This window comes from Streptomyces sp. NPDC036813 (assembly GCF_055609245.1).
The window spans coordinates 181,024-231,198 of record NZ_JBVJPV010000017.1; the positions used below are offsets into that span (position 1 = coordinate 181,024).

Here is a 50,175-nt window from a genome sequence, read left to right on the forward strand (position 1 = left end):
GTTTGGGGGGGGGGTGTTGTGTTGGTCCTCCCCGGCCCCCCCCCCGCGGGCGCCCCCCCCCCCCGGGGGGGGCGCCCCCCCCCCCCGGGGGGGGGGGGGGGGCGGGCCCCCGGGGGGGCCCCGCCCGCCTCCCATCGAGTGGGTTTACGGGTGTGATGTGCCCGCGCGATCGCCCGTGCCGTAATCTCGAAATCCGGAGCCCGCCGCTGACGGGACCGGGACCTTGATCCACGACTTGGGGTTGCACAGCAGATGACTGCGATTTCTCTCGGCATGCCGTCCGTTCCGACCAAGCTCGCCGAGCGCCGGAAGAGCCGGCAGATCCAGGTCGGATCCGTGGCCGTCGGCGGAGACGCCCCCGTGTCGGTGCAGTCGATGACCACGACCCGTACGTCCGACATCGGTGCCACGCTCCAGCAGATCGCCGAGCTCACCGCCTCCGGCTGCCAGATCGTGCGCGTGGCCTGCCCCACCCAGGACGACGCCGACGCCCTCGCCACCATCGCGCGCAAGTCGCAGATCCCGGTGATCGCCGACATCCACTTCCAGCCGAAGTACGTCTTCGCCGCGATCGAGGCCGGCTGCGCCGCCGTCCGCGTCAACCCCGGCAACATCAAGCAGTTCGACGACAAGGTCAAGGAGATCGCCAAGGCCGCCAAGGACCACGGCACCCCGATCCGCATCGGCGTCAACGCCGGCTCGCTGGACCGGCGCCTGCTCCAGAAGTACGGCAAGGCGACCCCCGAGGCCCTTGTGGAATCGGCCCTGTGGGAGGCGTCCCTCTTCGAGGAGTACGACTTCCGCGACATCAAGATCTCGGTCAAGCACAACGACCCGGTCGTCATGATCGAGGCCTACCGCCGGCTCGCCGAGCAGTGCGACTACCCCCTCCACCTCGGCGTCACCGAGGCCGGCCCCGCCTTCCAGGGCACGATCAAGTCGGCCGTGGCCTTCGGCGCCCTGCTCTCGCAGGGCATCGGCGACACCATCCGCGTCTCCCTCTCGGCCCCGCCCGCCGAAGAGGTCAAGGTCGGCCTGCAGATCCTGCAGTCCCTCGGCCTGCGCCAGCGCGGCCTGGAGATCGTCTCCTGCCCGTCCTGCGGCCGCGCCCAGGTCGACGTCTACAAGCTCGCCGAGGAAGTCACCGCCGGCCTCACCGGCATGGACGTCCCGCTGCGCGTCGCCGTCATGGGCTGCGTCGTCAACGGCCCCGGCGAGGCCCGCGAAGCCGACCTCGGCGTCGCCTCCGGCAACGGCAAGGGCCAGATCTTCGTCAAGGGCGAGGTCATCAAGACCGTCCCCGAGTCCAAGATCGTCGAGACGCTGATCGAAGAGGCGATGAAGCTCGCCGAGCAGATGCAGTCCGAGGGCACCGAGTCCGGCGAACCGTCGGTGATGGTAGCGGGCTGAACGTTCACGTGCCGGACGGATCCAGCGCCCCGCAAGGGGCGCGGGGCCGTATCGATGTGCGCCTCCGCGGCGCGGGCGCGAGCAGCCACGACGAACCCGCAGCCGCCCACGACCAGGGACCCCCTGATCGAAAAAGCGCCCGGCGAAGCAGCGCAGCTATAGTGCGGAGATCAGTGCACACCCGACCGTGAGGCCCCACCCGTGCTGACCCAGACCACCTCACGGGTCCTCGAACCGAGCGACCTGGACGCCGCGCTCGCCGTCCTGCACCGCGAGCCGGTCGCGAACGCCTTCGTGACCTCGCGCGTCCAGGTCGCGGGCCTCGACCCGTGGCGGCTCGGCGGCGAGATGTGGGGCTGGTACGAGGACGGCATGCTCACGTCCCTGTGCTACGCGGGCGCCAACCTCGTCCCGATCTGCGCCACCCCGCGCGCGGTGCGGGCCTTCGCCGACCGCGCCCGGCGGTCCGGCCGCCGCTGCTCCTCGATCGTCGGCCCCTCCGGCCCGACCTCCGAGCTGTGGCGCCTCCTCGAACCCAGCTGGGGCCCCGCCCGCGACGTCCGCGCGCACCAGCCGCTGATGGTCACCGACCGCATGCCCGACGACATCGCCCCGGACCCCTACGTCCGCCGCGTCCGCAAGGACGAGATGGAGACGATCATGCCGGCCTGCGTGGCGATGTTCACCGAGGAGGTCGGCGTCTCCCCGATGGCCGGTGACGGCGGTCTGCTCTACCAGGCCCGGGTCGCCGAACTCGTCGGCTCCGGCCGCTCCTTCGCCCGCGTCGACGAACACGGCAAGGTGATGTTCAAGGCGGAGATCGGCGCGGCGACCCCGCACGCCTGCCAGATCCAGGGCGTGTGGGTGGACCCCGAGTACCGCGGCAAGGGCCTCGCCGCCCCCGGCATGGCGGCCGTCCTGCGCTACGCGCTGGCCGACGTGGCCCCCGTGGTGAGCCTGTACGTCAACGACTTCAACACCCCGGCACGCAGGACCTACCGGCGCGTCGGCTTCAGGGAAGTCGGCGAGTTCATGAGCGTGCTTTTCTGAACCCGGCGATGAGGCCCCGCTGTAGGCTCCCGGCATGGATGTCGTGATCGGCCCGATGGACCTGTCCGCCCACGTCGACGAGGCACTGGCCGTCCAGGCCGTCGCCTTCGGACTGGGCGCCGACGAGGTCGCCGTACGCCGTCAGATCGTCATCCGCCACATGACCCATCCGGGCGCCCGCGCCCTCGGCGCCACCGTCGAAGGCCGCCTCGTCGGTTTCGTCTACGGCATGCCCAACGACCGCGCCCACTGGTGGTCGACGGTCGTCGAGCCCTACCTGCGCGCCCAGGGGCACGAGGAGTGGCTCGACGACTCCTTCGTGATCACCGAGCTGCACGTGCACCCCGACCACCAGAACCGCGGGATCGGCCGCCGCCTGATCACCACCATCACCGACAGCGCCACCGAACCCCGCTCGATCCTCTCCGCGATCGACACCGAGAGCCCGGCCCGCGCGCTCTACCGCTCCCTCGGCTACCGCGACCTCGCCCGCCAGGTGCACTTCCCGAGCGCCCCCAAGCCGTACGCCGTGATGGGCGCCCCCCTGCCGCTGCGCCGCCCGTGAAACGGATTTCCGGCCACGGCGGCCGCCCGGCTAACCTCCTAGCCATCACCTACACGTAGCGGGAGTAAGAGAGCCATGGCGAACGCACCGGTCCAGCGCATGTCCCAGTTGATGGCGAAGACGCTGCGCGACGACCCGGCGGACGCCGAGGTCCTCAGCCACAAGCTGCTCGTCCGCGCCGGTTACGTCCGCCGTACCGCCGCCGGCATCTGGACCTGGCTGCCGCTCGGCAAGAAGGTCCTCGCCAACGTCGAGCGGATCGTGCGCGAGGAGATGGACGCCATCGGAGCCCAGGAGGTGCTCCTGCCCGCCCTGCTGCCCCGCGAGCCGTACGAGGCGACCGGCCGCTGGGACGAGTACGGCGCCGAGCTGTTCCGCCTGCAGGACCGCAAGGGCGGCGACTACCTGCTCGGCCCCACCCACGAGGAGATCTTCACCCTCCTGGTGAAGGACCAGGCGTCCTCCTACAAGGACCTCCCGGTGATCCTCTACCAGATCCAGACGAAGTTCCGTGACGAGGCCCGCCCCCGCGCCGGCATCCTGCGCGGCCGCGAGTTCCTGATGAAGGACTCCTACTCCTTCGACCTGGAGGACGAGGGCCTGGCGCGGTCCTACGCCCTGCACCGCGAGGCCTACCAGCGCATCTTCGCCCGCCTGGGCCTGGACTACCGCATCTGTGCCGCGACCGCCGGAGCGATGGGCGGGTCCAAGTCCGAGGAGTTCCTCGCCCCCGCCGAGGCCGGCGAGGACACCTTCGCCGACTGCCCGAACTGCGACTTCGCCGCCAACACCGAGGCGGTCCACTACGCCCTGCAGCCGGTCGACGCCACGGACGCTCCCGCCGCCGAGGACATCCCGACCCCCGCCACCCCCACCATCGAGACCCTGGCCGCCCACCTCGGCGTCCCGGCCTCCGCCACCCTCAAGAACCTCCTGGTCAAGGTGGACGGCGAGATCGTCGCCGTCGGCGTGCCCGGCGACCGCGAGGTCGACATGGACAAGGTCGAGGCGCACTTCGCGCCCGCCACGGTCGAGATGGTCACCGAAGAGGACTTCGCGACCCGCACCGACCTGGTCCGCGGCTACGTCGGCCCCCAGGGCCTGGACAAGGTGAAGTACATCGCCGACCCGCGCGTCGCCCCCGGCACCGCGTGGATCACCGGCGCGAACAAGGCCGACACGCACACCAAGAACGTCGTCGCCGGGCGTGACTTCGAGGTCGACGAGTACGTCGACGTCGTGGTCGTCCAGGAGGGCGACCCCTGCCCGCAGTGCGGCACCGGCCTGAAGCTGGACCGCGCCATCGAGATCGGCCACATCTTCCAGCTGGGCCGCAAGTACGCCGACGCGCTCAAGCTGGACGTCCTCGGCCAGCAGGGCAAGCCGGTCCGCGTCACCATGGGCTCCTACGGCGTGGGCGTCTCCCGCGCGGTCGCGGCGCTCGCCGAGCAGACCGCCGACGACAAGGGCCTGTGCTGGCCCCAGGAGGTCGCCCCGGCCGACGTCCACGTGGTCGCCGCGGGCAAGGCGCTGCAGACCGAGCTGGCCCTCGACGTCTCCGACAAGCTGGCCGCGGCCGGCGTCCGCGTCCTGGTCGACGACCGCGCGGGCGTCTCCCCGGGCGTGAAGTTCACCGACGCGGAACTGATCGGCGTGCCCTGGATCCTGGTCGCGGGCCGCCGCGCCGCGGAGGGCGTCGTCGAACTGAAGAACCGCCGCACGGGCGACCGCGAGGAACTCCCGGTGGCCGAGGCGATCACCCGCCTCACGGCCTGACCCCGAAAACGCCGGGCGCGGAGCCAAGCGCCCGGCGTTTTCGCGTCACCGTCACGCCGACGGGGCCCGACCGCCCGCAGCTGTGCAGGTACCGGCACCGGCGACGGCCGGCACCCGCGTACGGCGGGAAGGGGCCGGGGTGAGGGGTGTCCGCCCGCAGCGTCCGGCACCGGCACAGGTTGCCGTATGAGGCGACGGGCGGCCGGACCGAGGACGGACACCCCCCACCCCGGCCCCGACCCACAACGCACCGCAGGCGCTACACCAGCCACTCACCGGACCGCAACGGGCAGCCGCAGGCACCCAACGGGGCGCGGGGAACGGCGCGAGCAACCACAACGCGCCCGCAGCCGAACAACAACCGCCCCCCACCTACCCCCGCCGTCACGCGGAGCGAAACGCCTCACGCGGAGCGAAACGCCTCACGCGCAGTGAAACGCCGCGCCCCCCCAATCCCCATGATCCCCGGACTTCGACCCATCCGTATCCGTCACCACGAGATGCACATGCCGAGCCCCACCCACCGGCACATTCACCTCCACCGGATCCGACTTCCCGGACACGGTCGGCGACGACCACAGCGTCTTCCCGTCCGCGACCACGGAGAACGACACCCCGCCGTACCCGTTGATCTCGTCGTCCACACCCACGGTAGCCGTGAACGACGAGCACACACCGCCGAGCCAGAACTCGATGTCGGAGTCGGCATGCGCCCCGATGCCCTTGGCATACGTGGTCCCGTTCAACGTGAGCGTACGACCGTCACCGGCCCCCGACTCCCCGTTGCTCCGGTCCCGCTCCGCCGGCCCCCAGCCGTTGGAGGCGCTCAGCCAGGGCAGATCGCCGGCCCACGCATCCCCGGCCGGCGGCCTCGGCATGGTCCGCACCGCGGCCCGCTGCACGGCGACCCTCTGCTCCCCGGCGGCCCGGTACCGCGCGGTGGCGCTGACCACCGCTTCGCCCACCGCGGCGTCCCCCGGCGGCGTCACCGTGAACTCGGCGCGCGCCCGCTCACCGGCGTCCACGCTTCCAAGAGCCCGCGCGGGCGACACGGTCCACCCCTGCGGCGCGGTCAGGGACACCGCCGCGTCCTCGGCGCCCGCACGCCCGGCGGTGAAGTCCACCGTGACCTTCCCGGGCGCACCCGCGCTCATCTCCGCGTCGGCCACGACGTCCAGCGTGCCCACGGCGCCGGGCACCCGCCCGCCCACCGCGCTCGCCGCATCCAGGTCCACCCGGAACGCCCGCGCCGTACTGAGTGCCCGGGTCTTCACCTGCACGACCCCGGCGCGGTCCCCGGCGTCGTACCACCACCCCTCCGCAGCCGCCTCGAACGCGGCCTTGGACGTCTGCCGGGGCAGCGCCCGCCCGTCCAGGCGCACCTGCGCGGGCGCGGACCCGGTGTGCACGGTGAACCGGTACGGCCGCGCGCTCTGCTTGCCTGCGAACGAACCCGCACTCGCGCCGACGTCGATGCTCACCGCACCGGCCCCGCTGCCGGGCGCGCTCACGACGACCTTCTGCTCGGCGTACCGTCCGGCCCGGTGCTGCCGGGTCACCCCGTCGTCCTCGTACAGGGTGAACGAGGACCGGCCCTGCGGATACACGTCCCAGGCCAGCGGCGAAGAGGCCGTGCGGTCCTGGTACGACCTGATCCCGGGCCACATGGGCACCGCGGCCCCCGCCTTCACGAACAACGGCAGGGTGTCGAGCGGCGCCTGATACCCGTTCACCGTGGTCGGCCCCTGGTACACCCGCCCCGACCAGTAGTCGACCCACGTGCCCTTCGGCAGATAGATCCCGTCGCGCACGCTCTCGTCCCGGTACACGGGCGCGACGAGGAAGTCCTCACCGCTGAGGAACTCGTACTTCGCCGCGTCCGACGCGGCCACCGGGTCGTCCGGGTACTCCAGGGCCAGCGGCCGCACCGCTCCGACGCCGGTCCGGTTCGCCTGCGCCGCGTAGGTGTACATGTACGGCAGCAGCGACTCCTTCAGCTTCAGATACTTCCGGTTGATGCTGGTGTACGGCTCCCCGTACCGGAACGGCTGCTTGTCGGAGGCCGCCCACCCGTCCATCGTCATCACGGCCGGCAGGAACGCCTTCCACTGCAGATCGCGCGCATAGGTCTTGGCGCTGCCGCCGAAGATCCCGTCCACGTCACCCGTGGTGTACGCGAGCCCCGACATCGTCGCGCCCGCGTACGTCGGGATCTGCCAGCGGATGTAGTCCCAGCTCCCGGACTGGTCCCCGCTCCACTGCACTCCGCACCGCTGCGCACCGGCCCAGCTCTCCGGCGCCCAGGTGAACCCGCGGGCGTCGCTGTTGTCCTCGATCCCGCGGTACGCGGCCTTGCAGCCGTCCAGCGCGAACTTGTAGCCGTCGCCGACCCAGGCCACGTCCAGTTTGGCGACCCGCTGCCCGGCCTTGACCTGGTCGGCCAGCTTGTCCAGCCCGTCCTCGGTCCACAACCCCATCTGCATGCTGCGGTCGTGCAGTCCCTTCGCCGTCTCGGCGAGGTTCTCGTACCCGCAGCCGTAGCCGTCGTTGACCAGCATCCAGCCCAGCGGCATGTCGTTCTCGACGTAGTCGTCGGCGACCTTCAGCGCGTCGAGGGTGTGCCGTTCGCCGCGGTTGGCGTTGTGCAGGTAGCAGTCGGAGTCGCCGATCTCCAGGCCGTAGATCGGCGGGAGCATGGGACGCCCGGTGAGCTTGGTGTACTTGCCGATGACGTCCTTGGCGCTCGACCCGGCGACGTAGTAGGCGTCGAACCGTTTCTCCTGCTCGGTGGTGGTCACGGGATCGGTGAAGGCGTAGGTCCCCGGCGCGTAGGTGTTGCGGTAGACGCCGTAGCCCGCCGACGACAGGTAGAACGGCACCGAGTTGGGGTGGCCGCCCTCGTTCCAGTTGTAGTCGACGCCGACCTTCAGGGTCTTGCCGCGATGCGAGGTGTTCCCGCTGCCGTTCTGCTCACCGGCGCCGTAGAACTGCTCGTCGGCGCCCCGCGCCAGTGTCTGCGTGGTGGAGGTGCCGTCCCAGCTGATGCCGCGGCTCTCCTCCCACAGGCGGGTGCCGTCGGCGCGGTACAGGGCGAACCGCAGCGGTGCCTTGTACGCCCGCAACGTGACCTGGTCGGTGGAGAGTTCGTAGCGGTCCCCGCGATCGGCCCACCGGGTGGCCGGCGCGGCCCCCTGCGGCAGCACGATGTCGGACCCCACCGGATCGGTGAACGTGCCGTCGGGCGCGGCCTCGATACGGAAGGTGTCACCGGACACGAAGGTCACCCGGGCCTTGGCGGCCCCCGCGGTGAACGTGTACACGGCCCCTGACGCCGAGAAGCCGGTGACGTCCCCGAGGGCGCCGGCCGCCGTGGCCTCCGCGGCCGGGACGGAGGCTGCGGCGGGCGGGGCGGGCGCGCCGGTGACGGCGAGCGCCGCGCACAGAGCCGCCGCGGCCAGACCGGCGGCGCCGCGCCTACGGCGCCGCGAGCGGGATCTGCTGGATGGAGCGGTCATATCGGTCCCTTCACATCCTGCGCGACCCGGCATCGACAGGAGCGATGACGGAACCTGCTTGATAACGGGCCGCATCGAGCAGAATCAATCAAGCGCAGCAGGTATAGCGCACCGCACGCCCCCTTGAACAGAGGGCGTGCGGTGGTGAGGAGACCGTCGGGCCGGGGCGGTGTCAGCCCGCCTGGCCGGCCAGGTACACGCCGAACACGGCCCCTTGGGGATCGCGCAGCACCGCGATACGGGGGCCGTCGGGCACGGAGGTGGGTTCCATCAGGACGGTGCCGCCCGCCCCGGCCGCGTCGGCCGCCGTGATGTCGACGTCGGTCACCGCGAAGTAGGGCAGCCAGTGCGGCGGCACCTCGGGCGGGAACTTGTCGTCCATCACCGTCATGCCGCCGAAGTCGTCCCCGGCGATGCCCCACTGGGTGTAGCGCTCCGAGGCGTTGACCGTCCAGCCGAACACCCTCGTGTAGAAGGCCTCGGCCTGCTTCGGCTCACGGGTCATCAGCTCCACCCAGCCGAGCGACCCCGGCGCGTTGAACAGCCCGGCGCCGGGGAAGGAGCGCGCCTGCCACAGTTGGAAGAGCGCTCCCGTCGGATCGGTGGCCACCGTGAACCGGCCGACGTCGAACACGTCCATCGGCCCGAGCAGCACCATGCCGCCGGCCGCCCGCACCTGCTGCGCCGCCGCGTCGGCGTCCGCCACCGCGAACGACACGTTCCAGGCCACCGGCTGCGACTCCTGGTACAGCGGCGACAGCGCGGCCACGGCCGCGTCACCGAGGTGCGCGACCGTGTAGCCGCCGGCCTCGGAGCGCGGATCGGTCTCGGGGCGCCAGTTGAAGACGGCCGCGTAGAAGCGCTTCGCCCCCTCGAGGTCAGGGGTTCCGAGCTCCGTCCAGCAGGGCCCGCCGGTCACCGGTCGGTCGAGCTTCATGGCGTTCCTTCCCCGCGCGAGCCCCCTGCCTCAGCACGCTAGTCCGGCCCGGGTACGGCGGCCACCGCTCGTTTGATCTCAAGCGCGCTCGAGGTTCTACGGTGGCCGGTGACCCGATGATCGCAAGGGGAGGGAGGCGCCGTGGCGCTGAAGGAGTACCCGGTCGAAGAACTCGCGGCCCAGCCGATCGGGGCGTGGACCGGCGAGGCGTACCGCAGGGTCGTCGGCGCCCTGCGCGCCCAGCTGGCCGTGGAGAACCTCACCCAGCCGCACTGGTGGACGCTCAACCATGTCGCCGGCGAGCCCGGGAAGTGGACCCGTCCGGCCCTGACCGCGCGGCTGGCCCGCTACGAGGACCTCGGCATCGGCTTCGACGACGTCTACGACGACCTGGTGGACCGGGGCTGGCTCACCGAGGAGGGCGGCATGCGGCTGACCGAGGCGGGGGAGGCGGGACGGCTGCGGGCGCGGGAGCGCAACCTCACCGTGCACCGGCGGATGCACGAGGGCGTCACCGAGGCCGACTTCGTCACGGCGATCGACGTCCTGCGCCGCATCGTCGACAACCTCGGCGGCGACGGCAACCTGCCGGACTGAGCCGCCACCGGACGGCCTCCCCGCCCGGGGGCGCTCAGATCCCGGGCCGGTACCGCAGCGGATGGTCCGCCGGGACCTCCACCAGGACGATCGGGATGCCGTCGGGGTCCTCGATCCACATCTCCACCAGCCCCCACGGCTCGCGCACCGGAGGCCGCACGATCGGCACGCCCTTGCCCCGCAGTTCCTCGTGCGCCGCCGCGGCGTCGGGCACCTGCAGCCAGAGGCGTACGACGGGGGAGGGCGGGGTGTCGGAGCGGCCCGAGAGTTCCAGGAACCCGCCGCCGAGGAAGTAGACGGTGCCGCGCTCCGGGCCCGTGCCGAACTCGCGGTAGACGGCGAGGCCCAGCTGTTCGCCGTAGAAGTCGCGGGAGCGTTCGGGGTCGGTGGGGCGCAGAAGCGTCCGGCTGCTGAGAACGTGCACCATACATCCGGAGCCTAGTGGCAGGGTTACCCTCGACCCGGCCGACCCGCCCGTGCGGCCGGCTGCCCGGGACGCCCCCGGGACAGCCGGACCCGTCCGGGACGGCCTCGACACAGCCCGAGACAGAGGGAGAAGCGCCCCATGGAGTCGCCCGCCACCGCCCTGACGTTCCGCGAGGCCACCGACGCCGACGCAGACGCACTGGTCGCGCTGATCGAGTCGGCCTACCGCGGAGACGCCAGCCGGGCCGGCTGGACCACGGAGGCGGACATCCTCGAAGGGCAGCGCACCGACCCCGAGGGTGTGCTGGAGGTCATCAAGTCGCCCGACAGCCGGCTGCTCACCGTGGAACAGGACGGCGTGATCGTCGCCTGCTGCCAGCTCGAACACCGCGGCGACCACGCCTACTTCGGCATGTTCGCGGTCCGGCCGACCCTCCAGGGCGGAGGCGTCGGCAAGGCCGTCATCGCCGAGGCGGAGCGCCAGGCCCGCGCGGTCTGGGGCGTGACGGAGATGCACATGACCGTGATCTCCGTACGCGACGACCTGATCGCCTGGTACGAGCGCCGCGGCTACCGCCGCACCGGCCGGATGACCCCCTTCCCGTACGGCGACGAGCGCTTCGGGCTCCCTCAGCGCGACGACCTCCAGTTCGAACTTCTCGTCAAGCCCCTCACCTGAGCCCGCCGGCCCCCGGCAGCCCCGTCGCCCGGGCCATGGCGGCCGAGCCACCCCGGGGCCCTCGCCGTCCGGTTGCCCCTTGACCCCTCCTGTGTCCGGCGGGTTCGCGTGACCGACGCGGGTCGCTCGGACGGTCTCGACACCGAGCGCCCGGGCTGCCCCGGGGTTCAGCTGCTCGACGTCTCCTGCGGTGGGGCGGCCGCGCTCGACCGGCGTGGGCCGCTCTGCGCCCTGGTGCCCAGCGGTCGGGCTGGCCCCAGCGATGGGCGCTGCCCCGGGGTTCAGCCGTTCGGCCGCTTCTGCGCCGGGCTCGTCGGCCGACGTCGGCCGCGCTGCCGCTCTGGTGGGCGGGGCTGCCACGCCCAGGGGCCGGCCCGCCCGCGCCTGGCGGGTTCGCCTGACCGGGCGCGACACGCTCCGTGGCGTTGCCCAGGGGTCGGGCTGCCCCGGGGCTCAGCCACTGGGCCCCTTCTACGCCGGCGCACTCGCCGGCCCGCGCCGCCCGCTCGAGGTGGACCGGCCGTCAAGGTCCCGCCCATCAAGAGTCGAGGCGTACCGGGGACCAGCCGCTCGGCCGGCCCGTGCCCGGCGGGCTGGCCTGTCCGGCACGCGGCGGCTGGGCGGCCCCGACAACCAGGGGCTGCGTCGATCCGTCGCCCACTGCGCCAGGCCGCCCCAGCACTCGGTGGGCTCGCCTGCCCAGCCCGGGGCGCTCGGCGCCCCACCCCGCATGCACTGGCGCCCCCGTCTTCTCAGGCGGCCCCGCACTCACCGGGCTGAGCCGCCCGAGCCCGCTGACCGGGCTGCCCTGCCCAGGCGGAGCCAGCCCTGCCCGGGCCGAGCCACCTGGGCCAACGCCGAGCCACCGGGGCCCACGCCGAGCCACCCCGGCACCCACCACACATGCCTCCTCGCACTCGCCGCCCAGACCCCCGCACTCACCGACCCCAGCCCCCGGCACTCACCGCCCAGGCCCCCGGCACTCACCGCCCAAGCTGCCCGGCATCCGGTGGCCACGGGCGGCCGGCGCTCCGTCGTGTCCCGCTGCCCCGGGGGGTCGATCGCGCGGCAGCGCTACGCCGTGAAGCGGCCGGCGCGCTTGATTTCGGGCTGGTCGGTGGTCACGCCGTCCAGTTCCAGTGCGCGGGCCAGCCGCAGGTGCTGCGGAGTGTTGACCACCCAGCTGAAGACCCTGAGCCCGGCCTTGCGGGCCCGTTCGACGACCTCCAGCGTCAGCCGCTGGATGTCGAGGCAGACGGTCGCGGCGCCGGCCGCGACCGCGCGGTCGACGACCTCGGGCCCGTAGTGCTCGGCGACGAGCGCGGTCCGCACGCCCGGGACCAGCCGGGCCACCTCCTGGATCGCGTCGTCGTGGAACGAGATCACCTCGACCCGTTCCACCAGATCCCGCGCCCGCAGCACCTCCGCCAGCACCCGCGCGGCGCGCACGTCCTTGATCTCGGCCTGCAGCGGCGCCCGCACCGCGTCCAGGACCTCCTCGAAGACCGGCACCCGCTCGCCGAGACCTGCGTCCAGGGCGCGCAGTTCCTCCAGCGTCTTGTCGGCGATCGGCCCGCTGCCGTCGGTCGTCCGGTCCACCCGCTCGTCGTGCATGACCACGAGCGCGCCGTCCTTGCTCAGGTGCAGGTCGAGCTCGATCGCGTCGAGACCGGCACGCTCCGCGGCCGTGAAGGAGCGCAGCGTGTTCTCCGGCTCGACGCCCATCACACCGCGGTGTCCAATGGTGATGAAGTTCAAGGCCCGCTCACTTCCGTCGGCGACGGAGCCATCCGTACCCCGCTCAAGGGGAAGAAACCCCTCCTCCGCCACCGGACGGGAAATACTTCGGTGACCATAGGGGTCGCGCAGGATAATTTCCCGAGCTGCCCCTTGCTGGGAGAAACCATGTATGTATACGGTCTCCTTACGCGAGGTCTTCCAGTGGAGGATGGGACATGACGGAAATTCTTGTGCAGGCGGGTACGGAGGAGAAGGTTCCTCCGGCGAGCAGGGTGGTGGAGCACCCGGCCTGGCCCCGGCTCAAGGATGCCGTGGAGCGCATCCGGCCCTGGCAGTCCAAGGACGGCTCCATAGACTTCACGGCCGAGGGCGCTCCGCAGCGCGCCGAGGCCGAGGGCGCGGTCCAGCAGGTGATCGACGCCGTGCGCGAGCTGTCCCCGCTGCTGCCGCACGACACCGCCTACCACGAGGCGCTGGTCAAGGACCTCCAGCGCTGGGCCGAGGGCGGCTTCGAGGTGCCGGACTTCCTGGACGCCTTGCTGGCCTTCCAGCCCGCGGCCGACCGCCGGGACGGCCTGCAGCACCTGGTCGTCTTCCCGATGTACACGCAGAACGGCAACCCCGACCGCAACCTCGAGGCGGTCGTGCTGCGCATGGTGTGGCCGGACTGGCTGGCCGAGCTCGAGCGCACGCGCTACGACAACCCGCTGTTCTGCGGCATCGCCTTCGAGGACTTCACCTCGGGCTACGACACCAACTCCGCGGTGCTCTTCCCGGAGACCATCGCCGTGCGCGAGGCGCCGGAACGATTCTCCTGGGGTGGCATCTTCTGCGACCGCGAGGCCGCCCGCTTCCGCCGGGTGACCGACGCCGCCGTCGAGCTGCTCGGCATGGAACTGCCCGAGGACATCGCCGCGATGGTCCACGACCAGAAGCGCTGCGAGGACGCCTTCGTCCTGTGGGACATGGTCCACGACCGCACCCACAGCCACGGCGACCTGCCCTTCGACCCGTTCATGATCAAGCAGCGCCAGCCGTTCTGGATGTACGGCCTGGAGGAGCTGCGCTGCGACCTCACCGCCTTCAAGGAGGCCGTGAAGCTCCAGGCGGACGGCGTCCCGCAGGCCCGCGACGTGCAGTACGCCGTGCTCTTCGACCGGATGTTCCGCTTCCCGGTCACCGGCGACCGCAACCGCAACTACGACGGCCTCGGCGGCCAGCTGCTCTTCGCCTACCTGCACAAGCACGACGTCGTGCGCTGGACGGACAACAAGCTCTCCATCGACTGGGAGCGCGCCCCGCAGGTCACCAACCAGCTGTGCGCCGAGATCGAGAAGCTGTACCGCGACGGCATCGACCGCCCGAAGCTCGTGCACTGGTTCGCCGGCTACGAGCTGGTCTCCACCTACCTCGCCCCGCACCCCGGCTCCAGTTGGGCCAAGGGTCCCGACGCCCTGGACCTGACCCAGCCGCCGCGCAAGCTCGTCGATGACGTGCTTCCGGACGAGTTTCCGCTGAGCATGTTCTATGAGGCGCTGTCCAAGAAACTCAAGAACGTGATTGCCTCGACCAAGGGCATCACGGCGGACGGCGCCGAGCGGATCGCCGCGTGAGCGACCGCGTCCAGAACACTGCTACGGAGGCGAAGAAGATGGCGAACGGGGCTCTCAGCGGTGCGGTGATCGCGGTCGCCGGGGCGGGCGGACCGGCCGGCCGGGCGGCGCTGCTGCGGCTCGCCGAGGCCGGTGCGACGGTCGTCGGCGCGGACAACGACCCGGAGCGACTGTCCGAGGCCGTGGACGCGGCCCGCTACGCCCAGGGCGGCGCGACCGTCACCGGCGAGACGGTCGACCTGCTGAACCTGGAGGCCACCCGGGACTGGGCCACGCGCACCGAGAAGGAGTTCGGGCGCGTCGACGGCGTGGTCCACCTGGTCGGCGGCTGGCGCGGCAGCGAGACCTTCATCAAGACCAGCCTGGACGACTGGGACTTCCTGGAGCTGCTGCTCATCCGTACGGTCCAGCACACCTCCCTCGCCTTCTCGGAGGCGCTGCAGCGCAGCGACCGTGGCCGGTACGTCCTGATCAGCGCCTCCGGCGCCACCAAGCCGACCGCGGGCAACGCCGCGTACGCCGCCGCGAAGGCAGCCTCCGAGGCGTGGACGCTGGCCATGGCGGACTACTTCCGCAAGGCCGGGATCGCCGAGGGCGCCGACGGGCCCACCTCGGCGGCTGTCATCCTGGTGGTGAAGGCGTTGGTGCACGACGCGATGCGCGCCGACCGCCCCAATGCGAAGTTCGCGGGCTTCACGGACGTCAAGGACCTCGCCGAGGCGATCGTGAGCGTCTGGGACAAGCCCGCCGCGGAAGTGAACGGAAACCGTCTGTGGCTGACCGAGAAGCCGTGAACCCACCCAAGACCGACGCGCGTCGCCATCACGACCCCGAGGTCCGCGGTTTCGCCAGTGACAACTACGCCGGCGCCCACCCCGAGGTGCTCGCCGCCCTGGCGCTGGCCAACGGCGGGCACCAGGTGGCCTACGGCGAGGACGACTACACGGAGAACCTCCAGCGGATCGTGCGCAGCCACTTCGGCGCCACGGCCGAGGCGTTCCCGGTGTTCAACGGCACCGGCGCCAACGTCGTGGCGCTCCAGGCGGTCACCGACCGCTGGGGCGCGGTGATCTGCGCCGACAGTGCGCACATCAACGTCGACGAGGGCGGCGCGCCGGAGCGGATGGGCGGCCTGAAGCTGCTCACCGTCCCCACCCCCGACGGCAAGCTCACTCCCGAGCTGATCGACCGGCAGGCGTGGGGCTTCGAGGACGAGCACCGCGCGATGCCGCAGGTCGTCTCGATCACCCAGTCCACCGAGCTGGGCACCCTCTACACGCCCGACGAGATCCGCGCGATCTGCGAGCACGCCCACGCCCACGGCATGCGGGTGCACCTGGACGGCTCCCGGATATCGAACGCGGCCGCGTCGCTGGACGTGCCCCTGCGCACCTTCACCAACGCGGTCGGCGTGGACATCCTCTCCCTGGGCGGGACGAAGAACGGCGCGCTGTTCGGCGAGGCGGTCGTCGTCCTCAACCAGGACGCGGTGCGGCAGATGAAGCACCTGCGGAAGATGTCGATGCAGCTGGCCTCCAAGATGCGCTTCGTCTCGGTGCAGCTGGAGGCGCTGTTCGCCAAGGACCTCTGGCTGCGCAACGCCCGGCACGCCAACGAGATGGCCCAGCGCCTGGCCGAGGGCGTGCGGTCCGTGCACGGCGTGGAGATCCTCTACCCCGTCCAGGCCAACGGCGTCTTCGCCCGGCTGCCGCACGACGTCAGCGAGCGGCTGCAGAAGCGCTTCCGCTTCTACTTCTGGGACGAGGCAGACGGCGTGGTGCGCTGGATGTGCTCCTTCGACACCACCGAGGACGACGTGGACGCGTTCCTGGCCGCCCTGAAGGAAGAGATGGCGCGGTAGCCCTTGCTGCTCCACGGATATGCGGCCACCCGAGGAGTCATTGACGCTCGGGTGGCCGCATTCCCATGTCCTGCGGCTGCGAAACCGGCGGTGACCCGCGCCAGACCTGGCGCGCTTTCCGAGGTGATCGAGCGGCGCACCGGCATGCTGCGCCAGGCCCCAGGCCCTCGTGCATGAGGGCCGGTGGGCGGGCGGTCAGTGCGCCTCGGCTGCCCGGACCTGCTCCGGCGTCGGCGCCGTACCGCCGAGGTGGGCCGGCATCCACCAGGTGTCGCTCGCGTCCTTCGGGCGGACCGGGTAGGCGCGCTGGGCGGCCTCCAGCAGCTCCTGGACGCGCTCGCGCAGGCGGCGGGTGATCGCGCCGGCGTACTGGTCGCGCGGCGCCTCGAGGGCCTCGCCCACCCGGATGGTGATGGGGGTGTGGCTGCGCTTGAAGTTGCGGGGGTGGCCCTTGGTCCACAGCCGCTGCGTCCCCCACACCGCCATCGGGATCAGCGGGACACCGGCCTCCTGGGCGAGGCGGGCGGCGCCCGACTTGAAGCTCTTCAGCGTGAACGACGGCGAGATGGTGGCCTCCGGGAACACCCCTATCACCTCGCCGGAGCGCAGGGCGTCCAGCGCGTGCGCGTAGGCGGCCTCGCCCTGCTTGCGGTCCACCGGAATGTGCTTCATCCCCCGCATCAGCGGCCCGGAGATGCGGTGCCGGAACACCGACTCCTTCGCCATGAAACGTACCAGCCGCTTCTGCGGGAGCGCCGCGAGACCGTTGAAGATGAAGTCGAGGTAGCTGATGTGGTTGCTCACCAGCACAGCGCCGCCCGTCCGCGGAATGTTCTCCGACCCCCGGCAGTCGATCTTGAGGTCCCATGCCTTGAACATGGTTTTGGCGAGACCGATGACGGGGCGGTAGACGAGTTCTGCCATGGGCGGGACGGACCCTTCCTTCTTCATCCGCTGTAGGGAATGCCAAGAAAGAAGGTTCCCGGCGGAAGTCAAGTTACGCAGCCGTAGGTTCACGGCTTGTCGCAGATCGTGCCCCAAACAACGGGCGGGGAGCCAGTCCTGGTGCCCGTCCGCCGCGAGATTCTCGTCACGTCCGCCCCATGATCGACCTGCGTCTTTATGCTTCCTTTACTCCGCGCGAACCGCCGTACGCCGCACCAGCAGGTACATCTCGCACCCCAGGCAGTACGCGAACGCCGCGTTCAGGAACGCGGCTGCCAGGGCCGCGGCCGTCGCCGCCATGCCCAGCCACTGCGGCCCCACCGTGTAGCCGACCAGGCCGAGACCGGCGAACACCAGCCCCACCGCCTGCGCGAACCGCGGCGGCTCGGGCGCCTCGAACGCCCTCGGCGGCCCGAGCCGCGGCCGCACCGCCGTCCGGAACGCCCAGCCGTACGGCGAACGCTGCACCCCGCCCACCGCGCCCACCGCGAACGCCAGCGTCTGCCAGGCCAGCAGCCAGGGGTTGCCGGTGATCAGCACGACGGCCAGCACAGCGGTCGTCACGGCCGCACCGAATCGCGGCCCCCTCACGTCGATGTCCATGGAGGCAAGCATTCCGCGGCGGATGGACTTCCGGGAGCGGGGAATCTTTGCAGTCTGATGAATGCTGGTGCAGATGATGACCGGACTGGTGGTGTGCGTGGTGGTGCTCGCGCTGGCGAGCGCCTACGGCGTGGTGCAGCGACGGCGGAGCGGGAGAGTGCGGGTGCGGGTGCGTGATCAGGACAAGCGGCTCACAGCGGCCGACCTCGGCGGCGAGCTGGGCGAGCGGGCCACCCTGGTGCAGTTCTCCAGCGCCTTCTGTGCCCCCTGCCGGGCCACCCGCAGGGTGCTGGGCGAGGTCGCCGGCCTGGTCCCGGGCGTCACGCACCTGGAGATCGACGCCGAGGCCCGCCTGGAACTGGTGCGCGCGCTCGACATCCTGAAGACCCCGACGGTGCTGGTCCTCGACGCAGACGGCCGTGTCGTGCGCCGGGCCACCGGTCAGCCCCGCAAGGCCGACGTCATCGCGGCCCTGGGCGAGGCGGTGTGACGCCTCCTTTCGTCACGGTGAGCTGTCTCCCACTCCACGGGACGTACTTGACTGCGCTCGCCACCTATCGTCAGCCTGACCTCATGCCTTCGGAACTCCTTCTCCATGGACGGGTGCACGTCGACCTCGTCCGCACCGCGAGCGCGCGCTGTCCGGGCCACTAGCAGCCCCGCGCCCCCTCGCCCCTCACTCCTGAAGGACAACGGCATGACGGCCTCGCCCGACCTGCGCATTCCCCAGCTCGCCTCGCCCGACCTCCTGCGCTCCGTCTTCCGGCGGCACGCGGCCGGGGTCGCCGTGATCACCGCACACGGCGCGTCGGGACCGGTCGGTTTCACCGCGACCTCCCTCACCTCCGTCTCCGCCGAGCCCCCGATGCTGTCCTTCGGGATCGGCACCGGCGCCTCCAGCTGGCCGGCGATAGCGGAGGCCGACCACGTCGGCGTGCACATCCTCGGTGAGCACCAGCAGGAGCTGGCCGCCACCTTCGCCCGCAGCGGCGCCGACCGCTTCGGCGCCCCCACCGCCTGGCGCGAGGGGCCGGAGGGCGTCCCGGTGCTGGACGACGTCCTGGCCTGGCTGGTGTGCCGGGTGGTCGCCCGGGTCCCGGCCGGTGACCACCGCATCGTCCTCGCCGAGGTCGTCGTCGGTGACCCCGCCGGGCCCGGCCGCCCGCTCCTTTATCACCAGGGCCGCTTCACTGCTCTGCGCGATTAGTCACGCTTCGGCTCCCCTGCGAAGCGGTCGAGTTCCGGTTACGCTGCGTTGCAAAGGTCACAGTTCAAAGCGCTTGCTTAGCGGGCAGGAACTGGGTGTACTGACGAGTAATATTTCGGTCGGAGCGGGGACCGCCCCGTACCGGAATCGGCCGCTTGGGGCGCCTATGCTGCCTCTCAAGTAGGCAGCCGAGAAATGACGAGGCAGTAGGAGAGCCGGCGTGAGCTTGAGGATCGTTGTCACTGTGAAGTACGTGCCCGACGCCACTGGCGACCGGCACTTCGCCGATGACCTGACCGTCGACCGGGACGACGTGGACGGTCTGCTCTCCGAGCTGGACGAGTACGCCGTCGAGCAGGCGCTGCAGATCGCCGAGAACTCCGACGACGACGTCGAGGTCACCGTCCTGACCATCGGCCCCGAGGACGCCAAGGACGCGCTGCGCAAGGCGCTGTCCATGGGCGCCGACAAGGCCGTCCACGTCGAGGACGACGACCTGCACGGCACCGACGCCATCGGCACCTCGCTGGTGCTGGCCAAGGCGATCGAGAAGGCCGGTTACGACCTGGTCATCTCCGGCATGGCTTCCACCGACGGCACCATGGGCGTCGTCCCGGCGCTGGTCGCCGAGCGCCTGGGTGTCCCGCAGGTCACGCTGCTGTCCGAGGTCTCGGTCGAGGACGGCACGGTCAAGGGCCGCCGCGACGGCGACGCCGCCTCGGAGACGCTCGAGGCCTCCCTGCCGGCCGTCGTGTCGGTCACCGACCAGTCCGGCGAGGCCCGTTACCCGTCCTTCAAGGGCATCATGGCGGCCAAGAAGAAGCCGGTGGAGTCCTGGGACCTGTCCGACCTCGACATCGAGGCCGAAGAGGTCGGCCTGGAGGGCGCGTTCACCAAGGTCGAGGCCGCGAACGAGCGCCCCGCGCGCACCGCGGGCCAGATCGTCAAGGACGAGGGCGAGGGCGGCAAGCAGCTCGCTGAGTACCTCGCGAGCCAGAAGTTCATCTAAGGGACCCGTTCGTCCCTGGAGCAGGGACCGCCTCCCTGACCGCCCCTCAGACTTCGCAATCCCCGCAGGAGATGCATTCCCATGGCTGAAGTTCTCGTCTACGTCGACCACGTGGACGGTGCCGTCCGCAAGCCCACTCTGGAGCTGCTGACGCTGGCCCGCCGCATCGGCGAGCCGGTCGCCGTCGCGCTGGGCAACGGCGCCGGTGACACCGCCGCCACGCTCGCCGAGCACGGCGCGGTGAAGGTCCTCACCCACGACGCCTCCGAGTACGCCGAGTACCTGGTCGTGCCGAAGGTGGACGCCCTGCAGGCCGCCGTCGAGGCCGTCTCCCCGGCCGCGGTCCTGGTGCCGTCCTCCGCCGAGGGCAAGGAGATCGCCGCGCGTCTGGCGCTGCGCATCGGCTCCGGCATCATCACCGACGCCGTCGACCTCGAGGCCGGCGACGAGGGACCCGTGGCCACCCAGTCGGTGTTCGCCGCGTCCTTCACCACCAAGTCCCGTGTCATCAAGGGCACCCCGGTCATCACGGTCAAGCCGAACTCGGCCGCCGTGGAGGCCGCCCCGGCCGCGGGTGCGGCCGAGGCGCTGAACGTGTCCTTCTCCGACAAGGCCACCGGCACGAAGATCACCGGCCGCACGCCGCGTGAGTCGACGGGCCGTCCGGAGCTGACCGAGGCCGCGATCGTGGTCTCCGGTGGCCGCGGTGTGAACGGCGCGGAGAACTTCTCGCTGATCGAGGGTCTCGCCGACCAGCTCGGTGCGGCCGTCGGCGCCTCGCGTGCCGCCGTGGACGCGGGCTGGTACCCGCACACCAACCAGGTCGGCCAGACCGGTAAGTCGGTCTCGCCGCAGCTGTACGTCGCCTGCGGCATCTCCGGTGCGATCCAGCACCGCGCCGGCATGCAGACCTCGAAGACCATCGTGGCCATCAACAAGGACCCCGAGGCCCCGATCTTCGAGCTCGTCGACTACGGCATCGTCGGCGACCTCTTCGACGTCGTCCCGCAGCTGACCGACGAGGTCAAGTCCCGCAAGGGCTGATCGCCGCCCGGCTCGTCGAGGCCCCCGTGACCTGCGCGGTCACGGGGGCCTCGCCGTGTCACGGCGACGGGTTCATGCTGTGGACAGGGTGTTGACCAGGAGGAAGATCCACGGATAACTTCACTCTACGGATTATTGATTCCATAGAGCGGAAAACAGGAGGGTGCGGGATGGGTCAGGGCCAGCAGGAGAAGGTGGCGACGAGCCTCGCGGGCGCCGTCAGCGAGGAGATCAGCGCCTCCCTCGCGCCGGTCGACGCCGAACTGGAGCGCCGCTACCCGGGCGACCCCGGCACCCGCCAGCCCGTGCACACCGTCTACGTCCCCGGTGACGTCTTCGCCGCCGACACCATCCGCTCCTGGGGCGACCAGGCCCTCGCCGCGCTCGACGAGCACGCCCCGGACGCCTCCTCCTTCGCCCGCGTCCTCGGCCTCGCCGACGACCTCGCCGAGCCCGTCTACACCCGCGTGCGCGCCAAGCTGGAGCGCGAACCCATCGAGGACCTGCGCGTCGACTTCGAGGACGGCTACCACGGCAAGGACGAGGACGAGGACGCCGCCCGCGCCGCCCGGCTCATCGCCGAGGCGTACGCCAAGGGCACGGCGGCGCCGTACATGGGCATCCGGATGAAGTGCATGGAGGCCGCCGTCCGCGACCGCGGCATCCGCACGCTGGACGTCTTCCTCACCGGCCTGCTGGAGAACGGCGGGCTGCCGGACGGCATGGTGCTCACCCTGCCCAAGGTGACCTACCCCGAGCAGGTCACCGCCATGGTCCGGCTCCTGGAGGCGTTCGAGAAGGCCCGCGGTCTTGAGCCCGGCCGTATCGGCTTCGAGATCCAGATCGAGACCAGCCAGTCCATCCTCGCCACCGACGGCACCGCCACCGTCGCCCGCATGATCCAGGCCGCCGAGGGCCGCGCCACCGGACTGCACTACGGCACCTTCGACTACAGCGCCTGCCTCGGCGTCTCCGCCGCCTACCAGGCCAGCGACCACCCAGCCGCCGACCACGCCAAGGCGATCATGCAGGTCGCGGCCGCCGGCACCGGCGTACGCGTCTCGGACGGCTCCACCAACGTCCTGCCGGTCGGTCCCACCGAGAAGGTTCACGACGCCTGGCGGCTGCACTACGGGCTGACCCGCCGTGCGCTCTCCCGCGCCTACTACCAGGGCTGGGACATGCACCCCGGGCACATCCCCACCCGCTACGCCGCGGTGTTCGCCTTCTATCGCGAGGGCTTCCAGCAGGCCGCCGCCCGCCTCGCCCGTTACGCCGGCCACGTCGACGGTGACGTCATGGACGAGCCGGCCACCGCGAAGGCGCTCAGCGGGTACCTGCTGCGGGGGCTGGACTGTGGTGCGCTCGACGTCGCGGAGGTGGCCGAGGCCACGGGGCTCACGCGGGGCGACCTGGAGGGGTTCGCGGCGCCGCGGCGGGGAGATCTGACGGCGTCGGCGCAGTAGCCTGCCGGCGGCTGGGCGGGGTCCTTGCGGCGCCGGGTCGCGTTTGGGCTGCGGGCCGGTGGGGGCTGGTCGCGCCGTTCCCCGCGCCCCTTGTGTGCCTGCGGCGGCCCGTTGCGGTCTCGTCGTGGCGTGCGTCGCGCCTACGGCCGGATTCTGAGTCGGGACCGGGGCGGGGGGTGTCCGTCCACGGTCCGGCCGCCCGCGTCCGACACGCTCGCTGTTGCCCGGTGCCGGACGCTGCGGGCGGACACCCCCTCCCCCGTCCCTTCCCGCCGGGGGCGGCCGGCCGTCGTGCACGCCTCAGCCCAGCGGCGGGAACAGCGAGGAAGCCGCGTCCGGATGCTGGTTCGCGTAGCGCTCCAGGCCGGACGTGGTGACGAGGCTCTCCTCGGCGAACAGGCGCGTGCCCCGGGCGCACAGCCGTGGGTCGGAGCGGGCCCGGGTGCAGAACTCCTCCGGGGTCGCTCCGAACAGTTCACGCAGGCGGGTCGAGGCACGTACGAGTTCGCCCAGTAGCGCACGCTGGCCGGGGTGGCGGCGCGGGGCTCGGTTGCCGCCGCGCAGGACGCCGTGCCGGTTGACGTAGGAGTACACGCCCGGCAGCAGACGGCCGTCCGTCAGCTCGACGCGTACGTCCGGCGCGGGCAGCCACATCCGCGCGAAGTTGCCGTGCGGCAGCGGCACGCCCTCGCTCGCGTCGATGACGGCGAGCTGCTCGGCGTCCAGCCAGATGACGAACAGGTCCCGGATACGGGCGGGGGAGCGGACGGGCGAGGCCGAGACATAGCCCATGCGGCTGACGTGCGCGGAGACCCCGACGTCCACACCGGTCACCCGGGCTCGCACCATCGGCACGGGTGAGGCGACAGAGAACTCGTCCAGCTTGTGCCGCAGCTGGCCGGGGCAGGCGTTGGAGCCGACCGTCAGCACGGGGGCGCGGTCGTCGTACATCAGACGGTCGAGCGGCAGCAGCCGGTCCCCGTCGAGCAGCCCCGAATCCCGCGGCCACGCGCCGGGATACAGCAGCGGGTTCTCCCGCGGCACCTGGGCCAGGCCGAGCGCTGCCAGGCTGAAGTACACCATCGGCACCCAGACTAGTCATCCGGCAACACCGACGCGGGGGTGCCTAGCCCGCCGGAGGCAGCTCGCCGGATCCGCGGGTGATCAGCCGGGTCGGCAGTTCGACGCGCTCGGGGGCGACGAGGTCGCCGTCCAGCTGGCGGAAGAGCCGCTCGGCGGCGGTGCGGCCGAGGGCCGCCGCGTCCTGGGCGACCACGGTGAGGCCCGGCCGGAGCAGGTCGGCGAGTTCGACGTCGTCGAAGCCGACGAGGGCGACCGGGCGGTCGTGGGCCGCGAGGACGCGGATCACGGTCACCGAGACCCGGTTGTTGCCGGTGAAGATCGCCGTGACCGGCTCCGGCCCGGACAGCATGTCCTCGGCGGCCCGGCGCACCCGCTCGGGGTCGGTGGCGCCCAGCGACATCCAGGAGTCCGCCACGGGTATGCCCGCGTCCTCCATCGCGGCCCGGTAGCCGCGCAACCGCTCGGCGGCCGTGTGGATACGGGGCATGTCGCCGATGAAACCGATCCGGCGGTGCCCGTGCGCGATCAGATGGGTCACGCCGTCGCGGGCGCCGCCGTAGTTGTCCGACACCACGCAGTCCGCGTCGATGCGGCCCGCCGGGCGGTCCACGAAGACGGTCGCCACCCCGGCCCGTATCTCCGGCTCCAGATAGCGGTGGTCGTCCCCGGCGGGGATCACCACCAGGCCGTCCACCCGCCGCGCGCACAGCGCGAGGGCCAGCTCCTGCTCGCGGTCCGGGTCCTCGGCGCTGGAGCCGTTGATCAGCAGCGCGCCGTGCGCCCGGGCCACCTCCTCCACCGCGCGGCTGAGCGGGCCGTAGAACGGGTCGGCGAGGTCCTCCAGGACCAGGCCGATGCTCGCGGTGCGGCCCTTGCGCAGCACCCGCGCGCTGTCGTTGCGGCGGAAGCCCAGCGCCTCGATGGCCTCCTGCACACGCCGCTCGGTGTCCGGGGTGACGCCGGGCTCGCCGTTGACCACCCGGGAGACGGTCTTCAGGCCGACTCCGGCGCGGGCCGCGACGTCCTTCATGGTGGGACGGTTGCCGTACCGGCTGCCGGGCAGGCGGTCGGTGAGGCGGGCGGTGCTGCGGGCGGTCTTGGGCACGGTGCGCTGTCCTGTCCTGTGGTCCACCGGGGGGTGACGGGTCCGTCGGCCCCATCCAACCGCCGGAAGGATGCGGCGGTCCATGGCTTGTATGAGGATGTGGCGTCGAGCATAGAGCCTGGACAACGTTGTCACGTGCGGGGGAGACTGGGCAGCGCACGCTCCGGCCCGCGCCCCCACCGCCGGCCGGGCTGCGGCTTACCGCAGCCTTTCAGGTTTCGCTTGGTTCCCACTGCCGAACGGGGAGATCCGACACTGATGACCACCGACCTCGTGGCCGCGCTCGACATAGGCGGCACCAAGATCGCCGGCGCGCTGGTCGACGACCGCGGCGCGATCCTGGTGCGGGCCCAGCGCCCGACGCCCGCCCGGGAGGACGGCGACACCGTGATGCGGGCCGTCGAGGAGGTGCTCGGCGAGCTGACGCTGTCGCCGCTGTGGGGGCGCGCGCGGGCGCTCGGCATCGGCAGCGCGGGCCCGGTGGACGCCTCCACGGGCACGGTGAGCCCGGTGAACATCCCCGGCTGGCGTGACTTCCCGTTGGTGGGGCGGGCCCGTGCGGTGACCGGCGGCCTGCCGGTGGAACTGATCGGTGACGGCGTGGCGATCACCGCCGCCGAGCACTGGCAGGGCGCGGCCCGAGGGCACTCCAACGCCCTGTGCATGGTGGTCTCCACAGGAGTCGGCGGCGGCCTGGTGCTGAACGGCCGGCTGCACCCCGGCCCCACCGGCAACGCCGGTCACATCGGACACATCAGCGTGGACCTCGACGGCGACCTGTGTCCGTGCGGTTCGCGCGGCTGTGTCGAGCGCATCGCCAGCGGTCCGAACATCGCCCGCCGCGCCCTGGACGACGGCTGGCGGCCCGGTCCCGACGGCGACACCTCCGCCGCCGCGGTGGCCGCCGCGGCGCGCGCCGGGGATCCGGTGGCCGTCGCCTCCTTCGAGCGGGCCGCCAAGGCGCTGGCCGCCGGCATCGCGGCCACGGCGACGCTGGTGGAGATCGACATCGCGGTGATCGGCGGGGGCGTCGGCAAGGCCGGCGAGGTCCTCCTCGCCCCGCTGCGCCGCTCCCTGGCCGACTACGCGACCCTGTCCTTCGTCCGCCGGCTGACGGTGGCCCCGGCCCAGATGGGCACGGACGCGGGCCTGGTGGGAGCGGCGGCGGCCGCGCTCACGGGAGTGGTGGGGGCTGCCGCGGCGGGGGTCTGAGCGAAGCCGCCGGCCGGGCCACGGGCGCTGCGCGGGCCGGGACCCGGGCGTTGCGCCGGCCGGACGCCCACCCTCGCCGGCTCGGGGTGGGCGCCGCCAATGTGCGGTCAGCAGGTCAGCAGGTCAGCAGGTCAGCAGGTCAGCAGGTCAGCCGGGCGTCCGCCCAGTCGGCGTGGTCGGAGTCGACTCCGTCGCCGCCGTCGGTGACCACCAGCTCCACCACCTGAGCGCCGGAGACGTCCGCGGTGAGGGACTGGGCGGGCATGGCGTTGGTCAGCACCCCGGTCGAGGCGACCGTCCTGCCGTCCGCCCGCACCTCGAAGGCGACCGTGCCCTTCGTGCCCTTCTCGTCGTCGACGCCGACGGACGCGCTGACCGTCTCGCAGGAGCGGCCGGTGTAGTAGGCGACGGTGCTGGGCGCGTGCACGCCGAGCCCCTTGCCGTACACCACGCCGCCGATGGTGATCGGATGACCGTCACCGGCCGCGCTCTCGCCGTTGCTGGTGTTGCGTTCCACCGGCCCCCAGCCGCTGTCGGCCGACAGCCACGGCAGATCGCCGAGGTAGGAGGATCCGGCGGGCGGCGGCACGACCACGGACGCCGTCACGGTCAGGGTGTTCACGGCCCGTGCACCGGTCGGCGAGCGGTAACTCGTCGTCAGCGTCAGTCCGTACGACCCGGTCGGCGTCCCCGCAGGCGCGGTGACCGTCCAGGCGGTGCTCAGAGAGCGGCCGGTGGGCAGGGACGCCGTCGTGGCGGGCGAGGTGGCCTTCACCGTCCAGCCGGCGGGGCCCGTCAGGGCGACGGAGACGGCACGGGCCGGGGTGCGGCCGAGGTCGGTGGCCGTGGACGTCACCGTGACCGGCTTGCCCGCCTCCACGTACGCGCCGCCGTCCAGGCCGGTCTCGACGGCCGGGGGCTGCGCGGCCCAGCCGCCGTCGGCGGCCACGCGGACCAGCACCGTGCCGTGCGCGGGGACCGTGGCCGCGAGGGTTCCGGCGGTGTTGTACGACGTGTGCCGCCACAGGTCGCGCAGGGTGTAGCCGTCGGCGGCGGGCAGCCCGACGGCCTGTGCAGTGGTGGCGATGCGCTGCGCTGTGGACGACTCGTTGAACAGGGCGACCGCGCGGCTGCCGTCGCTCATCTGCTTGGCGATCACCCAGCGCCCGCCGGCCGAGGAGACAACGGTGCCCTGCTTGCCGAGCGGGTCCTGGTCGACGGCGATGACCTCCTTGTTGCCGAGGATCTCGTACGTCGCGTCCGAGGCCTTGCGCAGGTCGGTGCCGATGAGCAGGGGCGCGGCCATGACCGACCACAGGGAGAAGTGCGAGCGGTACTCGGTGTCCGTCATGCCGCCGTTGCCGACCTCCAGCATGTCGGGGTCGTTCCAGTGGCCAGGACCGGCGTACGGGGCGAGCGGCAGGTTCTGCTTGGCGATGGCCAGCATCGAGCCCCAGCTGTCGGAGATGTCGCCCGTGGTGCGCCACAGGTGCCCGACGTCGGCGGCCCACTCCCATGGCTTGTTCTGGCCCCATTCGCAGATGCTGAAGACGATGGGCCGCCCGGTCGCCTTGAGTGCGTCGCGCATGGTGGTGTAGCGCTGCTTGGCGTCGACGCCCTGGTTGTTGCAGTTGTCGTACTTGAGGTAGTCGACGCCCCAGTCGGCGAACTGCCGGGCGTCGCTGTACTCGTGGCCCAGGCCGCCGGGGAAGCCGATGTCGCTGCAGGTCTTGGTTCCGGCGCTGGTGTAGATGCCGAGTTTGAGGCCCTTGGCGTGGACGTAGTCGGCGACCGCCTTGATGCCGCCGGGGAAGCGGGCCGGGTCGGGCACCAGTTTGCCCTCGGCGTCGCGCTGCGGGAGGGCCCAGCAGTCGTCGAGATTGACGTACTGGTACCCGGCGGCCTTGAGGCCCTTGGCGACGAAGAGGTCGGCGATGCCCTTGACCATCGCCTCGTTGAACTCGGCCCGGCAGTGGGTGGAGTTCCAGTTGTTGAAGCCCATCGGCGGGGTGAGCGCGAGCCCGTCGGCCAGGGTGGGTGTGTCCGGCGCGGCGGGGGCGCCGGACGCGGCGACGGCCGGGGCGGTGAGCCCGGCCGTACACAGGAGTCCCGCGGTGAGCGCTCCGACGATTCTGTGACGTGATGTGCCGGTGTGACGCATGGTGACATGCCTCCGACCAACGAGAAAGGGGAGATGACGTCATGCACTCGTCATCGATGCGCGTTCACGGTAGAACGTGTCGGACTCTGTTGGAAGATGGCGGGTCGTGGGAGATTTGCGGCACGGGGTGACCGATGGCCAGAGGTACGGGCGAAGGTGACGGGACATCAGTAGGGGCGTGACCTCCGTCCCCTCGCGCAGTTGAGCCGGGCATGAAGAAGCGCAGCATGCTCGCCATCGCCTCCCTCGCCACCGGGTTCGTCGTCGCGGCGATCACGCCCTCGCACGGTCTGGACGCCGACGACCTGACGAACCTGAACGTGGGCGACACCCTCAGCACCCTGGACCACACGGTCGCCCAGGACAGTTTCCAGATCGACGAGGGCGCGCCCGGACTCGACTGACGAGGAACGGGCCGGCCCACTGCGGTGCCGCCTTCCCGCGCGTGGATGCGCGAGGGGGTGGCGCCGCCGTGTCGTGCGCCCTCAACTGGCGCTGGTTTCCGTGGCAGGGTGGAGCGGGCAAGCCACAGGGGGCCAACAGAAGAGGGGGAACCGTGACCGTCGTCTGGATCAACGGTGCGTTCGGAGCGGGGAAGTCCACGACCGCGCGCGAACTGATCGACGTGATCCCGAACAGCACGCTCTTCGACCCCGAGCTCATCGGCGCAGCACTCCAGCACCTGCTGCCGCCCAAACGCCTCGCCGAGGTCGGCGACTTCCAGGACCTGCCGATCTGGCGCCGCCTCGTCATCGACACCGCCGCCGCGCTGCTCGCCGAGCTGGGCGGCACCCTCGTGGTCCCCATGACCCTGCTGCGCCAGGAGTACCGGGACGAGATCTTCGGCGGCCTCGCCGCCCGCCGGATCGAGGTCCGGCACATTCTCCTCGCCCCGGCTGAAACGATCCTGCGTGAGCGGATAGCCGGGCGCCCGGTCCCGCCGGACCTCCCGGACGGCGAGATACGCGTCCGGCAGTGGGCCTACGACCACATCGAGCCCTACCGCGCGGCCCTCGGCTCCTGGCTCACCGCCGACGCACACCTCGTCGACACCGGCGCCCTCACGCCGTACGAGAGCGCCGTGCGGATCGCGGAGGCGGTCGGCAGCGGCGCCGCGTCCGTCTGCGACATCGTGCAGACACCCGAACCCACCGGCGAGACCCTGGCCGCCGGCGTGCTCCTCTTCGACGAACAGGACCGGGTGCTGCTCGTCGATCCCACCTACAAGGCCGGCTGGGAGTTCCCCGGCGGCGTCGTCGAGCCCGGCGAGGCACCGGCCCGCGCGGGCATGCGCGAGGTCGCGGAGGAGACCGGGATACGGCTGGACGAGGTGCCCCGGCTCCTCGTCGTGGACTGGGAACGGCCCGCGCCCCCCGGCTACGGCGGTCTGCGCCTGCTCTTCGACGGCGGCCGCCTCGACTCCGCCGCGGCCCGCCAGGTGCTGCTGCCCGGGCCCGAACTGCGCGGCTGGCGCTTCGTCACCGAACACGAGGCGGCCGGGCTGCTCCCGCCGGTGCGCTACGAGCGACTGCGCTGGGCACTGCGCGCCCGCGAACGCGGCGCCGCGCTGTATCTGGAAGCGGGCCACCCCGTGGGATGAGCCGGCCGAGGTCAGGCGTGTCGGTCCGCCACTTCCCGCAGCACCTCGCCCGCCCCCGCCGTCACCGCGTCCCCGTGGCCGAAGCAGGCCACCTCCGTCTCCAGGCCGGCCAGCTGCCGCAGGGACGCCAGGGTCCGTTCCCGGTCGAGGTTGAACACCCCGGGCATCACCGTGCCGTCCACCGGGGACGCGGCGATCGTGTCCCCGGTGAACAGCACTCCGTGCGCGGGCAGATGCAGCGCGATGCTGCCGTCCGTGTGCCCGGGGACGTGCACCACGCGGGCACCCGCACCGAAGTCGAGGACGTCGCCGCCGGACACCGCGTGGACCACCGGCGGCGGCGTCGCCTCGCTCAGCGCCGGCAGACCCCGCGTGACCTCGGCGTGCAGCGGCCGCTCCCAGTCCTGGAGCACCGGCGGCGGTCCCGGCCGCTCCTGGCGGATGTACGGCGCGTCCAGCCGGTGCGCCAGCACCGGCACGTCACCCCACTCGCCCGCCCCGCCCGCGTGATCCTCGTGGAAATGCGTCAGCACGATCCGTCGTACGGCGCCGGGGGCCAGCCCCAGCGACGTGATCGCCTCCACAACGGCGCCGCCGGAACCCACCGGACCGGCGTCGATCAGCGTCAAGTCGTCGTCGCTGTCCCGCCAGAGGTAGGCCTGGCCGACGGGGAAGCGCAGCAGATGGAGGCGGGGGAGCAGTTCGATGACGTCCATGGGGCGAACGTAAAGGGCCCCGGGCGGCTCGCGCGGGGCCCTTTGCTGTGAGCAGAGCCGGTCAGCCGGCCGCGTAGTTGCGCAGGAACAGCGCTTCGGCGACGGACAGCCGCTCCAGCTCCTGCGGCGACACGCTCTCGTTCACGGCGTGGATCTGCGCCTCGGGCTCGCTCAGCCCGATCAGCAGGATCTCCGCCTGCGGGTAGAGCGCGGCGAGGGTGTTGCACAGCGGGATGGAGCCGCCCTGCCCGGCGTACTGCATCTCCTGGCCGGGGTAGGCGACGGCCATCGCGTCGGCCATCGCCTGGTAGGCGGGGCTGGCGGCGTCGGCCCGGAAGGCCTGGCCCTGGCCGACCTGCTCGACGGCGACCCGGGCGCCCCACGGGGTGTGCGCCTCGACGTGGGCCTGGAGCAGCTTGGTGGCCTCCGTGACGTCCACGCCCGGCGGCACCCGCAGGTTGATCAGGGCGCGTGCGCTCGCCTGCACGGACGGCGTGGCGCCGACCACCGGCGGGCAGTCGATGCCGAGCACGGTGACGGCGGGGCGGGCCCAGATGCGGTCGGCGACCGCGCCGGAGCCGATCAGCTCGACCCCGTCGAGCACCCTGGCGTCCTTGCGGAACTGCTCCTCGTCGTACGTCAAGCCATCCCACACGGCGTCGCCGGTCAGCCCGTCGACCGTGGTGGAGCCGTCCTCGGCGCGCAGCGAGTCCAGCACCCGGATCAGCGCGGCCAGCGCGTCCGGGGCGGCGCCGCCGAACTGGCCGGAGTGCAGATTGCCCGCCAGGGTGTCGACCTGGACGCGGAGCAGAATCATGCCGCGCAGGGAGGTGGTGACCGTCGGCAGACCGACCCGGAAGTTGCCGGCGTCGCCGATGACGATGGTGTCCGCCTGCAGCAGCTCCGGGTGCTGTTCGGCGTAGCGTTCCAGGCCGCCCGTGCCCTGCTCCTCCGAGCCCTCGGCGATGACCTTGACGTGGACGGGTATGCCGCCGTTCGCCTTCAGCGCGCGCAGCGCCAGCAGGTGCATGATGACGCCGCCCTTGCAGTCGGCGGTGCCGCGGCCGTACCAGCGGCCGTCGCGCTCGGTCAGCTCGAAGGGCGGGGTCACCCAGCGGGACTCGTCCAGCGGGGGCTGCACGTCGTAGTGCGCGTACAGCAGCACGGTCTTCGCGCCCTCGGGGCCGGGCAGGTAGCCGTACACCGACTGCGTGCCGTCCGGGGTGTCCAGCAGCGCCACGTCCGTGAAGCCCTCGGAGGTGAGCGCGTCGGCGACCCAGCGGGCGGCCTGCTCGCTCTCGCTCTTCGGGAACTGCGCGAAGTCCGCCACCGACTTGAAGGCCACCAGCTCGGCGAGTTCCGCCTTGGCCCGGGGCATCAGCGCGGCGACGGTCTCGGCGACCGGATGCGACGACATGGGCACGCTCCTCGTGGGTGCGACGTTGTACAGGTGAGTGCTGCCGATCCTCCCACAGCGGGCCGTGACGATCTCCGCCGTAGGATGCCTGTGGCAGCAGCGGCAGCGGCGTGATCGGGAGCGGTAGACCATCGTGAGCAGCGAGAACTCTTCGGCGGACGATGAGCGGCAGGTGTGGGACGTCGTCGTGGTGGGCGCGGGACCCGCGGGGGCCTCGGCCGCCTACGCGGCCGCGGTCGCGGGGCGGCGCGTGCTCCTGCTGGAGAAGGCGGAGCTGCCGCGGTACAAGACGTGCGGGGGCGGCATCATCGGTCCCTCGCGTGACGCGCTGCCGCCCGGTTTCGAGCTGCCGCTGAAGGACCGCGTGCACGCGGTGATGTTTTCCCTGGACGGTCGCTTCACCCGTACCCGGCGCTCGCGGCAGATGCTGTTCGGGCTGATCAACCGGCCCGAGTTCGACCAGCAGCTCGTCGAGCACGCGCAGAAGGCGGGCGCCGAGCTGCGCACCGGCGCCACGGTGCAGCGGGTCGAGCAGCACGGCGCGGCCGTCCCGGACCGGCGCACGGTCGCCGTCGTCCTCCAGGGCGGCGAGACGCTGCTGGCCCGCGCGGTGGTCGGCGCCGACGGCAGCGCCAGCCGGATAGGGGCGCACGTGGGCGTCAAGGTCGACCAGGTCGACCTCGGTCTGGAGGCGGAGATCCCGGTACCGGACACCGTCGCCGAGGACTGGAAGGGGCGGGTGCTGATCGACTGGGGTCCGCTGCCCGGCAGTTACGGCTGGGTGTTCCCGAAGGGGGACACGCTGACGGTCGGGGTGATCTCGGCGCGCGGCGAGGGCGCCGCGACCAAGCGCTACCTCGAGGACTTCATCGGCCGGCTCGGCCTCGCCGGTTTTGAACCGACTGTCTCGTCCGGCCATCTGACCCGGTGCCGCGCCGACGACTCGCCGCTCTCGCGCGGGCGGGTGCTGGTGTGCGGGGACGCCGCCGGACTGCTGGAGCCGTGGACCCGTGAGGGCATCTCCTTCGCCCTGCGCTCGGGCCGGCTCGCGGGGGAGTGGGCGGTACGGATCGCCGAGGCGAACGACGCCGTGGACACCCGGCGCCAGGCCCTGAACTACGCGTTCGCCGTCAAGGCAGGGCTCGGCGTCGAAATGGCCGTGGGCAAGCGGCTGCTGTCCGCCTTCGAGCGGCGCCCCGGCCTCTTCCACGCCGCCCTGACCGGTCTGCGCCCGGCCTGGCGGGCGTTCACGGACATCACCCGCGGCTCCACCTCTTTGGGCGAGATGGTCCGCACCCGCCCGATCGCCCAGCGCACCCTGAGCGCCCTGGACCGCCGCCGGGCGGCCGCGGACGAGGCCGGCTCCTGACGGTACGCCGGGCGGCGGCCCCCGATGTGACGCGAGGGACGGCGGGGCACCGCGGTGTCGACTCCGGCGGTGCCGCCGGGGCCCGGGGGCGAGGACGGGGCCGGCGCCGAGGTGGCGGGCCCGGGCGGCCGGAAGACGGTCGGCGGTCACGCGGCCGGGGGAGGTCATGCCTGGCGGTGCCCGCCGGAGCTTGGGTGAGGGCTGCGTGAAGGAAGCGCCGGGCCGACGCAGTCCTGGTGGCCCGGACACGGACGGTGGCCGCGGCGCACGGGTGCCCGCCGCGCGCGGCTGACGCGGCCGCGCCCGTGAGATGGCTCAGCCGGTGACCGTGACGCGGAAGACGGGGTGGTCGGGGGCGATCCGGCGCAGCTCGGACTCGGGGGAGTCCGGGCCCACCCCGTTGAAGAAGACGCCGACTTCGGCCTTCCAGCGCTTGAGGTAGGCGCGCAGGATCGGCGCCTTGTCGTCGTCGGAGACCTCCGTCGCCGTGAACCGGTCCACCTGCTTGCCGAGCCGCAGCTCACCACCGCCTGCCGCGCGCATGTTGTGCGTCCACTGCACGTGCCCGCGCGGGGCGACGAGGTAGTGCGCGCCGTCCACCGTGAGCAGATTGACCGGGGTGGTGCGCCACTGGCCGCTCTTGCGGCCCCGGACGGCGAGCACCCGGGAGCCCCACACGCTGATGCCGCGGCCGGTCAGCCACGCGACCGCCCGGTTGAAGACGTTGACGGTGAACCAGCCGGGCTTGCGGACGTGTGCGGACATGGCAGCCTCCTGAGACCAAAACCGTGAGCGGTGCTCTCGCTCTGACATCAGTGTTGCGCGGTCGGCGATCCAGAGCAAGAGCGGTGCTCACAATTGTGTGCGCCGCTCTCTACGCGTGGCAGACTGGCTGCCATGAGCAGGGACATCGCACGCGGCGCCCGGGCCCGGGCCAGGATCGAGATCACCGCCGCCATCAAGGACGAGGCGCGCAGACAGCTGGCCGAGGACGGGGCCGCCAAGCTCTCACTGCGCGCGGTCGCCCGCGCCCTCGGCATGGTCTCCTCCGCCCTCTACCGCTACTTCCCCAGCCGCGACGACCTGCTGACAGCACTCATCATCGACGCCTACGACTCCCTCGGCGAGGCCGCGGAGTCCGCCGCCGCGGCGGTCGCCGACGCCCCGCCCGCCCGGCGTTGGACGGCGGTCTGCGAGGCCGTACGGCACTGGGCGCTGGCCCACCCGCACGAGTACGCCCTGATCTACGGCTCGCCCGTGCCCGGCTACAGCGCGCCGATGACGACCGTGCCGCCCGCCGCGCGCGTCGGCCGCCTGTTCTTCGCGATCGTCGGCGACGCCCACCGCGCGGGTGTGCTCACCGAACCGCCCCTGCCCGCCGCGCTGCACGGCGACGCCGCCCGTATGGCCGCCGACCTCGCCCCCGACCTCCCCCCGGAGACCGTGACCGCCCTGGTGGCGGCCTGGGCGCAGCTGTTCGGACTGGTGAACTTCGAGCTGTTCGGTCAGTTCAACCGGGTGGTGGAGGACCGGGAGGAGTTCTTCCGGCACGCTGCGGAGCGGCTGGGGGAGGGAGTCGGCCTGCCGCTTACCTGAGAGGTCATCGACCTCCCTGCGGCCCCCTGCCACGATCGGGGATGTCACCAGCCCGACGAGACCGGAGGACGCCATGACCGCCTACGTGATCGGCCACCTGCAGGAGGCCGCGCCGCACCCGGACATCGCCGAGTACATCGAGCGCATCGGCGCCACGTTCGCGCCGTACGGCGGACGGTTCCTCGTGCACGCGGCACAGCACGAGGTGAAGGAGGGAAGCTGGCCCGGACACGTGGTGGTGATCGCCTTCCCCGGCATGGCGGAGGCCCGCGCCTGGTGGGACTCGCCCGCCTATCGGGAGATCGCCCCCTTGCGCTCCCGTCACATCGAGGGCGACATCATCTTCGTCCCGGGTGTCCCCGAGAGCTACGACCCCGCGCTGACGGCACGGGCGATGCGGGAGGGGATGGCGGCGCGGTAGGGCCCGGGCGTGCATCTCCCGTCGCCCGCCGGCGAGGCACACCCCTCGGGGGCCTGGTCGGCGAAGCCCTCACTTGGGCGGCAGGCCCGCCGCGAAGGCCGTCCCCTCGGTGACCCACCCGGCGAGCGCGTCGTCCTCGGCCACGGACGGGCCGGCCACCACCACCCAGCCGCGCATCGGACGGCCGGACATGTCGAAGAGCCGCGCCCCCGGCCGGGCCAGCGCGGCCTCGGTGCCGTCCGGGCCGACCCGCACCAGCAGGTCGTCACCGGTCACCGCGACGGCCATGTTGCCGCCCAGCAGGAAGGCCAGCCCGCCGAACATGCGCTTCTCGGTGATCCCCGGCTCACCGCCGAGCAGCGCCCGGACCCGCTCGGCCAGCCCTTCGTCGTACGCCATCACTCGCCTCCGTCGCGTTCGGCCAGCCGGCGTTCCAGGTCGCGCAGATCCTTGGTGAGGGAGGAGCGGACCTGCCGGGCCAGCAGAGGTGCGGCGAGCCGCAGCAGGCCGCCCGGACCACCGCGGACCCGGATGGCGGCCAGCGTGCCACGCGGGGCGGGCGCGAAGGAGTAGGTGACGTGCATCGGCATGGGACCGGCCACGGACACCATGTCCAGCGTCCGTGGCGGGTCGTGGGCGGCCACGCGCAGCACATAGTCGATGCGCCGCCCCAGGAAGTACGCCGTGCGGGTCACCTCGGCGCCCGTACCGAAGCCGCCCGTACCGGCCGGCCGGGTCAGCTCGGCCCGGCGGATGCCCTGGGTCCAGCGGCTGTCGTTGCGCCAGTCCATGGCGTAGGCGGCCACCTGCTCGACCGGCACCGGGATCGTGCGCCGCACCGTCACGTCGATCGTCATCCTGGCACCCGCCTCACCGCGTCGCCGTCCCCGCTACCAGGATGGCCGCACAGCACCTGGTCCGCCGTCCGGCGGCCTACTTCCCGGGGAGTACGTGTGATCACCTCGCCCGGCTGACGCCTGCGGCCGCGCGGGGCGTCTAGCGTGACGGCATGGAGCGAGAGCACGTGCGCGGCGGCCCGCCGCAGTGGTGGCGGCACGGGCCGCCGTGGGCGGGCCGGCGGGACGACGACCACCGCGCCCCCTGGCCCTGGCCGTCCACGCTGATCGTCACCGCCGTCGTGCTGGCCGGCTCGCACTTCGCCGCCCACCAGCAGCCCGGCACACGGGCCCCGCTCGACACGTTCGCGCGCGTGCTGCTCGTCGTCGCCGCCGGGCTGCTGCTGTGGCGCAAGCGCTACCCGGTGGCGGTCGTCTTCGGCACGTCCGCCGCCACCATGCTCTACCTGGGCGCCGGTTATCCGTACGGCCCGGTGTTCCTCACCGTCGCCGTGGCCTGCTTCCACGCGATCCTGGCCGGGCGTCGGTGGGCCGCCTGGTCGGCGGTCGGGATGCTGTGGGCCGGACATGTGGTGATCGCCCACTGGCTCTACCGCTGGCTGCCGCCCTCCGGGGACGCGGCCGCCCCCTGGGGGCAGGAACTTGGGGTCGCCGCCTGGGTGGTGGCGGTCGCCGCCGTCGCCGAGCTGGCCCGGGCCCGGCGTGAGCAGTGGGCGCGTGAGCGCGCCGAGCGGGCGCAGGCCGCGAAGCGGCGCGCCGACGAGGAGCGGCTGCGCATCGCCCGCGAGCTGCACGACGTCCTCGCCCACAGCATCTCCGTGATCAATGTGCAGGCCGGGGTCGGCCTCGCCCTGCTGGACTCCGACCCCGAGCAGGCCCGTCAGGCCCTCACCACCATCAAGGCCAAGAGCAAGGAGGCCCTCGGCGAGGTGCGCCAGGTCCTCGACACCCTGCGCGCACCCGGTGCCGCACCGCGGGCGCCCGCGCCGGGCCTGGACCGGCTGCCGGAACTGGTGGAGCAGGCCGCGAGCGCCGGTCTCACCGTCACCGTCGACGGCACGGCCCCGCCACTCGCACCGGGTGCCGATCTCGCCGCGTTCCGCATCGTCCAGGAGGCCCTCACCAACGTCGTACGGCACTCGCAGTCGCGGCACGCGCGCGTGCTGCTGGATGCCAGCGGCCGGGCGCTGCGGCTCCGGATCGACGACGACGGACCGGCGTCCGGCGCGGACGCGGGCGGCAGCGGCAACGGGCTGGCCGGAATGCGGGAGCGGGCGGCCGCGCTGGGTGGCACGATCGAGGCGGGGCCGCGCCCCGACGGCGGCTGGCGGGTGCTGGCCGAACTGCCCCTGCACGTCAAGGAGGACCGGTGATCCGCGTACTGCTCGCCGACGACCAGTCGCTGGTCCGCGCGGGGTTCCGGGCGCTGCTCGACGCGCAGCCGGACATCGAGGTGGCCGGGGAGGCCGCGGACGGCGAACAGGCGGTGCGCGCGGTCGCCGAACTGCGGCCGGATGTCGTGCTGATGGACATTCGCATGCCGCTGCTGGACGGACTGGCCGCCACCCGCCGCATCACGGACGACGAGAGGCTGGCGGAGGTGAGGGTGGTCATGCTGACCACCTTCGAACTCGACGAGTACGTCTTCGAGGCGCTGCGCGCGGGCGCCTCCGGTTTCCTGGTCAAGGACACCGAGCCGGAGGAACTCCTGCGCGCGGTACGGGCGGTGGTGGCCGGCGACGCGCTGCTGTCACCGGGGGTGACGCGGCGGCTGATCGCCGAGTTCGCCGCCCGGTCCAAGGAACCCGCGGCCGGCGAGACACTGTCCCGGCTCACCGAGCGGGAGCGGGAGGTGCTCGCCCTGGTCGGCCTCGGCCTGTCCAACGAGGAGATCGCCCGGCGCCTGGTGGTCAGCCCGCTCACGGCGAAGACCCACGTCAGCCGCACGATGGTGAAGCTGGGCGCCCGTGACCGGGCTCAACTCGTCGTGCGGGCCTATGAGTCGGGATTGGTCCGGCCGGGCTGGCTGGGCTGAGACCGGCCGCCGGGATGCCGCAACCGCAGCAGCACGCTGACGACGCGCGCGAAGAACAGCACCGGCGCGACGATCTCCCCGGCCCTGACCAGCAGCAGCTCGGCCGTCCGTGGCAGGTCGAACAGTAGCGCCGGGCCTGTGACGGCCCCGAACACGACGGCCGCCGCGAACGCCGCACTGCACAGCGCGTACCCGATCTCCACCGTCGCCGCGTCCTGCTCGGCCTTGGTGCGCCGCCCCCCGTTGTGCTCCATACGGCGAGTCAAACAGCCGGGTGCCGGGCGGGCAAGCGACTTCCGGGCCGACAGCCGGGTGCCCGGCGGGCAAGCGACCCGCCGGGCACCTGGAGGGAGGCGGTCCCCCTAGTCACGGACCGGGACGCGGTCCGTCTTCACCTCCGTCACGGTGGACCGTGCAACCACGACCGACTGCTGCGGGCGGCGTTCCCGCAGCCCGGTCAGGCTGATCAGGAGTCCGGCGAGGGCGATGGCGGTGGCCACCACAAACCCTGGCCGGTAGCTGTCCAGGACCCCCTGGGCCGTGGCGTGGGCCGGGGTGTTCGCGGTGACCACGGCCGTCACCACGGCGAGGAAGATCGCACCGCCCACCTGCACCGAGGTGTTCAGCAGCCCCGAGACCATGCCCTGCTCGTGATCCTCTACCCCGTTGGTGGCCTGGATGTTGAGCGAGGGGAAGACCAGCGCGCACGCGGCGCCGATCAGCAGCATCGACGGCAGGATCGCCGCCGCGTACACCGGGTTCAGGTCCACGTTCAGGAACAGGGCGTAGCCGGCGACCATCAGCGCGAAGCCCACCGGAATCAGCCGCCGGGTGCCGAACCGGTCGACGATCGAGCCGACCTTGGTGGAGGACACCGCCACCAGCGCACCGGCCGGCAGGAAGGCCAGTGCGGTGTGCAGCGCGGACCAGCCGAGCAGGGACTGCATGTACAGCGTGGTCAGGAACTGGAAGCCGACGTAGGAGCCGAAGAAGGCCACCGCGCCGAGCTGGGCGCGCACCTGGTTGCCGGAGCGCAGCACCCCGAGCCGCACCAGCGGGCCCGCCGAGCGCCGCTCGACCAGGACGAACGCGGTCAGCAGCACGGCCACCGCGAGGAACGACAGCAGTGTGCGGGCCGACGCCCAGCCGGCCTCGGGGGCCTGGACGACGGTGAAGACCAGCAGCAGCATCGAGGCGGTGCCGAGGACGGCGCCCGGGATGTCGTAGCCCTGGTGGTTCTTTTCTCGGGCGCTGCGCGGCAGCAGCTTCAGGCCGGCCACCAGCGCGATCAGGGCGATGGGCGCGGGCAGCAGCATGGTCAGGCGCCAGCTGGCCTCGGTGAGCAGACCGGACAGCACCAGGCCCATGGAGAAGCCGGTGGCCGCGCAGGTGGTGTAGATGGACAGGGCGCGGTTGCGCAGCGGACCCTCGGGGAACGTCGTCGTGATGATCGACAGGCCGGCCGGCGCGGTGAAGGCGGCGCTGAGGCCCTTGATGAAGCGGCTGGCGATCAGCAGCGGACCGGAGTCGACCAGACCGCCCAGCAGCGAGGCGAGCGCGAACACCCCGAGCGCGACGAGGAACACCTGACGCCGGCCCAGCAGGTCGGCGGTGCGTCCGCCGAGCAGGAGAAGACCGCCGTAGCCGAGGATGTATCCGCTGACGATCCACTGCAGGGTCGAGGTGGACAGGTGCAGGTCGGCGCCGATGGACGGCAGGGCCACACCGACCATCGACACGTCGAGCGCGTCGAGGAACATGGCGGCGCAGAGCACCAGCAGGGTGCCCCACAGCCGAGGGGTCCAGCGCACCGCCGGGGACGGGGACGCCGAGGGGATGAGCGGAGAGGTCATGGCCGAGACTCTTCCATGCGCATGCATTCGATGCAAGTGCATTTAATTACGATGCAATGAAATCGCTTCTCTGCTACGGTGCGGTTCATGGCGGCGAAGAAGGCCGAACAGGCACTCGTGGACCAGTGGCGGGAGATCCTCGCAACTCACGCCCGTACCCAGTGCGAACTGGACCGGGCGCTCGTCGGGCACGGCCTGTGCGCCAGCGACTTCGAGGTGCTCGACGTCCTCGCGGAGAGCAGGGCCGCGGACGGCTCCTGCGCCTGGCGCGTCCAGGAGATCGCCGACCGCGTCCACCTCAGCCAGAGCGCACTGTCCCGGCTCATCGCCCGCTTGGAGAAGGACGGCCTGGTGGACCGGGCGCTGTGCGCGGAGGACCGGCGGGGCGTCCGCGTCGCCCTCACCGACAAGGGCCGCGCGCTGCACGGCGAGGTACGGCCGGTGCAGCGCGCGGTACTGACGAGGATGCTGGCGGGCGGCTGACGCTCACCGGCCGACGGCTCGGGAGACACCGTCCGACGGGCGACCGCCCGCTTCAGGCCCAGGTGATCCCGGTGACCCCCGGTCCTGGGATCAGACGATCGCCGGTCCCGGGATCAGACGATCGCCGACTTCTCCTGCCACAGGGCCGCCGTCGCGGGGTCACCCGTCACGGACGGCACCGGGACACGGTTCCACAGCGCCAGGTACAACTGCTCGGCCGGACCGGCCAGTTCGGTATCCGCCTCGCCGGACCCACCGCGCACGGTGACGGGCGGCTCCGCCGACAGGCGTACGGTCCACACCGCGTCGTCCGTGTCGGTCGCGCGCACGCGCAGGACCCGCGGCTCCTCGGTGCGCACCCTGCTCTTCGGGCGGGCGTGGAAGCCGCGCAGCAGCTCGTCGATGCCGTCCACCGCGAAGCGGGTGCCGATCGGGGTGGGCGTGCCGCCACGGGCGGACTCGGCGTCGTAGCGGTGGATCGCCGTCTCGTGCGCCTGCCGGCGGGCCCAGAAGGCACGAGGTGAGGGGACCGGTGCGGGGAGGAACGTCCAGGCCGGCGCGTTCGCCGGGGCCGCCGCCAGGGTGTCGACCAGCCGGCGGTGGCTGTCCCGGTACCAGCGCAGCAACTCCGCTCCGTCCAGCTCCGGTTCGGCGTCGATGGGCCGCGGTTCGGTGATGCCCTCGGCGACGAAGCGGGCCGCCCAGCGGTGCACGGCGCCCGTGTGCCGCAGCAGGTCCCGCACCTGCCAGTCGGGGCAGGGCGGCACCTTCGCCTCCGGCCCGGCCGCCTCGGCGGCCGCCGCCAGCAGGGCGCCCTCGCGGCGCAGGATGTCGACGAACTCGGCTGTCTCCATGGGAGGAGTGTGCCGGATGGAGCGGGCTCCAGGGCAAGCCCGTCCGGACGGCGGCCTGTAGGCGGGTACCGTCGCACGCCCCGCGGGCCGTGGTGGGGTCCGCGTCAGCGCGGCTCGCCGGGGTACGTGCCGAAGTTCCACAGGTTGCCCTCGGGGTCGCGGGCGGCGAAGTCGCGGGAGCCGTAGTCGGTGACGTGCGGCTCGGAGACGATCTCGGCGCCGGCCGCCTTGGCGCGCGCGTACACCGCGTCGGGTGCGGCCGTGACGACGTACGCGCCGAAGGAGCCCGGCTGGAAACGCCACGCGTCCTGTTTCGCGTCCGGGCGCAGCGAGCCCAGCATGACGCCGCCGCCCTCCGGCCAGGCCAGCTCCGCGTGCTGCACCAGGTCCGCGTCCGCGTCGTTGTCGTAGACCACGGTCTCCTCGAAGCCGAAGGCCTCCACCAGGAAGCGGATCAGAGCGCGCGCGTCCCGGGCGCGCAGAGTCGGCCAGACCTGCGGCGCGGGCGGGCGCGGGCCGGTACCGGACGGAGCGGTCGTGGTCTGCGGGTTCGTGTTCATGGCGGTGGGGTCCCTTCGGTGAGGATCGGGTGGCGACACCGTCAGGATCAGCCGGGCGGGCTGTACCCGGCTTGGATGTTTCGGAACTCCCGGGCGAGCCACACGCTCGGGGCGCAGGAGGCCAGGGCGGTGAACTCGCGGTCCAGGTGCGACTGGTCCGCGTACCCGAGGTCGGCGGCCAGACCCGCGAGATCCGGTCGGTGCGGGCGGGCGGCGAGCCGGCGCCGGGCCCGGTCGAAGCGGGCGACCCTGGCCGCGGCCTTCGGCGTCAGGCCGATCTCCTGGCGGAAACGGGTGCGCAGATGCCGGTCGCTCCAGCCGACCTCGGCGGCGAGCGCGTCGATCCGTACCCGGCCGCCGTCCGCCAGCAGCCGCCGCCACGCCTGGACGACCTCGGGCGCGACCTCGGCGTCCGGGTGCCGGGCCAGGCGGCGCAGCAGCCAGCGGTCGACGACGGCGAAGCGGGCCGGCCAGTCGGCGGCCGTACGCAGCCGTTCGTGCACCTCGGCCACCTCGGCGCCCAGGACGTCGCCGGCGGGCACGTCCGTACCGGCCAGCTCGCCCGCGGGCAGGCCCAGCAGCAGCCGGGCGCCGAGGGGACTGAGCGCCGCCTGGATGCCGGACTGGCGGCCGGGCACGGCGATGTGCGCGGGCGCCAGGTGCAGTCCGCCCAGCAGCGTCGGGTAGTCACCGCCGGGCGCCCGCGGGTCGGGGTGTGCGGCGATGCTGAGCGGCTCGTCGAGGGTGAGGATGAGAGTCAGCCACGGCGACGGCAGCCCGAGGTGCAGGCCGTGGGGGACGCCGCGCTGACGGTAGCCCGAGTACCAGCCGACCAGGCCGCGCAGCGGGGCTGCGGGGGCCGTGTGCAGGGCCTCGTCCACGGGGCCGTCCACGGGGCCGTCCGCGGGGCCGTCCGCGGGGTCGTCCGCGCTGTCGTCCCCGCGGTCGTCCCCGGGGCAGGTCGTCTCGGGCGCCATGGGGCCATTGTCCCGCGGCCCGTGGTCCCCGGCCCGTGGTCCACGGCCCTGTGGTCCTCCGTCCGACCACAGATCACGGACCCCGGGCCACGGTGGGACCACGGACCACGGACCCGATTGCACGGTCAGTGCGACGTCGGTGTGATGGTGAAGACGTTCGAGCAGACGCGGAGCGAGGCGGGGACCAGGAGGGCCTGGTGCGAGCCGGGCGGGTAGACCCGCAGATACGTGCCGGCGGGCCGGCACGGTCCGCCGATCGGACCGTTGGTCGTGTGGATCACCGCGCTGGCCGTCTGCGCCGGGCGCAGTGTCACCGTCGTGAACGACTGCCCGGTGCGCGTCGCGGCCGGACCGATCTGCCGGTGGGCGATGTTCAGCACGCTGACTCCGGGGTAGCCGCGCAGCGCGCAGGAGCCGGTGCCGGTGTTGGTGAACCGTATGGGCCAGTACAGCTGACCCGCGCCGTGGTCCTGGCGCCCCATGGAGAGGTACAGGTTGCTCGCGGCGCACGTGGGCAACGCAGCGCTCGCCGGCTGTGCGGCCAGTGCGGCGGCTGCCGCCCCGCCGGCGACGACCGCGGCCGCGAGGCCGGCGGCGGCCAGCTTGCGAGGGAGGGGGAGGGAGAGTGGCATGGCACGACACCTCCGAAGGATGTGTGTCGACGGCCTGGTGAAGGATCTGGGTCGATCGCCGTGAAAGCCGCAAATCGTGTCTCTACTCCTTGAGACACCTACGGCCCGGTGAGGGTTGCATCCGACGTGTCACGAACTCCACGTCCCGCGTCGAACCGCTCCGGCTGCCCGCGCTCCCGCTGCTTGCAGCGCCTGCTCAGCCGGCCGGGCGGTCCGCAGTGACCAGCCAGGAGGTGCTGCGCAGCCGGACCGTGCCGTCCGCCGCCTCGTGCCGGCGCAGATGGGCGGTAAGGGTGCTGTGGGCGCGGGTCCGGGCGGTCGCGTCGGCCTGCTCCAGCAGGTGGCGGCCGGGGCCGGTGCCCAGCAGGAAGTCCGCCGCGTCCTCGGCGTCGGCTCCCCACACTCCGTGGGTCTGCACCTGCTGGACGTCGACGTCGGTGAAGCCGGCCGTGGTCAGGACGGCGCGGATGTGGTCCGGGGCGGCGAGCGAGAACATGCCCGGCAGGCCCGGCGCCCCGAAGTCCCCGACGGGCAGGAGGCCGCGCAGCGACGCCATCGCCGCCACCCAGTCGTTGAGGCGGGCGTCGGCCGGGCAGACGAACGCCAGCCGGGCGCCGGGGCGCAGCGCACGGCCGATGTTGCCGAAGGCGGCCGCGGGGTCGGCGAAGAACATGATCCCGTAGCGGCTGATCGCCGCGTCGAACGCCCCCGCGTCGAAGGGGTGCACCTGGGCGTCGCCCTGGACGAAGGAGGCATTGAGGACGCCCTCCTTCTCCGCCCGGTCGCGCGCTGCGGTCAGCATCGGTCCGGACAGGTCGAGGCCCGTCGCGTGACCGCGCGGTGCCCGCAGCGCGGCGAGCCGCGTGGTCTGCCCGGAGCCGCAGCCGAGGTCGAGGACCCGGTGGTCGCCGCCGATCCCGGCGGCGTCGAGGAGCGGCTCGTTGAAGCCTTGGTTCACGGCGTTCCAGCGGTCCTGGTGGCGGGCCCAGTGGTCGCCTTCCGGTCCGTTCCACGCCTGCGCCTGCTCGGTGTTGACGACGTCCGGCATGGTGCCTCCTGTGGTCGAGACAGAGAATGGGCGTACGCCCAAACAATATGGGCAACTGCCCAAACCGGCAATGCCGGTTACGATCCGAGGAGTTGCGGCCGCCGGGAGGGCGGAGCGGAGCGACGGAAGAGGGGTTCATGTCACCGCGAGGAGTGGCGACGCCGGACGTGCGCGAGCGGCTGTTCGCGGCGGCTGAGCGCGTCGTGGAGAGGGAGGGGCCGGGCGCGCTCACCAGCCGGGCCGTCACCACCGAGGCAGGCTGCGCCAAGGGTCTGCTGCACGCGCACTTCGCGGGGCTGGACGAGTTCGTGGCCGAGCTGTGCCTCGACCGCTTCGCGCGTACGGCGGTGCGGGCCGAGGCGTTGTCCGGGCGCGTCGGACAGGGCACGGTCGCGGAGAACCTCAACGCCGTCGCGCTCGCCCTGTTCGACTCCGGCGGCCCGGCCATCTCCGGCCTCGCCATGACCCGCCCCGCAGCCGCGCTGCGCATCCGCCAGGCCCTGGAGGGCGGGGCGCCCGGCTTCACGGCGATCGAGCAGGCCATCACCGGCTACCTGGCGGCGGAGCAACGGCTGGGCAGGGTGGTGGCCGCCGTCGACCCGGGCACGGCGGCCCTCGCCGTCGTCGGCACGGCCCACCACCTGCTGATGACCAGCTGGCCGGGCGCCCCGGACCCACGGCCACGGATGGAACACCTGGTGACGGCGCTACTGGCCGGCTAGGCAGGCCACCGGCACCACCGCCCGGCCTGCGGCCTTGCGGCCTTGCGGCCTGCGGCCTTGCGGCCTGCGGCCTTGCGGCCTGCGGCCTTGCAGCTCCGCCTCCGCCTCTTCCTCCCCGCCTTCCCGCCTCCCCGCCTCCCCGCTCCCCGTCGGCCCGCCGCCCCCTCCCTGCCGCCCTCCCAGCTCAGCGGCCCGCTGGGCCGCGCGTCGTGAAGCCGATCGCTGCTGCGAGGGCCGCGAGTGCCGCCACGCTCGTCAGGGCCGTGGGCAGGGAGAGCCAGTCGGCCATGAAGCCGATCGCGGGTGGGCCCAGCAGCATGCCGCCGTAGCCGAGCGTGGAGGCGATGGCGACGCCGCTCGGGCCGGTGAGCGCGCCCGCCCGTTCGACCGCGACCGGGAAGAGGTTGGCGAGGCCGAGCCCCGTCACGGCGAAGCCCAGCAGCGCCGCCCAGGCGGACGGCGCGAGCGCGCCGAGGAACATCCCGGCGGAGGCGACGGTGCCGCCCGCGACGACGGTGCGGGTGCGGCCGAGCCGTTCCAGCAGCGTCGTCCCGGTGAGCCGGCCGAGCGTCATGGCCAGCGCGAAGCAGGAGTAGCCGGCCGCGGCCAACCCGGCCGAGGCGCCGAGGTCCTGCTCGAGATGCAGCGCGCCCCAGTCCGCCATCGCGCCCTCGCCGTAGGCCGTGCACAGCGCGATCAGCCCGAAGACGACGACCAGCCCGCGGGTGCGCCGGTCGGGACGCCGCCCCGGCGCCTCGCCCGTGGTATCACCGGGCCCCGCCGCGCTCTCCCCTTCCCCAGCCGCCTGCGGCACCAGGCCGCCGTACCGCAGCAGCGGCCGGCCCGCCACGCCCGTCACGACCAGCCCGGCGATCGTGAGGCCGAGCAGGTGCTGCGTCGGCGTGAACCGTTCCGCCACCAGGCCGCCCAGCCCGGCGCCGAGCATGCCGCCCAGGCTGAAGGCCGCGTGGAAGCTCGGCATGACCGGCCTGCGCAGAACCGCGATCAGATCGACCGCCGCGCTGTTGAAGGCGACGTTGATACCGCCGTACGCCGCTCCGAAGACGAGGAGGACCGCGCCCAGCGTCAGCGCCGAATGGGTGAGCGGAGGCAGCGCCACGCTCAGGGAGAGCAGGACGGCGCAGACGACCGTCACCCGGTGGCTGCCGTAGCGACGGCACAGCCGGCCGGTCAGCGTCATCGTGATCACGGCCCCGGCGGAGACACCGAGCAGGGCGAGGCCGAGGCCGCTCGCGGAGGCGCCGGTCTGGTGCTTGATGGCGGGGATGCGCACGACCCAGCCGGCGAAGACGAAGCCGTCGAGGGCGAAGAATGCGGTGAGGGCGATACGGAGTCGGGTGAGGTGGGACAGGCGACCCGGCACGGCGCTGTGCGAACGGGTTTTGTTTATCTGCGGCACAAACTCAGGCTAGAAGCCCGCACCGGCCTGGGCAAGGGGCGGCGGGACGGGCGTTCCTGCGACGGCCGCCTGCCCCCCGCGCTCACACGGCGTCATCGGCCGGCCCCCGGTGCGCCGCCTCGCCCCACCGTCTGACCAGCGGCGGAGGGGTGCGGCCCGGCGCGGCACCGGGCGCACGCCGTGTCGTATCGTCGGAGCGACAACCGCAAGCACGGTGAAGGTGACGGCATGCCCGGTGAGCGACCGCAGGTGTACGAGATCCTCGACGAGCGGTTCCGCACGGGCCGGTGCCACGCGGGTGACTCGCGGCTGGAGAAGCTCTACGACGGCTGCCGCTGGGCCGAGGGCCCGCTCTACGTGCCGGCGGGCCGGTACCTGCTGTGGAGCGACATCCCCAACGACCGCCTGCTGCGCTGGGACGAGACCACCGGCGCGGTCGGCGTCTTCCGCACGCCGGCCGGCCACCCCAACGGCAACGCCCTCGACCGCGAGGGCCGCCTGATCACCTGCGAGCAGGGCAACCGTCGCGTCACCCGCACCGAACACGACGGCACCCTCACCGTGCTCGCCGACCGGTTCCAGGGCAAGCGGCTCAACAGCCCGAACGACGCCGTCGTGAAGTCCGACGGCTCGATCTGGTTCTCCGACCCCGACTTCGGGATCACCACCGACTACGAGGGCCACCGCGCCGACAGCGAGATCGGCGCCTGCAACGTCTACCGCGTGGACCCCGGTACCGGGGAGGTCCGGCTGGTCGCCGACGGCTTCAGCGGACCCAACGGGCTCGTCTTCTCCCTCGACGAGCGCCGGCTGTACGTCTCCGACAGCCGCGCCAACCACATCCGCGTCTTCGACGTCCGCGACGACGGCACCCTCGGCGAGGGCTCGGTGTTCGCCGAGTGCAAGATCGGTTCCTTCGACAACATCCGCTTCGACGACGCCGGCCGGCTGTGGGCCGCCGCGATGGACGGCGGCGTGCACTGCTACGACCCGGACGGCACCCTCCTCGGCCGCGTCCTGGTCCCGGACGTCGTCGCCAACATCCGCTTCGGCGGCGCCAAGCGGAACCGCCTGTTCATCGCCGCCGACACCGCCCTGTACTCCCTGGTGATGTCCGTCACGGGTACCTCGGCGTTGCCGGGTACCCGTCCCTGAAGACCCCGCAGTCCCGTACCGAAGGAGCAACCGTGACCGACCCGGCGTCCATGGCCGTGCAGCAGGAGATCGCCCGTGAGCTGGAGGTGAGCGCCGACTTCGACGCGCAGCGGGAGATCGAGCGCAGGGTGGCGTTCCTCGCCGACCGGCTGACCTCCACCGGCCTGCGCGCGCTGGTGCTGGGCATCAGCGGCGGCGTGGACTCCTCGACCGCCGGCCGGCTGTGCCAGCTCGCCGTGGAGCGGGCCCGGGCGGCCGGCCACGACGCGACGTTCTTCGCGATGCGGCTGCCCTACGGCGTGCAGGCGGACGAGCACGACGCGCAGCGGGCACTGGAGTTCATCCGGCCCGACCGCGTGCTGACCGTCGACATCCGGCCCGCGAGCGACGCGGCCCTGAAGGCACTGCTCGCCGGTGACACGGTCTTCCGCGACGACCACCACCAGGACTTCGTGCACGGCAACGTCAAGGCCCGGCAGCGCATGATCGCCCAGTACGCGGTGGCCGGCGCGCACGACGGCCTGGTCGTCGGCACCGACCACGCCGCCGAGGCGGTCTCCGGCTTCTTCACCAAGTACGGCGACGGCGCGGCCGACGTGGTCCCGCTCACCGGCCTCACCAAGCGGCGCGTGCGGGCGCTGGCCGATGCCCTCGGCGCACCCGCCGAGCTGGTGTGGAAGACGCCGACCGCGGACCTGGAGACGCTGAACCCGGGCCGCCCCGACGAGGACGCCCTCGGTGTCACCTACGACGACATCGACGACTTCCTCGAGGGCAAGCCCGTCAGTGAGGAAGCCTTCGCCGCCATCGTCCACCGCTACCGCGTCACGGAGCACAAGCGCCGCCTGCCGATCGCCCCCTGAGCCGTCGCGGCGCCGACGCCCGCTGACCGTCGCGCCGGGGCCCGGGCAGGAACGTCAGCCGACCACTCCTGCCCGGCCCCCGCCCCGGTCCCGGCTCCGGGCGTCAGCCGGCCACGGCCTGCCCCGCTCCCGCACCCCGCCCCGGCGTCAGCCGATCACCCACTGCTGGAGTGCCGAGCCGCTGTCGGCCTGCTGGGTCACCGGCGCGGCGTCGGCCGTCGACGCCGTCGTCAGCAGCAGCCCGCTCTTCACCGACGCCACGGTGTACGCGCCGGACGCCAGGCGCCGCGCTGTCCAGTGCTGGTTGGCGCCCCCGGTGCACGGCCACTGGATCACCTTGGCGCCCGCGGTGACCGAGCCGCCCTCCACATCGGCGCACAGCCCGGACTCGGCGTTGACCAGCGTGTAGGAGCCGTCCGTCTGCCGGGTGAACGTCCAGCTCTGGTTGGCGCCCCCGTTCGCGGCGTAGGTGATGAGCTGTGTGCCGGCGGTGGTGCTGTGCCCGGGGTCGTCGAGCGCCTTGCCGCCCGTGGCGAGCGTGTGCGTGCCGTCGAGCGACGGAGCCGTCCCCACGGACGTCAGCGTCAGGGTCTGCTCTGCCGCGCCGCGCGCCCCGCCGACGGCACCCCCTGTGGTGTCCGTCCAGGAGCGGACCGGCGTGGTCTCGGCGAGTCGGCCCGAGACCCCGGACAGCCCGATCACCAGGCCGCTGTAGCGGTTGACGAGCCGGTACGTCCCGGTGGGCGCACCGGCGGCCGTGCGGCCCGGGACGACGAACCACTGCTGCCCGACGGTGGGGCCGCCCGAGCCGGCGGTGGTGACCGTCGGATGCGTCCCCCACGCCCGCTGGGCCGTTGCGGAGGAGTCGACGCCCAGCAGCCGGCCCGTGGCCGCGTTGGCGATCCGGTACGAACCGTCGCCGTTCGACGCGAAGGTCCACGCCTCCAGGTCGGAGCCGGTCGCGGCGGCCACCGAGGTGGTGGCGGAGCCGCCGGAGACCTGGGCGAGGACCCGCCCGGCCCCGTTGGCGATCCGGTAGACCGTGCCAGGGTCGACCGGCGCGGCCGGGGTGGCGGCGCCGATGGTGATGTCGACGTACTCGCCGGACGCGCCACCGGAACACCCGAAGGAGCAGTAGGAGCGGAAGGACTTGCCGACGATCTGGCTGCTGGTGCGGTTGGTGGGGTCGAGGAACCAGCGGTACCAGGAGGCGTTGGTGTGGCTGCCGGTGTCGCCGATCAGCCGCCACTTCTGGGAGGCGAGGTCGTCGGTGGCGTAGAACTGCTGCGGTGCCTTGCCGCTCTGGTCGACGGCCTGCGGCTCGCCGATGTAGAGGCCCAGATACGCGTTGTAGGTGATGTCCATGACGAACAGCGGGGACGTGGGCGGCATCTTGCCCGCTGCGACCTGCTGGTCGGCGGTGCCGGGGGTGGCCGGGTCGTACTCCTGGCCGGCCGGGGTGTAGCCGGTGGGGTGTGCGGAGTCGACCGGGACCATGTTGCTCTCCCGGCCGCCGCTGCCGGGTTCGGACCAGGTGCCGTCGTACCACTTGCGCCAGCTGCCCGGTGCCATCTTGCCCGCGATCGGCGCGCG

Annotated in this window: 49 protein-coding genes; 26 read left to right on the forward strand and 23 right to left on the reverse strand. The window is 72.6% G+C overall.

What is annotated here, in order from left to right; genetic code table 11:
* The first annotated feature begins 252 nt into the window (after positions 1-252).
* From ispG to ACZ67Q_RS31210, 4 genes are all read left to right on the forward strand, one after another.
* Positions 253-1,410 carry a flavodoxin-dependent (E)-4-hydroxy-3-methylbut-2-enyl-diphosphate synthase gene (ispG, locus tag ACZ67Q_RS31195; protein ID WP_471188991.1) on the forward strand — a complete coding sequence of 386 codons (1,158 nt, stop codon included), beginning with the start codon at positions 253-255 and terminating at the stop codon, positions 1,408-1,410.
* A gap of 201 nt (positions 1,411-1,611) precedes the next feature.
* Positions 1,612-2,460 carry a GNAT family N-acetyltransferase gene (locus ACZ67Q_RS31200; protein ID WP_471188994.1) on the forward strand — a complete coding sequence of 283 codons (849 nt, stop codon included), beginning with the start codon at positions 1,612-1,614 and terminating at the stop codon, positions 2,458-2,460.
* A 34-nt stretch (positions 2,461-2,494) separates the two neighbouring features.
* Complete coding sequence (locus tag ACZ67Q_RS31205; RefSeq protein ID WP_471188997.1) at positions 2,495-3,025, forward strand: GNAT family N-acetyltransferase; 531 nt, start codon at positions 2,495-2,497, stop codon at positions 3,023-3,025.
* Between the two features lie 75 nt (positions 3,026-3,100).
* Positions 3,101-4,801 (forward strand): proline--tRNA ligase, encoded by a 1,701-nt coding sequence (locus ACZ67Q_RS31210; protein WP_471189000.1) that lies wholly within the window; start codon positions 3,101-3,103, stop codon positions 4,799-4,801.
* A gap of 422 nt (positions 4,802-5,223) precedes the next feature.
* Here the strand turns inward: ACZ67Q_RS31210 and ACZ67Q_RS31215 are convergent, their stop codons facing one another.
* Positions 5,224-8,316 (reverse strand): NPCBM/NEW2 domain-containing protein, encoded by a 3,093-nt coding sequence (locus tag ACZ67Q_RS31215; RefSeq protein ID WP_471189003.1) that lies wholly within the window; start codon positions 8,314-8,316, stop codon positions 5,224-5,226.
* 172 nt (positions 8,317-8,488) lie between these two features.
* Positions 8,489-9,253: a VOC family protein gene (locus tag ACZ67Q_RS31220; RefSeq protein ID WP_471189005.1), complete on the reverse strand. Its 765-nt coding sequence runs from the start codon at positions 9,251-9,253 to the stop codon at positions 8,489-8,491.
* 141 nt (positions 9,254-9,394) lie between these two features.
* Here ACZ67Q_RS31220 and ACZ67Q_RS31225 point away from each other — a divergent pair, with 141 nt between their 5' ends.
* A complete protein-coding gene (locus ACZ67Q_RS31225; protein ID WP_471189007.1) occupies positions 9,395-9,850 on the forward strand; it encodes a MarR family winged helix-turn-helix transcriptional regulator in 456 nt (151 codons plus the stop codon).
* Between the two features lie 34 nt (positions 9,851-9,884).
* Here the strand turns inward: ACZ67Q_RS31225 and ACZ67Q_RS31230 are convergent, their stop codons facing one another.
* The gene (locus ACZ67Q_RS31230; protein ID WP_471189010.1) at positions 9,885-10,277 is read right to left on the reverse strand and encodes a VOC family protein; all 393 of its coding nucleotides are present in this window, start codon (positions 10,275-10,277) and stop codon (positions 9,885-9,887) included.
* A gap of 138 nt (positions 10,278-10,415) precedes the next feature.
* Between ACZ67Q_RS31230 and ACZ67Q_RS31235 the strand changes: the two genes are divergently transcribed.
* Positions 10,416-10,955 (forward strand): GNAT family N-acetyltransferase, encoded by a 540-nt coding sequence (locus ACZ67Q_RS31235; RefSeq protein ID WP_471189013.1) that lies wholly within the window; start codon positions 10,416-10,418, stop codon positions 10,953-10,955.
* Between the two features lie 1,074 nt (positions 10,956-12,029).
* Here the strand turns inward: ACZ67Q_RS31235 and ACZ67Q_RS31240 are convergent.
* Positions 12,030-12,713, reverse strand: coding sequence for a glycerophosphodiester phosphodiesterase (locus ACZ67Q_RS31240; RefSeq protein WP_471189015.1), 684 nt, complete (start codon positions 12,711-12,713; stop codon positions 12,030-12,032).
* 197 nt (positions 12,714-12,910) lie between these two features.
* Between ACZ67Q_RS31240 and ACZ67Q_RS31245 the strand changes: the two genes are divergently transcribed.
* Genes ACZ67Q_RS31245 through ACZ67Q_RS31255 form a run of 3 tightly spaced genes read left to right on the forward strand, consistent with a single transcriptional unit; the run spans position 12,911 to position 16,169 of the window.
* The gene (locus ACZ67Q_RS31245; protein ID WP_471189018.1) at positions 12,911-14,308 is read left to right on the forward strand and encodes a DUF6421 family protein; all 1,398 of its coding nucleotides are present in this window, start codon (positions 12,911-12,913) and stop codon (positions 14,306-14,308) included.
* A gap of 38 nt (positions 14,309-14,346) precedes the next feature.
* Positions 14,347-15,102 (forward strand): SDR family NAD(P)-dependent oxidoreductase, encoded by a 756-nt coding sequence (locus ACZ67Q_RS31250; RefSeq protein WP_471189115.1) that lies wholly within the window; start codon positions 14,347-14,349, stop codon positions 15,100-15,102.
* Positions 15,099-16,169, forward strand: a complete 1,071-nt coding sequence (locus tag ACZ67Q_RS31255) for a threonine aldolase family protein (RefSeq protein ID WP_471189020.1) — start codon at positions 15,099-15,101, stop codon at positions 16,167-16,169. Before ACZ67Q_RS31250 ends, ACZ67Q_RS31255 begins: the two co-directional genes overlap by 4 nt.
* 195 nt (positions 16,170-16,364) lie before the next feature.
* Here the strand turns inward: ACZ67Q_RS31255 and ACZ67Q_RS31260 are convergent, their stop codons facing one another.
* Positions 16,365-17,093, reverse strand: a complete 729-nt coding sequence (locus tag ACZ67Q_RS31260) for a lysophospholipid acyltransferase family protein (RefSeq protein WP_471189117.1) — start codon at positions 17,091-17,093, stop codon at positions 16,365-16,367.
* Between the two features lie 207 nt (positions 17,094-17,300).
* Positions 17,301-17,717 (reverse strand): DUF4395 domain-containing protein, encoded by a 417-nt coding sequence (locus tag ACZ67Q_RS31265; RefSeq protein ID WP_471189022.1) that lies wholly within the window; start codon positions 17,715-17,717, stop codon positions 17,301-17,303.
* A gap of 76 nt (positions 17,718-17,793) precedes the next feature.
* Between ACZ67Q_RS31265 and ACZ67Q_RS31270 the strand changes: the two genes are divergently transcribed.
* The 5 genes from ACZ67Q_RS31270 to ACZ67Q_RS31290 all read left to right on the forward strand — a co-directional run bounded on the left by ACZ67Q_RS31270 (position 17,794) and on the right by ACZ67Q_RS31290 (position 22,443).
* Positions 17,794-18,207 carry a TlpA family protein disulfide reductase gene (locus ACZ67Q_RS31270; protein ID WP_471189120.1) on the forward strand — a complete coding sequence of 138 codons (414 nt, stop codon included), beginning with the start codon at positions 17,794-17,796 and terminating at the stop codon, positions 18,205-18,207.
* A gap of 207 nt (positions 18,208-18,414) precedes the next feature.
* A complete protein-coding gene (locus tag ACZ67Q_RS31275; protein WP_471189025.1) occupies positions 18,415-18,924 on the forward strand; it encodes a flavin reductase family protein in 510 nt (169 codons plus the stop codon).
* A gap of 220 nt (positions 18,925-19,144) precedes the next feature.
* Positions 19,145-19,933, forward strand: a complete 789-nt coding sequence (locus tag ACZ67Q_RS31280) for an electron transfer flavoprotein subunit beta/FixA family protein (protein ID WP_361625980.1) — start codon at positions 19,145-19,147, stop codon at positions 19,931-19,933.
* 81 nt (positions 19,934-20,014) lie between these two features.
* Entirely contained in the window at positions 20,015-20,977 is a 963-nt protein-coding gene (locus ACZ67Q_RS31285) for an electron transfer flavoprotein subunit alpha/FixB family protein (RefSeq protein WP_471189028.1), read from the forward strand.
* Positions 20,978-21,147: 170 nt separating this feature from the next.
* Positions 21,148-22,443, forward strand: coding sequence for a DUF6986 family protein (locus ACZ67Q_RS31290; protein WP_471189030.1), 1,296 nt, complete (start codon positions 21,148-21,150; stop codon positions 22,441-22,443).
* A 300-nt stretch (positions 22,444-22,743) separates the two neighbouring features.
* Here the strand turns inward: ACZ67Q_RS31290 and ACZ67Q_RS31295 are convergent, their stop codons facing one another.
* Together ACZ67Q_RS31295 and ACZ67Q_RS31300 are read right to left on the reverse strand one after the other, a co-directional pair.
* Positions 22,744-23,526: a hypothetical protein gene (locus tag ACZ67Q_RS31295; RefSeq protein ID WP_471189032.1), complete on the reverse strand. Its 783-nt coding sequence runs from the start codon at positions 23,524-23,526 to the stop codon at positions 22,744-22,746.
* A 43-nt stretch (positions 23,527-23,569) separates the two neighbouring features.
* Complete coding sequence (locus ACZ67Q_RS31300) at positions 23,570-24,658, reverse strand: LacI family DNA-binding transcriptional regulator (protein WP_471189035.1); 1,089 nt, start codon at positions 24,656-24,658, stop codon at positions 23,570-23,572.
* 231 nt (positions 24,659-24,889) lie between these two features.
* Between ACZ67Q_RS31300 and ACZ67Q_RS31305 the strand changes: the two genes are divergently transcribed.
* Positions 24,890-25,843: an ROK family protein gene (locus ACZ67Q_RS31305; protein WP_471189038.1), complete on the forward strand. Its 954-nt coding sequence runs from the start codon at positions 24,890-24,892 to the stop codon at positions 25,841-25,843.
* Positions 25,844-25,982: 139 nt separating this feature from the next.
* Here the strand turns inward: ACZ67Q_RS31305 and ACZ67Q_RS31310 are convergent, their stop codons facing one another.
* The gene (locus ACZ67Q_RS31310) at positions 25,983-28,004 is read right to left on the reverse strand and encodes an NPCBM/NEW2 domain-containing protein (RefSeq protein ID WP_471189040.1); all 2,022 of its coding nucleotides are present in this window, start codon (positions 28,002-28,004) and stop codon (positions 25,983-25,985) included.
* Between the two features lie 212 nt (positions 28,005-28,216).
* Here ACZ67Q_RS31310 and ACZ67Q_RS31315 point away from each other — a divergent pair, with 212 nt between their 5' ends.
* Positions 28,217-28,408: a hypothetical protein gene (locus ACZ67Q_RS31315; RefSeq protein WP_471189043.1), complete on the forward strand. Its 192-nt coding sequence runs from the start codon at positions 28,217-28,219 to the stop codon at positions 28,406-28,408.
* A gap of 152 nt (positions 28,409-28,560) precedes the next feature.
* On the forward strand, positions 28,561-29,604 hold the full coding sequence (locus ACZ67Q_RS31320; protein WP_471189045.1) for an NUDIX hydrolase: 1,044 nt from the start codon (positions 28,561-28,563) through the stop codon (positions 29,602-29,604).
* Between the two features lie 11 nt (positions 29,605-29,615).
* Here ACZ67Q_RS31320 and ACZ67Q_RS31325 read toward each other — a convergent pair whose 3' ends face one another.
* Together ACZ67Q_RS31325 and ACZ67Q_RS31330 are read right to left on the reverse strand one after the other, a co-directional pair.
* Positions 29,616-30,320 (reverse strand): MBL fold metallo-hydrolase, encoded by a 705-nt coding sequence (locus tag ACZ67Q_RS31325; protein WP_471189048.1) that lies wholly within the window; start codon positions 30,318-30,320, stop codon positions 29,616-29,618.
* A gap of 61 nt (positions 30,321-30,381) precedes the next feature.
* The gene (locus ACZ67Q_RS31330; RefSeq protein WP_471189050.1) at positions 30,382-31,737 is read right to left on the reverse strand and encodes a M20/M25/M40 family metallo-hydrolase; all 1,356 of its coding nucleotides are present in this window, start codon (positions 31,735-31,737) and stop codon (positions 30,382-30,384) included.
* 133 nt (positions 31,738-31,870) lie between these two features.
* On the opposite strand from ACZ67Q_RS31330, the gene ACZ67Q_RS31335 reads away from it, so the two are divergent.
* A complete protein-coding gene (locus ACZ67Q_RS31335; RefSeq protein ID WP_471189053.1) occupies positions 31,871-33,106 on the forward strand; it encodes a geranylgeranyl reductase family protein in 1,236 nt (411 codons plus the stop codon).
* Positions 33,107-33,421: 315 nt separating this feature from the next.
* Here ACZ67Q_RS31335 and ACZ67Q_RS31340 read toward each other — a convergent pair whose 3' ends face one another.
* Complete coding sequence (locus ACZ67Q_RS31340) at positions 33,422-33,871, reverse strand: nitroreductase family deazaflavin-dependent oxidoreductase (protein WP_471189056.1); 450 nt, start codon at positions 33,869-33,871, stop codon at positions 33,422-33,424.
* A gap of 132 nt (positions 33,872-34,003) precedes the next feature.
* Here ACZ67Q_RS31340 and ACZ67Q_RS31345 point away from each other — a divergent pair, with 132 nt between their 5' ends.
* On the forward strand, positions 34,004-34,702 hold the full coding sequence (locus ACZ67Q_RS31345; protein ID WP_471189058.1) for a TetR/AcrR family transcriptional regulator: 699 nt from the start codon (positions 34,004-34,006) through the stop codon (positions 34,700-34,702).
* 73 nt (positions 34,703-34,775) lie between these two features.
* Complete coding sequence (locus ACZ67Q_RS31350; protein WP_471189061.1) at positions 34,776-35,123, forward strand: DUF1330 domain-containing protein; 348 nt, start codon at positions 34,776-34,778, stop codon at positions 35,121-35,123.
* 69 nt (positions 35,124-35,192) lie between these two features.
* Here ACZ67Q_RS31350 and ACZ67Q_RS31355 read toward each other — a convergent pair whose 3' ends face one another.
* Both ACZ67Q_RS31355 and ACZ67Q_RS31360 read right to left on the reverse strand, forming a co-directional pair.
* Positions 35,193-35,522, reverse strand: coding sequence for a TfoX/Sxy family protein (locus ACZ67Q_RS31355; RefSeq protein ID WP_471189063.1), 330 nt, complete (start codon positions 35,520-35,522; stop codon positions 35,193-35,195).
* Positions 35,522-35,980: an SRPBCC family protein gene (locus ACZ67Q_RS31360; protein WP_471189066.1), complete on the reverse strand. Its 459-nt coding sequence runs from the start codon at positions 35,978-35,980 to the stop codon at positions 35,522-35,524. The genes ACZ67Q_RS31355 and ACZ67Q_RS31360 overlap by 1 nt, the downstream gene beginning before the upstream one ends.
* Positions 35,981-36,132: 152 nt before the next feature.
* Between ACZ67Q_RS31360 and ACZ67Q_RS31365 the strand changes: the two genes are divergently transcribed.
* Together ACZ67Q_RS31365 and ACZ67Q_RS31370 are read left to right on the forward strand one after the other, a co-directional pair.
* Positions 36,133-37,353, forward strand: a complete 1,221-nt coding sequence (locus ACZ67Q_RS31365) for a sensor histidine kinase (RefSeq protein ID WP_471189068.1) — start codon at positions 36,133-36,135, stop codon at positions 37,351-37,353.
* The gene (locus tag ACZ67Q_RS31370; RefSeq protein ID WP_471189070.1) at positions 37,350-38,015 is read left to right on the forward strand and encodes a response regulator; all 666 of its coding nucleotides are present in this window, start codon (positions 37,350-37,352) and stop codon (positions 38,013-38,015) included. Before ACZ67Q_RS31365 ends, ACZ67Q_RS31370 begins: the two co-directional genes overlap by 4 nt.
* Here ACZ67Q_RS31370 and ACZ67Q_RS31375 read toward each other — a convergent pair.
* Together ACZ67Q_RS31375 and ACZ67Q_RS31380 are read right to left on the reverse strand one after the other, a co-directional pair.
* Positions 37,976-38,269: a DUF6332 family protein gene (locus ACZ67Q_RS31375; protein WP_471189072.1), complete on the reverse strand. Its 294-nt coding sequence runs from the start codon at positions 38,267-38,269 to the stop codon at positions 37,976-37,978. The two genes, ACZ67Q_RS31370 and ACZ67Q_RS31375, sit on opposite strands and share 40 nt — an antisense overlap.
* Positions 38,270-38,377: 108 nt before the next feature.
* On the reverse strand, positions 38,378-39,868 hold the full coding sequence (locus ACZ67Q_RS31380) for an MFS transporter (RefSeq protein ID WP_471189075.1): 1,491 nt from the start codon (positions 39,866-39,868) through the stop codon (positions 38,378-38,380).
* Between the two features lie 87 nt (positions 39,869-39,955).
* On the opposite strand from ACZ67Q_RS31380, the gene ACZ67Q_RS31385 reads away from it, so the two are divergent.
* Positions 39,956-40,351: a MarR family winged helix-turn-helix transcriptional regulator gene (locus tag ACZ67Q_RS31385; protein WP_471189077.1), complete on the forward strand. Its 396-nt coding sequence runs from the start codon at positions 39,956-39,958 to the stop codon at positions 40,349-40,351.
* A gap of 113 nt (positions 40,352-40,464) precedes the next feature.
* Here the strand turns inward: ACZ67Q_RS31385 and ACZ67Q_RS31390 are convergent, their stop codons facing one another.
* The 5 genes from ACZ67Q_RS31390 to ACZ67Q_RS31410 all read right to left on the reverse strand — a co-directional run bounded on the left by ACZ67Q_RS31390 (position 40,465) and on the right by ACZ67Q_RS31410 (position 44,422).
* Positions 40,465-41,205 carry a maleylpyruvate isomerase family mycothiol-dependent enzyme gene (locus ACZ67Q_RS31390; RefSeq protein ID WP_471189080.1) on the reverse strand — a complete coding sequence of 247 codons (741 nt, stop codon included), beginning with the start codon at positions 41,203-41,205 and terminating at the stop codon, positions 40,465-40,467.
* 104 nt (positions 41,206-41,309) lie between these two features.
* Positions 41,310-41,765, reverse strand: coding sequence for a VOC family protein (locus ACZ67Q_RS31395; RefSeq protein WP_471189083.1), 456 nt, complete (start codon positions 41,763-41,765; stop codon positions 41,310-41,312).
* A 47-nt stretch (positions 41,766-41,812) separates the two neighbouring features.
* Positions 41,813-42,742 (reverse strand): AraC family transcriptional regulator, encoded by a 930-nt coding sequence (locus ACZ67Q_RS31400; RefSeq protein ID WP_471189086.1) that lies wholly within the window; start codon positions 42,740-42,742, stop codon positions 41,813-41,815.
* A gap of 125 nt (positions 42,743-42,867) precedes the next feature.
* On the reverse strand, positions 42,868-43,374 hold the full coding sequence (locus ACZ67Q_RS31405) for a DUF4232 domain-containing protein (protein WP_471189088.1): 507 nt from the start codon (positions 43,372-43,374) through the stop codon (positions 42,868-42,870).
* 196 nt (positions 43,375-43,570) lie between these two features.
* Positions 43,571-44,422, reverse strand: coding sequence for a class I SAM-dependent methyltransferase (locus ACZ67Q_RS31410; RefSeq protein WP_471189091.1), 852 nt, complete (start codon positions 44,420-44,422; stop codon positions 43,571-43,573).
* A gap of 137 nt (positions 44,423-44,559) precedes the next feature.
* On the opposite strand from ACZ67Q_RS31410, the gene ACZ67Q_RS31415 reads away from it, so the two are divergent.
* Positions 44,560-45,144 (forward strand): TetR/AcrR family transcriptional regulator, encoded by a 585-nt coding sequence (locus ACZ67Q_RS31415; RefSeq protein WP_471189094.1) that lies wholly within the window; start codon positions 44,560-44,562, stop codon positions 45,142-45,144.
* 184 nt (positions 45,145-45,328) lie between these two features.
* Here ACZ67Q_RS31415 and ACZ67Q_RS31420 read toward each other — a convergent pair whose 3' ends face one another.
* A complete protein-coding gene (locus ACZ67Q_RS31420; RefSeq protein ID WP_471189097.1) occupies positions 45,329-46,564 on the reverse strand; it encodes an MFS transporter in 1,236 nt (411 codons plus the stop codon).
* Between the two features lie 228 nt (positions 46,565-46,792).
* Here ACZ67Q_RS31420 and ACZ67Q_RS31425 point away from each other — a divergent pair, with 228 nt between their 5' ends.
* Positions 46,793-47,719: an SMP-30/gluconolactonase/LRE family protein gene (locus ACZ67Q_RS31425; RefSeq protein ID WP_471189100.1), complete on the forward strand. Its 927-nt coding sequence runs from the start codon at positions 46,793-46,795 to the stop codon at positions 47,717-47,719.
* Positions 47,720-47,751: 32 nt separating this feature from the next.
* Entirely contained in the window at positions 47,752-48,582 is an 831-nt protein-coding gene (gene nadE / locus ACZ67Q_RS31430; protein WP_471189102.1) for an ammonia-dependent NAD(+) synthetase, read from the forward strand.
* A 147-nt stretch (positions 48,583-48,729) separates the two neighbouring features.
* Here the strand turns inward: nadE and ACZ67Q_RS31435 are convergent.
* Positions 48,730-50,175: RICIN domain-containing protein (locus ACZ67Q_RS31435; RefSeq protein WP_471189104.1), on the reverse strand; the 1,446-nt coding region annotated here is incomplete at its 5' end.

Excerpts from the sequence above, each read along its gene's own strand:
- ACZ67Q_RS31345 (WP_471189058.1), top strand. The coding sequence starts at position 34,004 with ATGAGCAGGGACATCGCACGCGGCGCCCGGGCCCGGGCCAGGATCGAG.
- ACZ67Q_RS31250 (WP_471189115.1), top strand. The coding sequence starts at position 14,347 with ATGGCGAACGGGGCTCTCAGCGGTGCGGTGATCGCGGTCGCCGGGGCG.
- ACZ67Q_RS31350 (WP_471189061.1), top strand. The coding sequence starts at position 34,776 with ATGACCGCCTACGTGATCGGCCACCTGCAGGAGGCCGCGCCGCACCCG.
- ACZ67Q_RS31340 (WP_471189056.1), bottom strand. The coding sequence starts at position 33,871 with ATGTCCGCACACGTCCGCAAGCCCGGCTGGTTCACCGTCAACGTCTTC.
- ACZ67Q_RS31275 (WP_471189025.1), top strand. The coding sequence starts at position 18,415 with ATGACGGCCTCGCCCGACCTGCGCATTCCCCAGCTCGCCTCGCCCGAC.
- ACZ67Q_RS31315 (WP_471189043.1), top strand. The coding sequence starts at position 28,217 with ATGAAGAAGCGCAGCATGCTCGCCATCGCCTCCCTCGCCACCGGGTTC.
- ACZ67Q_RS31310 (WP_471189040.1), bottom strand. The coding sequence starts at position 28,004 with ATGCGTCACACCGGCACATCACGTCACAGAATCGTCGGAGCGCTCACC.
- ACZ67Q_RS31390 (WP_471189080.1), bottom strand. The coding sequence starts at position 41,205 with ATGGAGACAGCCGAGTTCGTCGACATCCTGCGCCGCGAGGGCGCCCTG.
- ispG (WP_471188991.1), top strand. The coding sequence starts at position 253 with ATGACTGCGATTTCTCTCGGCATGCCGTCCGTTCCGACCAAGCTCGCC.
- ACZ67Q_RS31380 (WP_471189075.1), bottom strand. The coding sequence starts at position 39,868 with ATGACCTCTCCGCTCATCCCCTCGGCGTCCCCGTCCCCGGCGGTGCGC.
- ACZ67Q_RS31265 (WP_471189022.1), bottom strand. The coding sequence starts at position 17,717 with ATGGACATCGACGTGAGGGGGCCGCGATTCGGTGCGGCCGTGACGACC.
- ACZ67Q_RS31305 (WP_471189038.1), top strand. The coding sequence starts at position 24,890 with ATGACCACCGACCTCGTGGCCGCGCTCGACATAGGCGGCACCAAGATC.
- ACZ67Q_RS31230 (WP_471189010.1), bottom strand. The coding sequence starts at position 10,277 with ATGGTGCACGTTCTCAGCAGCCGGACGCTTCTGCGCCCCACCGACCCC.
- ACZ67Q_RS31235 (WP_471189013.1), top strand. The coding sequence starts at position 10,416 with ATGGAGTCGCCCGCCACCGCCCTGACGTTCCGCGAGGCCACCGACGCC.
- ACZ67Q_RS31325 (WP_471189048.1), bottom strand. The coding sequence starts at position 30,320 with ATGGACGTCATCGAACTGCTCCCCCGCCTCCATCTGCTGCGCTTCCCC.
- ACZ67Q_RS31295 (WP_471189032.1), bottom strand. The coding sequence starts at position 23,526 with ATGGTGTACTTCAGCCTGGCAGCGCTCGGCCTGGCCCAGGTGCCGCGG.
- ACZ67Q_RS31405 (WP_471189088.1), bottom strand. The coding sequence starts at position 43,374 with ATGCCACTCTCCCTCCCCCTCCCTCGCAAGCTGGCCGCCGCCGGCCTC.
- ACZ67Q_RS31330 (WP_471189050.1), bottom strand. The coding sequence starts at position 31,737 with ATGTCGTCGCATCCGGTCGCCGAGACCGTCGCCGCGCTGATGCCCCGG.
- ACZ67Q_RS31360 (WP_471189066.1), bottom strand. The coding sequence starts at position 35,980 with ATGACGATCGACGTGACGGTGCGGCGCACGATCCCGGTGCCGGTCGAG.
- ACZ67Q_RS31415 (WP_471189094.1), top strand. The coding sequence starts at position 44,560 with ATGTCACCGCGAGGAGTGGCGACGCCGGACGTGCGCGAGCGGCTGTTC.
- ACZ67Q_RS31260 (WP_471189117.1), bottom strand. The coding sequence starts at position 17,093 with ATGGCAGAACTCGTCTACCGCCCCGTCATCGGTCTCGCCAAAACCATG.
- ACZ67Q_RS31220 (WP_471189005.1), bottom strand. The coding sequence starts at position 9,253 with ATGAAGCTCGACCGACCGGTGACCGGCGGGCCCTGCTGGACGGAGCTC.
- ACZ67Q_RS31365 (WP_471189068.1), top strand. The coding sequence starts at position 36,133 with ATGGAGCGAGAGCACGTGCGCGGCGGCCCGCCGCAGTGGTGGCGGCAC.
- ACZ67Q_RS31400 (WP_471189086.1), bottom strand. The coding sequence starts at position 42,742 with ATGGCGCCCGAGACGACCTGCCCCGGGGACGACCGCGGGGACGACAGC.
- ACZ67Q_RS31245 (WP_471189018.1), top strand. The coding sequence starts at position 12,911 with ATGACGGAAATTCTTGTGCAGGCGGGTACGGAGGAGAAGGTTCCTCCG.
- ACZ67Q_RS31270 (WP_471189120.1), top strand. The coding sequence starts at position 17,794 with ATGACCGGACTGGTGGTGTGCGTGGTGGTGCTCGCGCTGGCGAGCGCC.
- ACZ67Q_RS31355 (WP_471189063.1), bottom strand. The coding sequence starts at position 35,522 with ATGGCGTACGACGAAGGGCTGGCCGAGCGGGTCCGGGCGCTGCTCGGC.
- ACZ67Q_RS31285 (WP_471189028.1), top strand. The coding sequence starts at position 20,015 with ATGGCTGAAGTTCTCGTCTACGTCGACCACGTGGACGGTGCCGTCCGC.
- ACZ67Q_RS31290 (WP_471189030.1), top strand. The coding sequence starts at position 21,148 with ATGGGTCAGGGCCAGCAGGAGAAGGTGGCGACGAGCCTCGCGGGCGCC.
- ACZ67Q_RS31395 (WP_471189083.1), bottom strand. The coding sequence starts at position 41,765 with ATGAACACGAACCCGCAGACCACGACCGCTCCGTCCGGTACCGGCCCG.
- ACZ67Q_RS31215 (WP_471189003.1), bottom strand. The coding sequence starts at position 8,316 with ATGACCGCTCCATCCAGCAGATCCCGCTCGCGGCGCCGTAGGCGCGGC.
- ACZ67Q_RS31385 (WP_471189077.1), top strand. The coding sequence starts at position 39,956 with ATGGCGGCGAAGAAGGCCGAACAGGCACTCGTGGACCAGTGGCGGGAG.
- ACZ67Q_RS31410 (WP_471189091.1), bottom strand. The coding sequence starts at position 44,422 with ATGCCGGACGTCGTCAACACCGAGCAGGCGCAGGCGTGGAACGGACCG.
- ACZ67Q_RS31210 (WP_471189000.1), top strand. The coding sequence starts at position 3,101 with ATGGCGAACGCACCGGTCCAGCGCATGTCCCAGTTGATGGCGAAGACG.
- ACZ67Q_RS31205 (WP_471188997.1), top strand. The coding sequence starts at position 2,495 with ATGGATGTCGTGATCGGCCCGATGGACCTGTCCGCCCACGTCGACGAG.
- ACZ67Q_RS31425 (WP_471189100.1), top strand. The coding sequence starts at position 46,793 with ATGCCCGGTGAGCGACCGCAGGTGTACGAGATCCTCGACGAGCGGTTC.
- ACZ67Q_RS31375 (WP_471189072.1), bottom strand. The coding sequence starts at position 38,269 with ATGGAGCACAACGGGGGGCGGCGCACCAAGGCCGAGCAGGACGCGGCG.